At 64.2% G+C, this 45,025-nt stretch carries 54 protein-coding genes, 1 tRNA gene and 2 pseudogenes (1 of these 57 running past the window's edge); 26 read left to right on the top strand and 31 right to left on the bottom strand.

What is annotated here, in order from left to right:
• Positions 1 to 25 precede the first annotated feature (25 nt).
• From MSIMFI_RS21225 to lipY, 6 genes are all read left to right on the top strand, one after another.
• A complete protein-coding gene (locus tag MSIMFI_RS21225) occupies positions 26 to 1,801 on the top strand; it encodes a TNT domain-containing protein (RefSeq protein WP_224770351.1) in 1,776 nt (591 codons plus the stop codon).
• Positions 1,773 to 2,192 (top strand): hypothetical protein, encoded by a 420-nt coding sequence (locus MSIMFI_RS21220; RefSeq protein WP_224770350.1) that lies wholly within the window; start codon positions 1,773 to 1,775, stop codon positions 2,190 to 2,192. The genes MSIMFI_RS21225 and MSIMFI_RS21220 overlap by 29 nt, the downstream gene beginning before the upstream one ends.
• 9 nt (positions 2,193 to 2,201) lie before the next feature.
• On the top strand, positions 2,202 to 2,333 hold the full coding sequence (locus MSIMFI_RS29035; protein ID WP_263597428.1) for a hypothetical protein: 132 nt from the start codon (positions 2,202 to 2,204) through the stop codon (positions 2,331 to 2,333).
• 111 nt (positions 2,334 to 2,444) lie between these two features.
• Positions 2,445 to 2,870: a hypothetical protein gene (locus MSIMFI_RS21215; protein ID WP_191498996.1), complete on the top strand. Its 426-nt coding sequence runs from the start codon at positions 2,445 to 2,447 to the stop codon at positions 2,868 to 2,870.
• 22 nt (positions 2,871 to 2,892) lie between these two features.
• Entirely contained in the window at positions 2,893 to 3,276 is a 384-nt protein-coding gene (locus MSIMFI_RS21210; RefSeq protein WP_191498995.1) for a hypothetical protein, read from the top strand.
• A gap of 198 nt (positions 3,277 to 3,474) precedes the next feature.
• The gene (gene lipY / locus MSIMFI_RS21205; protein ID WP_396820551.1) at positions 3,475 to 4,842 is read left to right on the top strand and encodes a triacylglycerol lipase LipY; all 1,368 of its coding nucleotides are present in this window, start codon (positions 3,475 to 3,477) and stop codon (positions 4,840 to 4,842) included.
• Between the two features lie 35 nt (positions 4,843 to 4,877).
• Here the strand turns inward: lipY and MSIMFI_RS21200 are convergent, their stop codons facing one another.
• The 4 genes from MSIMFI_RS21200 to MSIMFI_RS21185 all read right to left on the bottom strand — a co-directional run bounded on the left by MSIMFI_RS21200 (position 4,878) and on the right by MSIMFI_RS21185 (position 7,004).
• Positions 4,878 to 5,744 (bottom strand): VOC family protein, encoded by an 867-nt coding sequence (locus MSIMFI_RS21200; protein WP_191498993.1) that lies wholly within the window; start codon positions 5,742 to 5,744, stop codon positions 4,878 to 4,880.
• Positions 5,745 to 5,760: 16 nt separating this feature from the next.
• Positions 5,761 to 5,892 (bottom strand): DUF4345 family protein, encoded by a 132-nt coding sequence (locus MSIMFI_RS21195; RefSeq protein WP_191498992.1) that lies wholly within the window; start codon positions 5,890 to 5,892, stop codon positions 5,761 to 5,763.
• Positions 5,893 to 5,977: 85 nt separating this feature from the next.
• Positions 5,978 to 6,202, bottom strand: a complete 225-nt coding sequence (locus MSIMFI_RS21190; RefSeq protein ID WP_191498991.1) for a hypothetical protein — start codon at positions 6,200 to 6,202, stop codon at positions 5,978 to 5,980.
• 160 nt (positions 6,203 to 6,362) lie between these two features.
• Positions 6,363 to 7,004, bottom strand: coding sequence for a TetR/AcrR family transcriptional regulator (locus MSIMFI_RS21185; protein ID WP_224770349.1), 642 nt, complete (start codon positions 7,002 to 7,004; stop codon positions 6,363 to 6,365).
• Between the two features lie 32 nt (positions 7,005 to 7,036).
• On the opposite strand from MSIMFI_RS21185, the gene MSIMFI_RS29030 reads away from it, so the two are divergent.
• From MSIMFI_RS29030 to MSIMFI_RS21175, 3 genes are all read left to right on the top strand, one after another.
• Positions 7,037 to 7,162 (top strand): hypothetical protein, encoded by a 126-nt coding sequence (locus tag MSIMFI_RS29030; RefSeq protein ID WP_263597433.1) that lies wholly within the window; start codon positions 7,037 to 7,039, stop codon positions 7,160 to 7,162.
• Positions 7,159 to 7,956, top strand: a complete 798-nt coding sequence (locus MSIMFI_RS21180; RefSeq protein ID WP_191498990.1) for a spirocyclase AveC family protein — start codon at positions 7,159 to 7,161, stop codon at positions 7,954 to 7,956. The genes MSIMFI_RS29030 and MSIMFI_RS21180 overlap by 4 nt, the downstream gene beginning before the upstream one ends.
• A gap of 195 nt (positions 7,957 to 8,151) precedes the next feature.
• Positions 8,152 to 8,601 carry an LppP/LprE family lipoprotein gene (locus MSIMFI_RS21175; protein WP_224770348.1) on the top strand — a complete coding sequence of 150 codons (450 nt, stop codon included), beginning with the start codon at positions 8,152 to 8,154 and terminating at the stop codon, positions 8,599 to 8,601.
• A 17-nt stretch (positions 8,602 to 8,618) separates the two neighbouring features.
• Here MSIMFI_RS21175 and MSIMFI_RS21170 read toward each other — a convergent pair whose 3' ends face one another.
• Positions 8,619 to 9,755 carry a glycoside hydrolase 5 family protein gene (locus MSIMFI_RS21170; protein ID WP_191498988.1) on the bottom strand — a complete coding sequence of 379 codons (1,137 nt, stop codon included), beginning with the start codon at positions 9,753 to 9,755 and terminating at the stop codon, positions 8,619 to 8,621.
• Positions 9,756 to 9,854: 99 nt separating this feature from the next.
• Complete coding sequence (locus tag MSIMFI_RS21165) at positions 9,855 to 10,331, bottom strand: winged helix-turn-helix transcriptional regulator (protein WP_191498987.1); 477 nt, start codon at positions 10,329 to 10,331, stop codon at positions 9,855 to 9,857.
• Positions 10,332 to 10,418: 87 nt separating this feature from the next.
• Here MSIMFI_RS21165 and MSIMFI_RS21160 point away from each other — a divergent pair.
• The 3 genes and pseudogenes from MSIMFI_RS21160 to MSIMFI_RS21150 all read left to right on the top strand — a co-directional run bounded on the left by MSIMFI_RS21160 (position 10,419) and on the right by MSIMFI_RS21150 (position 13,466).
• A pseudogene (locus tag MSIMFI_RS21160) lies at positions 10,419 to 11,490 on the top strand (acyl-CoA dehydrogenase family protein).
• Positions 11,487 to 12,449 (top strand): LLM class F420-dependent oxidoreductase, encoded by a 963-nt coding sequence (locus MSIMFI_RS21155; RefSeq protein ID WP_191498986.1) that lies wholly within the window; start codon positions 11,487 to 11,489, stop codon positions 12,447 to 12,449. Before MSIMFI_RS21160 ends, MSIMFI_RS21155 begins: the two are co-directional and overlap by 4 nt.
• Positions 12,450 to 12,452: 3 nt before the next feature.
• Positions 12,453 to 13,466, top strand: a complete 1,014-nt coding sequence (locus MSIMFI_RS21150) for an NADP-dependent oxidoreductase (protein ID WP_191498985.1) — start codon at positions 12,453 to 12,455, stop codon at positions 13,464 to 13,466.
• A 112-nt stretch (positions 13,467 to 13,578) separates the two neighbouring features.
• Here MSIMFI_RS21150 and MSIMFI_RS21145 read toward each other — a convergent pair whose 3' ends face one another.
• Positions 13,579 to 15,396: a serine/threonine protein kinase PknE gene (locus tag MSIMFI_RS21145; protein WP_191498984.1), complete on the bottom strand. Its 1,818-nt coding sequence runs from the start codon at positions 15,394 to 15,396 to the stop codon at positions 13,579 to 13,581.
• 115 nt (positions 15,397 to 15,511) lie between these two features.
• On the opposite strand from MSIMFI_RS21145, the gene MSIMFI_RS21140 reads away from it, so the two are divergent.
• Entirely contained in the window at positions 15,512 to 16,453 is a 942-nt protein-coding gene (locus tag MSIMFI_RS21140) for a DUF808 domain-containing protein (RefSeq protein WP_191498983.1), read from the top strand.
• Here MSIMFI_RS21140 and MSIMFI_RS21135 read toward each other — a convergent pair.
• From MSIMFI_RS21135 to MSIMFI_RS21110, 6 genes are all read right to left on the bottom strand, one after another.
• Positions 16,429 to 17,910: a protein adenylyltransferase SelO gene (locus MSIMFI_RS21135; RefSeq protein ID WP_191498982.1), complete on the bottom strand. Its 1,482-nt coding sequence runs from the start codon at positions 17,908 to 17,910 to the stop codon at positions 16,429 to 16,431. The two genes, MSIMFI_RS21140 and MSIMFI_RS21135, sit on opposite strands and share 25 nt — an antisense overlap.
• Before the next feature lie 31 nt (positions 17,911 to 17,941).
• On the bottom strand, positions 17,942 to 18,517 hold the full coding sequence (locus MSIMFI_RS21130; protein WP_191498981.1) for a hemerythrin domain-containing protein: 576 nt from the start codon (positions 18,515 to 18,517) through the stop codon (positions 17,942 to 17,944).
• 116 nt (positions 18,518 to 18,633) lie between these two features.
• Entirely contained in the window at positions 18,634 to 19,275 is a 642-nt protein-coding gene (locus tag MSIMFI_RS21125; protein ID WP_191498980.1) for a DUF732 domain-containing protein, read from the bottom strand.
• A 38-nt stretch (positions 19,276 to 19,313) separates the two neighbouring features.
• Complete coding sequence (locus tag MSIMFI_RS21120) at positions 19,314 to 21,014, bottom strand: patatin-like phospholipase family protein (protein ID WP_191498979.1); 1,701 nt, start codon at positions 21,012 to 21,014, stop codon at positions 19,314 to 19,316.
• Between the two features lie 5 nt (positions 21,015 to 21,019).
• Positions 21,020 to 21,904: an SPFH domain-containing protein gene (locus MSIMFI_RS21115; protein WP_191498978.1), complete on the bottom strand. Its 885-nt coding sequence runs from the start codon at positions 21,902 to 21,904 to the stop codon at positions 21,020 to 21,022.
• 204 nt (positions 21,905 to 22,108) lie between these two features.
• Entirely contained in the window at positions 22,109 to 23,683 is a 1,575-nt protein-coding gene (locus MSIMFI_RS21110) for a GMC family oxidoreductase (protein ID WP_191498977.1), read from the bottom strand.
• 24 nt (positions 23,684 to 23,707) lie between these two features.
• On the opposite strand from MSIMFI_RS21110, the gene MSIMFI_RS21105 reads away from it, so the two are divergent.
• Positions 23,708 to 24,025, top strand: a complete 318-nt coding sequence (locus MSIMFI_RS21105; protein ID WP_191498976.1) for a hypothetical protein — start codon at positions 23,708 to 23,710, stop codon at positions 24,023 to 24,025.
• A 28-nt stretch (positions 24,026 to 24,053) separates the two neighbouring features.
• On the opposite strand, the gene MSIMFI_RS21100 is transcribed toward MSIMFI_RS21105, so the two are convergent.
• Positions 24,054 to 25,358: a PucR family transcriptional regulator gene (locus tag MSIMFI_RS21100; protein ID WP_224770363.1), complete on the bottom strand. Its 1,305-nt coding sequence runs from the start codon at positions 25,356 to 25,358 to the stop codon at positions 24,054 to 24,056.
• A gap of 86 nt (positions 25,359 to 25,444) precedes the next feature.
• On the opposite strand from MSIMFI_RS21100, the gene MSIMFI_RS21095 reads away from it, so the two are divergent.
• Complete coding sequence (locus MSIMFI_RS21095) at positions 25,445 to 25,843, top strand: DUF4267 domain-containing protein (RefSeq protein ID WP_191498975.1); 399 nt, start codon at positions 25,445 to 25,447, stop codon at positions 25,841 to 25,843.
• 105 nt (positions 25,844 to 25,948) lie between these two features.
• On the opposite strand, the gene MSIMFI_RS21090 is transcribed toward MSIMFI_RS21095, so the two are convergent.
• Entirely contained in the window at positions 25,949 to 27,757 is a 1,809-nt protein-coding gene (locus tag MSIMFI_RS21090; RefSeq protein ID WP_191498974.1) for a sulfatase-like hydrolase/transferase, read from the bottom strand.
• The gene (locus MSIMFI_RS21085; protein WP_191498973.1) at positions 27,750 to 28,217 is read right to left on the bottom strand and encodes an SRPBCC family protein; all 468 of its coding nucleotides are present in this window, start codon (positions 28,215 to 28,217) and stop codon (positions 27,750 to 27,752) included. The genes MSIMFI_RS21090 and MSIMFI_RS21085 overlap by 8 nt, the downstream gene beginning before the upstream one ends.
• A 145-nt stretch (positions 28,218 to 28,362) precedes the next feature.
• On the opposite strand from MSIMFI_RS21085, the gene MSIMFI_RS21080 reads away from it, so the two are divergent.
• From MSIMFI_RS21080 to MSIMFI_RS21070, 3 genes are read left to right on the top strand one after another with little or no spacing between them, the layout of a single operon-like run.
• Positions 28,363 to 29,280, top strand: coding sequence for an HpcH/HpaI aldolase/citrate lyase family protein (locus MSIMFI_RS21080; RefSeq protein WP_191498972.1), 918 nt, complete (start codon positions 28,363 to 28,365; stop codon positions 29,278 to 29,280).
• 14 nt (positions 29,281 to 29,294) lie between these two features.
• The gene (locus MSIMFI_RS21075) at positions 29,295 to 29,636 is read left to right on the top strand and encodes a DUF488 domain-containing protein (protein ID WP_191498971.1); all 342 of its coding nucleotides are present in this window, start codon (positions 29,295 to 29,297) and stop codon (positions 29,634 to 29,636) included.
• Positions 29,637 to 29,684: 48 nt separating this feature from the next.
• Positions 29,685 to 30,548, top strand: a complete 864-nt coding sequence (locus tag MSIMFI_RS21070; protein WP_191498970.1) for an LLM class F420-dependent oxidoreductase — start codon at positions 29,685 to 29,687, stop codon at positions 30,546 to 30,548.
• Here the strand turns inward: MSIMFI_RS21070 and MSIMFI_RS21065 are convergent.
• From MSIMFI_RS21065 to crcB (MSIMFI_RS21055), 3 genes are read right to left on the bottom strand one after another with little or no spacing between them, the layout of a single operon-like run.
• On the bottom strand, positions 30,542 to 31,639 hold the full coding sequence (locus tag MSIMFI_RS21065) for a DUF190 domain-containing protein (RefSeq protein ID WP_186242142.1): 1,098 nt from the start codon (positions 31,637 to 31,639) through the stop codon (positions 30,542 to 30,544). The genes MSIMFI_RS21070 and MSIMFI_RS21065 overlap by 7 nt on opposite strands.
• Positions 31,636 to 32,004, bottom strand: a complete 369-nt coding sequence (gene crcB / locus MSIMFI_RS21060; RefSeq protein WP_224770362.1) for a fluoride efflux transporter CrcB — start codon at positions 32,002 to 32,004, stop codon at positions 31,636 to 31,638. Before crcB (MSIMFI_RS21060) ends, MSIMFI_RS21065 begins: the two co-directional genes overlap by 4 nt.
• Before the next feature lie 8 nt (positions 32,005 to 32,012).
• Complete coding sequence (crcB, locus tag MSIMFI_RS21055; protein ID WP_191498968.1) at positions 32,013 to 32,411, bottom strand: fluoride efflux transporter CrcB; 399 nt, start codon at positions 32,409 to 32,411, stop codon at positions 32,013 to 32,015.
• A gap of 81 nt (positions 32,412 to 32,492) precedes the next feature.
• Here crcB (MSIMFI_RS21055) and pgm point away from each other — a divergent pair, with 81 nt between their 5' ends.
• Together pgm and MSIMFI_RS21045 are read left to right on the top strand one after the other, a co-directional pair.
• Complete coding sequence (pgm, locus tag MSIMFI_RS21050) at positions 32,493 to 34,133, top strand: phosphoglucomutase (alpha-D-glucose-1,6-bisphosphate-dependent) (protein ID WP_191498967.1); 1,641 nt, start codon at positions 32,493 to 32,495, stop codon at positions 34,131 to 34,133.
• A 66-nt stretch (positions 34,134 to 34,199) separates the two neighbouring features.
• Positions 34,200 to 34,275, top strand: a tRNA-Ala gene (locus tag MSIMFI_RS21045).
• Positions 34,276 to 34,404: 129 nt separating this feature from the next.
• Here the strand turns inward: MSIMFI_RS21045 and MSIMFI_RS21040 are convergent.
• From MSIMFI_RS21040 to MSIMFI_RS21020, 5 genes are all read right to left on the bottom strand, one after another.
• A complete protein-coding gene (locus MSIMFI_RS21040) occupies positions 34,405 to 34,731 on the bottom strand; it encodes a type II toxin-antitoxin system PemK/MazF family toxin (protein WP_191498966.1) in 327 nt (108 codons plus the stop codon).
• On the bottom strand, positions 34,728 to 34,946 hold the full coding sequence (locus tag MSIMFI_RS21035; RefSeq protein WP_191498965.1) for an antitoxin MazE family protein: 219 nt from the start codon (positions 34,944 to 34,946) through the stop codon (positions 34,728 to 34,730). Before MSIMFI_RS21035 ends, MSIMFI_RS21040 begins: the two co-directional genes overlap by 4 nt.
• Before the next feature lie 123 nt (positions 34,947 to 35,069).
• The gene (locus MSIMFI_RS21030; RefSeq protein ID WP_191498964.1) at positions 35,070 to 35,291 is read right to left on the bottom strand and encodes a YlcI/YnfO family protein; all 222 of its coding nucleotides are present in this window, start codon (positions 35,289 to 35,291) and stop codon (positions 35,070 to 35,072) included.
• Between the two features lie 137 nt (positions 35,292 to 35,428).
• Positions 35,429 to 35,596: a hypothetical protein gene (locus MSIMFI_RS28405; RefSeq protein ID WP_224770347.1), complete on the bottom strand. Its 168-nt coding sequence runs from the start codon at positions 35,594 to 35,596 to the stop codon at positions 35,429 to 35,431.
• 242 nt (positions 35,597 to 35,838) lie between these two features.
• Complete coding sequence (locus tag MSIMFI_RS21020; protein ID WP_191498963.1) at positions 35,839 to 36,651, bottom strand: DUF1906 domain-containing protein; 813 nt, start codon at positions 36,649 to 36,651, stop codon at positions 35,839 to 35,841.
• Between the two features lie 138 nt (positions 36,652 to 36,789).
• On the opposite strand from MSIMFI_RS21020, the gene MSIMFI_RS21015 reads away from it, so the two are divergent.
• Entirely contained in the window at positions 36,790 to 36,996 is a 207-nt protein-coding gene (locus tag MSIMFI_RS21015; RefSeq protein WP_191498962.1) for a CopG family transcriptional regulator, read from the top strand.
• Positions 36,993 to 37,376 (top strand): type II toxin-antitoxin system death-on-curing family toxin, encoded by a 384-nt coding sequence (locus tag MSIMFI_RS21010; RefSeq protein WP_191498961.1) that lies wholly within the window; start codon positions 36,993 to 36,995, stop codon positions 37,374 to 37,376. Before MSIMFI_RS21015 ends, MSIMFI_RS21010 begins: the two co-directional genes overlap by 4 nt.
• A 39-nt stretch (positions 37,377 to 37,415) precedes the next feature.
• On the opposite strand, the gene MSIMFI_RS29375 is transcribed toward MSIMFI_RS21010, so the two are convergent.
• A complete protein-coding gene (locus tag MSIMFI_RS29375) occupies positions 37,416 to 38,783 on the bottom strand; it encodes a PE family protein (RefSeq protein WP_191498960.1) in 1,368 nt (455 codons plus the stop codon).
• 173 nt (positions 38,784 to 38,956) lie between these two features.
• Between MSIMFI_RS29375 and MSIMFI_RS21000 the strand changes: the two genes are divergently transcribed.
• Complete coding sequence (locus MSIMFI_RS21000) at positions 38,957 to 39,223, top strand: hypothetical protein (RefSeq protein WP_191498959.1); 267 nt, start codon at positions 38,957 to 38,959, stop codon at positions 39,221 to 39,223.
• 287 nt (positions 39,224 to 39,510) lie between these two features.
• Here MSIMFI_RS21000 and MSIMFI_RS20995 read toward each other — a convergent pair whose 3' ends face one another.
• The 3 genes from MSIMFI_RS20995 to MSIMFI_RS20985 form a co-directional block, all read right to left on the bottom strand.
• The gene (locus MSIMFI_RS20995) at positions 39,511 to 40,224 is read right to left on the bottom strand and encodes a cysteine peptidase family C39 domain-containing protein (protein WP_191498958.1); all 714 of its coding nucleotides are present in this window, start codon (positions 40,222 to 40,224) and stop codon (positions 39,511 to 39,513) included.
• 111 nt (positions 40,225 to 40,335) lie between these two features.
• The gene (locus tag MSIMFI_RS20990) at positions 40,336 to 40,899 is read right to left on the bottom strand and encodes a TetR/AcrR family transcriptional regulator (protein ID WP_191498957.1); all 564 of its coding nucleotides are present in this window, start codon (positions 40,897 to 40,899) and stop codon (positions 40,336 to 40,338) included.
• A complete protein-coding gene (locus MSIMFI_RS20985) occupies positions 40,896 to 41,219 on the bottom strand; it encodes a DMT family transporter (protein ID WP_191498956.1) in 324 nt (107 codons plus the stop codon). The genes MSIMFI_RS20990 and MSIMFI_RS20985 overlap by 4 nt, the downstream gene beginning before the upstream one ends.
• A gap of 149 nt (positions 41,220 to 41,368) precedes the next feature.
• Between MSIMFI_RS20985 and MSIMFI_RS20980 the strand changes: the two genes are divergently transcribed.
• Positions 41,369 to 42,646, top strand: a complete 1,278-nt coding sequence (locus MSIMFI_RS20980) for an MFS transporter (protein WP_186242158.1) — start codon at positions 41,369 to 41,371, stop codon at positions 42,644 to 42,646.
• Between the two features lie 12 nt (positions 42,647 to 42,658).
• Positions 42,659 to 43,090: a DoxX family protein gene (locus MSIMFI_RS20975; protein ID WP_186242159.1), complete on the top strand. Its 432-nt coding sequence runs from the start codon at positions 42,659 to 42,661 to the stop codon at positions 43,088 to 43,090.
• A 121-nt stretch (positions 43,091 to 43,211) separates the two neighbouring features.
• Here the strand turns inward: MSIMFI_RS20975 and MSIMFI_RS20970 are convergent.
• The 3 genes and pseudogenes from MSIMFI_RS20970 to MSIMFI_RS20960 form a co-directional block, all read right to left on the bottom strand.
• Positions 43,212 to 43,337 (bottom strand): annotated as a pseudogene (locus MSIMFI_RS20970) (IS630 family transposase); the annotation flags it as partial.
• Positions 43,338 to 43,453: 116 nt separating this feature from the next.
• Positions 43,454 to 44,191, bottom strand: coding sequence for an oxidoreductase (locus MSIMFI_RS20965; RefSeq protein ID WP_191498955.1), 738 nt, complete (start codon positions 44,189 to 44,191; stop codon positions 43,454 to 43,456).
• A 109-nt stretch (positions 44,192 to 44,300) separates the two neighbouring features.
• Entirely contained in the window at positions 44,301 to 44,567 is a 267-nt protein-coding gene (locus MSIMFI_RS20960; protein ID WP_191498954.1) for a hypothetical protein, read from the bottom strand.
• Between the two features lie 250 nt (positions 44,568 to 44,817).
• Between MSIMFI_RS20960 and MSIMFI_RS20955 the strand changes: the two genes are divergently transcribed.
• Positions 44,818 to 45,025: the 5' end (the start) of an MspA family porin gene (locus MSIMFI_RS20955; RefSeq protein WP_191499113.1), read on the top strand. Its footprint extends 491 nt past the window's final position; the window shows 208 of its 699 coding nt (coding positions 1–208); its start codon is at positions 44,818 to 44,820; its stop codon lies beyond the right edge, outside the window.

Genomic DNA, 45,025 nt, shown 5'->3' with positions numbered 1-45,025 from the left:
GCTTAGGTCGGTGCGGGGGTAGCGGGTGGCGTCGCTGACTCCTGCGGACGTCAAGCGCTGGGATCTGGGCGCGATCCATGCGGTGTTCCAGACGGCCAGTGGACGCGCGGATACGTTGCAGCGCTTGGGGGACAGCCTCGATCAGGCCGCCAATGTTCTGGCCGACTGGCATGGCGAGGCGGGGGATGCTTTTCGCGCCGACGTGGGCAGGATTCGCCGCGACATCGAGGCCGACGGCGCGGAATCCCAGCGGGGGGCGGCGGCGGGGTCGCGCGCCGAGGCCGACGTCAGCGCGTGCAAGCGCGAGCTGGCTGACATCGAACGGGCCGCTGCGGCTAATGGCTGGACGATCACGCCGGATTGGCGAATCGAGATGGGCGACACCTGGATTGGGCGCGATCCCATCACGTTGGCCGCCGAGCAGCAGATCTTGCAGGACGAACTCACCGCTTGCAAGTTGCATGCCCATACCGCCGACCACGAGCTGGCTACCGCCATCCGCGCCGCCGTCGGCGAAGTCCCGCTGGATGCCGTGGGCCCCCCGTCAGGTGGTGCCCCAACGTCGCTCGGTGCGCCCAATCCCGCGCCTGGGGGTACGCCGCGGACGTGGCAAGACATGCTGTTGCCCGCTGGCCCGGCAGGCACCGAGCCCAGTGGTGCCGCGCCGACGGGTCCGCCGGTGCCCGCAGGTGCGGGGGGCACGGCGCCATCGCTGGAAGACCTCTTGCTGGGCAGGGCTCAGACCCCCGGCCCTGGCGGCCAAGAACCTGCACCAGGCAGCATGCCGGATCTGCTGAGCCGGCTGCAGCAACCCGTTGCCCCGGGGGCACCACGGCCTCGGCTGAACCCTGCAGACGTGGAGAGCTTCAAGGCGCTGGTGCGTCCAACCATGATCCGCGATGGCGTGCCGCCGGATCAGATCGAGGCGCGCCTCAACGAGATTGTGGGGCGCACCCAGCAGTGGATCGACAACGGTATGCCCAACTACGTTCCCCCCGCGCCGCCGCGCCCGCCGCCACCGGGATTTGGTGAAGGATTCGGTGACCGTTGGCGGGCTACCGAACAAGGAATCAAAAACCTAATCGGGCAGGGAGGACCCGGAGCACCCGGCGTGCTCGAGTCATGGCAACAGATGCTCAAGGGCACCGTCGAGACGGTCCAAAACCCGATAGGCGCGGCGATCGATGAAGTCAAGAGTGCGTTGGACTCACCCAGTGCGGCCTACTATCTCGGCGGCAAAGCCTCCGACGCCGCCACGACCCTGCCCACGCTCCTTTTCGGCGGCGAGGGAGCCGCTGTTCGTGCGGGACTTCCCGCAGAAGTCGTCAGCGAAGGTGGTGCACCCTTAGCCGTTGTGCGTGGCTGGGAGCCCACAGGTGGAATGTCGTGGGACGACTTTGCGTCCCAGTTCGGCACTCCACAATCGCGCCATTACCCATTGAATGATGGTTTTCCACCAGGATATGTCCCCCAGCCTGCCCAGCTGCCTGAGGGTGCCATCATCGACCGGTTCGGATCGGAGTACGGTCGCTATCTTGCGCCCGATGGCACCCCTTTTGCAGATCGTGCTTTAGCGCCAGAATCGGTTGGGGGCGGTTACAACCGATACATGGTGACAGGAAAGCCACTACCTCCGGGCTGGCAACTTGTAGAAGGACCAGTTCAACCATGGTTCGGCCAGACGCCGTCGCCTGGCAGCCTTCAATACATGATTTTGGGCCCAGACGGAGTGAAAGTGAGCGTAAAAGAGCTAGTCGACAGGGGAATCCTTGATGAATACGGACCGCGACTTGGAAGATAAATCGGCCGAACTTCAAACTGAGATAAATCAGTTGTCGGAAAAGCTTGGGGTCCGCCCCATGCCTGTCGGCTTCCGAACCAACGATGGCTTGAACATTTATATTGCCGACGATGGCTCATATCACTTCACTTTCTACGAGCGAGGAAAACTTGGTTTCGACCAGTCGGGTAGTCTAGATGATCTTCTCTACTGGTACTGCGAAGATGTTGTCACTCGTGAAGCGGCCAAACTGATTGGTGATCGCTCAGAACGATTCAAATACGAGTACCAAGTATTGAGCCAATTCGAAATCGACTGGGCGAAAAGGCGGGTGCGTGAACTCGCCAATATTTTCCGTAATGACCAGCCAGAGGACATTTCGTTGCTCCCGGACATCGGCGAAGCGCTATGACGCTGGCTCATGCAGCGTCTACGAGACAGCTGGGACGCCACCGGTCAGGAGCTCGGCCCCGCCGACGTCGACGCGCTAGGCTGGCAAATCAACGAGCAGTTTCTCCGAAGCCAAATGGAGAACGGCGTGTTCCCGCATTGAGTACGTGCTGAATGTCAAGGATCCTTCGTTGGAGTCGGGTTGTCCTAGAGTTTCCCCGACGCACTTTCTGCGAAAGAGATCGAGTTCAACGCATGGGGTGAAGGATTTATAGTGGTGGTAGACGACTTCTTACAAGAGGTGCAGATAATAGTTGGACCCTTCCTGTCCGACCTTGGCTTCACCGTCGATGAGGTCGACAGTGCTGTTGACGAGGGGCCGAAGGGTTCGGTTGTCTACTATCGAGGCCAGGACTGCAAAATTCAGATTTATCACTCGTCGAGGGAAGGCGAAATCAATGCGATGATCGCGCCGCTGGATGCGCCGAATGATTACGGCCTGTACGACCGATCCCGAAAATGGCACTATTTCAACGATTTCACCGAGCTGCCTAACCTGCCCGTAGAGGAGCTCGTGCGGAAGCTTCGCGAGGAACGGGCCAGTTTCGAAACTACCCCGAAACGGCTCGAATGGCTCAATAGGGAGCACATAGCCCGGTATTTCGAATCGGCACATGCAGCGATAGTTGAAGGAAAGTGAAACCAGGGCTGAGTAGCCGCCGATGAGCCCAAGTGATGTGGAACGCTACATGGGGTCGATGTTGGCGAACCTCGGCTTTGACCTTGATGAGGTCGACCCTGATAGCGTGTACGACGATCGCCCAGCATGGGCTGTGTTCTACCGCAGTTCTACCTGCAAACTTCAAGTGTGCTGGTCCGCGCGGGACAGCGGGATCGACTTCATGCTCGCGCCACTCGATGCGCCGAACGAATTCGGCCTGCTGAACCGATCAAAGAAATGGCGGTTCATGCTAATGCTCAGCGATACGCATGATGGCCTAACTACGCCTGGACTGGATGCCGACGACGACACAGTGATGTCTTGGCTCAGGGCGCTCTTCGAAATTCACTTTGAGGCTGCCCGGTGCGCTGTTGTCGGAAGCTAGGCAAGACTGCGGCAAGCGCACTGCGGCGGTCGACAGATTGGGTGCCCCCAGCGCGGTAATTCATGCGAACGACTACCTGATTCCTCGGTGTGGGCATAGGCTCCGGCTAGTCGGCGATCGGTTTGGCTGGGCAACTGGGGAGGTTGCCCCAGGTAGTGGGAGCGGCCAGTGTCGTATGTTCTCGCGTTGCCCGAGACGATGTCCACCGCGGCCACGGACGTGGCTTCCATTGGTTCGGCGGTCGCAACGGCAAACCAAGGCGTGGCGGCTGCCACCACCGGGGTATTAGCAGCTGCCGAAGACGAGGTGTCAGCGGCGATCGCGGCTTTGTTTTCCGCCCACGGCCAGTGTTATCAAGCCGTCGGCGCACAGGTGACGGCTTTTCATGAGCGGTTTGTGCAGGCATTGTCCAGCGCGAGCGGGGCGTACGCCGCCGCCGAGGCGGCCAACGCTGCGCCGTTGGCGGCGGTCGAGCAGGCGCTGCTGGCTGTCCAGCAGGAAATTCAGCAGACCCCGATCGCAGCGGCCACCGGATTCCCGCAGGTGTTCGAGACGCTCGTCAGCACGATCTTCGGGTCGCCGGCTGTATCCCCCTTCCCGGCAACGGAGGCGGGGACCTTCACCGGCACACCGTCACTGTTAACCAGATTTGAAGAAGCTGCGCTGTTTCCGGTAAAGCCCCTCCTGAATTTGTCCGGACTGGAAACGCAAATCGCACTGCCCAATAGTCCACTTTTGCAGCTGTTGGCCAGCGACATCCCGCCACTATCGTGGTTTATCGGCAACTCCCCGCCACCGTTGCTGAACTTGCTGCTGGGCGAAACGGTCCAGTACACCACCTACAACGGGATGCGCGTCGTGCAGATCACGCCGGCTAATCCAACCGGTGAATACGTGGTAGCCGTTCACGGTGGCGGGTTTATCTTCCCGCCCTCATTCCTCCACTGGATCCATTACTCGGTGACGGCCTACCAGACCGGCGCGACCTTCCAGGTACCGATTTACCCGCTGCTGCAGGAAGGAGGTACCGCCGGCACGGTGGTACCCCAAATGGCCGGCTTCATCTCCTCGCAAGTCGCGCAACACGGATCCTCCAACGTCAGCGTGATCGGTGACTCCGCGGGCGGCAACCTCGCGCTCGCGGCCGTCGAGTACAACTTGGTGAACCACCCGCTTGACCCCGGGCCGTCGTCGATGGTTCTGCTGTCTCCATGGCTCGACCTAGGTATGACCAACCCAAATATTGCGTTCGTCCAAGACCCCCTGCTCCCGTTTGGGCCTGCGCAACAGATCGGCAGGGTATGGGCAGGCAATCTAGCTATCAACGACCCGATGGTGAGTCCGCTGTACGGGACACTCACGGGCCTCCCGCCGACGTATGTCTACTCGGGCAACTTGGACATACTCTCGCCCGACGTGTTTCGCCTCCAGCAGGCGGCCGTAACTCAAGGAGCCCAGATGAGCTTCGTGCTGGCCAACGGCCAAATACACGACTGGCTCATTCTCACCCCGGACGGTCTCCGATACTGGCCGCAGATCAACCAGCAACTCGGTATCGCTGCATGATTGGCCGTCACGAAGCTGGCTCGTTGGTCGCCTCGCTACGCGGACTGGGCGGCCTCGATGAACAGCGTCGGTACGCCGCACGTGCCATCCCGCACGCTGATCACACGCGTGCCAGGCTTGCGCCCCGGTCGCACGTCGGAGACGTCGAACCCGGCTTGCGCGAGCCGCGTCCGCGCGGCATCGGCGTTCGGAACGCGCCAGGAAAGCCCCCACACCTGATCGGTGAGGTCCGGGACCTCCGCGTCGGACAACGACTGCGCGAGCTCGACGGTGACCCCGCCCACGCGCAGGAACACCAGCCGCATGCCCCAGTCCGGAAAGCTGCGGTCGAGCGCGAGGCGCAGGCGGAGCCCATCGCGGTATAGCGCGATCGCCGCATCCGCATCCGACGTCCGCACCACCACGTGGTCGATCCCGGTGACGATCGCATCCTCGGATCCGACCGGCAGCGCCTCGGGAAGGCGATTCGGTGTCTCGTGCTCGATCGCGATCATCAACACGCCACGGGTACACGTTTCCGGTAGCAGCATGCTGCGCCAGCGCCGGGTGAGCCCAGTCTCGGTATCGCGGCCGACGCCGGGGGACACAGCCGGCGGCTCGAGGCCGTTCGCGGCCAGTTGCCGGTGTGCGGTGTCGAGATCGGAACTGGCGAACGCGAGTCCGATCGGCCCCTCGCCTCGCCGATCCAGGTGCCATGCGACCGTGCGCCCGAGCGGGCCATCGCCGTACGGCGTGATCAGCTCTAGGTAGGTGTTGTCGAGCCGGAATAGCGCATTCGCCGTGCCCCAGCCCGGATGATCGCCGCGCCATGATGGGTTGCGCGACAGCAGCGCGGCGTAGCTGCGCGTGGCGTCGTCGAGATCGCGCACCGCGACGATCACATGGTCGAGCGCGTCGAACACGCACTCAGGATGCCATTTATCCCCGCGCGGTGAGCAGCAGCGCTGCGGCGGCGCCCAATTCCGCGATGGCGTAAGCCCAGTTGGGATAGAACGGATTTCCGCCTTCGACGACGGCCGAAACGACACGACCGACCACCATTCCGGCCATGGCCGCTCTTAATCCTGGTTGACAAGTCCGAGTCGCCTAGCGCCGTCCTTTGTCACGGCGGAACTGAATTCGTTCAGGCACGAATTCACTCAGACTGTTGTCGCTTGGATTCACGAGCTACGTCGGCGGCTTGGTGCACTTGCCGGAACAGCCGGCCCCAGTCAGGCATCCGGCCCCGAGCGGCCAGCAACGGCGCCGGGGCGCCCTGCACCTCCGGCAGGTCGAGAACAAGCCACGCTCCAAACTGATACGGTTGCAGCCGCAATTGAAGTGTGTCGAGTTCGTCTTCTAGGACCACAGGAACTTTCACGAACTCTCCTGGCTGTGCTCGATCTAGCCGCCGCTGAACCTCGTCGAGATCAGCATCAGCAGCAAGCCGCCATCGAAGTTCCTGGCCGGTTCGGTGCGTGGACGAATAGAGCACAAGGTACTTCGCCAAAAGTTTCTCCCTTCGGTGGTGCTGCTGCTGCTCAGGAGTGTCGATGCAGGAAGCCGTGCAGTATCGCCTGGACGAGTTCGTCGACAATCGCCTCTTTCGGGGGTGGCTTTTCTCCGAAAAAGGCCGAACGCAACGCGACCATGCCGACGATCATCGCCACCGTTGAGTGAGCCGGCAGGTCCGGCTGCCTCGATCGCATCCCGCGTAAGCGCATGCCCTCGGCGCTGATCTGACCGAGTACCGCGATGGCCCGCCTGATGTCGGCCATGCCCGCGCTGGCAATTTCCTCCTCGCTGAACGACTCCGAGGCCGCCAGCGTCAGTAACAGGCCTCGGTGTTCCACGACCACGTCATAGAGTCGTTCGACGAAATGCCGGGCCAGCTCCTCTTCGTCGGTCTCCTCGGGGACCACCGACTGCCACGTTCGGCCGAATTCGTCGACGAAGCTCGTAAATGGAACTACCAGGGCTTGCCGAAACAGTCCTGCCTTCGAGCCAAAGTGGCGGAACAGCAAGTATTCGCTGACCCCGGCGGCCTCGGCGATTTCACGCGTCGTGGTGCTGCGGTAGTCCTGGCGAGCGAACAGCTCGCGGGCGGCATCGAGCAGGAGTCTGCGCGGCTCCCCGCGGGGCCGTCGGATCGCCGGACCCGACCTGTCTGCCACGGCGTTCACGATAGTCGGCCTTGACCGGTCCTTATAGAATAGTGTCCACTATTAATATGGGTGCGGTCATCATGCTCGGCACATTGTTTGGACTGATCGCCCTCGTCGTTGGCTTGGTCGTTTACTTCGACCCCGAAGCGCGCGGTGGCGCGGCTGACGAGCAATGAGCGCCGAGTTGACGCCCCTGCTGACGGCGGCGGTTATCTTCGGCTGGGGCAGCGGCATCCTGTTTACCGCAATGGGCGTATACCTGAGCATCCGCGGCCGTCGCATCCACCCACTCTTACTGCTCTGCATCTCGGCGATCTCGTTCTCGTGGATCGAAGCGCCCTACGACTGGGCGATGTACGCGCAGTTCCCGCCCGCTCTGCCTCGCATGCCGTCATGGTGGCCGCTGAACATGACTTGGGGTGGGCTGCCCTCGTCCGTGCCGGTCGGCTACATCGGCTATTTCGTGATGCCCGCCGTGATCGGCGCCCCGCTCGGGCGATGGTTGAGCGCACGGTTCGGCTGGCTCGCAGGGAGAAGGGGCCCGATCACTCTCCTTACCTTGGGCCTTGCGGTTGGCTTCTGCTGGGCCTTCGTCTTCAACGCGTTCATTGGCGCCCGGCTCGGCGTTTTCCACTACGGCTACGTGATTCCCGGGCTTGCAATCTTTGAGGGGACCAAGCACCAGTACCCGATCTATGACTCCCTTGCGTTAGGCGTGCAGATGATGGTGTTCACGTACCTATTGGGCCGCACGGATTCCAAGGGGCGAAATGTCATCGAGATGTGGGCCGACAAGAAGTCGACGAGCCGCCTGCAGTCGTCAGTCGTATCCATCGCCGCGGTCGTCGTCATCGGAAACCTGCTCTACGGGGCGGTCTTTGCGCCCCACCTAGCTACGAAGATGGGAGGTTGGGTGACCTCGGGACCAACCGACCAGCTGTTCCCAGGCGTACCGAACCAACCCCGGTAGGGCGGCCACTGGGCTTGGCTGTCCGTCAAGGCCAGATAAAGGCGAGTTATCGATTCCTCATCTCTTTGACAGCGTCGCAGCAGTTTTGAGCGCGGGGATGCCACACTGCGACTGCGCATTCCGGGAACAGGAGGCAGTGCTTCGATGCGAATCGTGCGAGTGGTTACATGGGCCGCGCTTGTCGCCGTTCTTTGCATGCTGAACCCACTGCCGGCAGCGCCCGCGCATGCAGCACCGACGTGCGGGGTCAACCTGAGTGCCCCGGAGATCCAAAGCGCGATCAGCTCGTTGCCGGCGCTGCCGCAAAGCTACCCATGGAGCACCAACCCAAAAAGCTTCGATCCGAGCAGCAATTACAACCCGTGCACAACCCTTTCGGCGGTCATCATCACCGTCGAAGGAGCGACCGGCGGCTCGCCTGATCTGGCATTGCTCTTCCACAACGGCACTTTCGCTGGGGTAGGCACGCTAAAGGCATACGCTTTCACCTCCATCAACGGGGCTCAGACAACTGACGACACGGTCGCCCTCAACTACAAAGACGACCGGAACGTCTGTACCGCATGCTCTGGACCGATCACCACCGTGAGGTATCAGTGGCAACGCGACCACGTCGCGATGTTAGACCCCGCACCGACGTGGTGAAGTCCAGAAGGCGACGTTTAGTCCTGATTTTGCAAGCTGGCAAGCTTCCGAATCGTTTGAATTTCGCTGTCCTGAAAGGGCCGTCCATTGGGGAGTAGGAGGTCGCTGAACCATACTTTCGGCGGCTTGGGGTACGGGTGGTCCCACGAATCCCATGGCAGGTACGTCTGAGTCTTTCCGGCGACCAAACCCCAATTGAACGCACCAACGTTGTGCCGCTTCGCAATTGGCAGGATTCCCTCGACCGTGCTGCCCTTGGACCGAGCCAGATACTCGGTGCAAAGGATCGGCCGCCCCAGCGGGGAAAGTTCGGCGATCCGGCTCTCGAAATCGGCTGGCGGAGCGTAGCTGTGGAATGTGATCACGTCCGAGTTGTCGAGTTGAATGCCACTGATTGTGCTGCGGCGCCCCGGATCTCCCCAGCTTCCTTGCCAGACGCCACTCGTCAATGGCTGAGCAGGATCAACCGCGCGCGCCCACCGAAACACTTGCGGGAGCAAGTCCGCGACAAGCTGAAGCTTGTCTTTCCGCTCCACATTCCGATACACGCGCGCGGGATTGTCGGGTTCGTTCCACAGGTCCCACCCCAAAACGCGGTTGTCACTACGGAATTGGCTCAACACTCCCGTGACATAGTCGTGCAGAACGCCGCTGTATCGGCGATCGCCGAGGCGGTCAGCACCGGGACTCTGCACCCAACCGGAGTTGTGCACACCAGGCCTTGGCGCGCGCTGAGGACCCAGCCTGGGGAACGGATCCCAACAGGAGTCAAATAAGACAAACAATGGCTTGATGCCGCGGTTGGCGGCGATGGCGACGAAGTGCGCGAGACGGCTCTGGAATCCTTGGCGATCCTGGGCCCACAGCTGATCGTGGAGGAAGACCCGCACAGTGTTGAACCCGTGCAGCCGCGCGACCCCCAACTCGGCATCGATGCGCCGGGGGTCATAGGTGCCGGGCTGAAACATCTCGAGCTGATTGATGGCGTTGGAGGTGATGTAGTTCGCGCCGACGAGCCAGCCTTGCGCCTGATACCAGCTATGGGCACGGTCAGCGGGCCAACGGCCGGGTTCGGCGGTGGCGCGGGGAGCTCGGGTGAGCGCCGTGCCCACTGCCAGCGCCAGCGGTAACTTCAGGGCGGTTCGGCGGTGCACGAACAGACGATAAGTTTTTCGGCGACGTGTTTAGGCTTGCTCGGCGACGTGTTTAGCCTTGCTTATCGATTCGCAATGATTTCGTTGTGTCGCAGCGGCTTACGGCGATGCCAGCCGATCGCGGAAACCCGGCCCGGGCTCCGGTGTCACGTTTCTGGCGGTGATCTCTTCGCCGCAGCGGGCGCACACCAGGCGGGGATCGACGAATTCCCCGCAACTGTGGTGACGCAACAGAATTGGTGGGCCGCCTGGGTGCGGCAAATGTTCGTCCCCCCACCGCATCAGGACGACGATCGCTCCGAAGAGTTCGCGTCCCGCGTCGGTGAGCCGGTACTCGTGGCGCTCGGGCTCCTGCGAGTACGGCACCCGGTCCAGCAGGCCCACATCGACGAGCATCCGCAGCCGCGACGACAGCGTGGGACGCGGAATGTTGAGGTTGCGCGCGAGCTGGCCGAAGCGCTGCACCCCGAAGAACGCCTCGCGCAGGATGAGCAGTGTCCAGCGTTCGCCGACCAGCTCAAGCGCTCGGCCGACCGATTCGCCTTCGAAACGGTGGGATAGGTCGGCAGCGGCCATAGTTCAACCACTGTACCCGGTTCAATTACTGAACCATAGGTGGTAACGTGATTGAACCGCAACCACCACCGCTACCGGGAGCCGCCGATGAATCAAAGCGACACCGAGATCGAGGCAATCGCCGAGAAAATTGCGCTGTCGGCTCGGGAGATGTCCGCGGAGATCGACCGCGATCGCCGACTTCCCGACGAGCTGGTGGCGCGTCTAGCTGAGGCCGGGTTACTGCGTGCCACCATGCCGCGCGAGGTGCGGGCGCTAGAGCTGCCGCCCGGGCGGGCGCTGCGGTGCGCCGAAGCGGTAGCGCGCGGCGACGCCTCGGCAGGATGGTGCGTGTCAATCGCGATTACCAGCGCGTGTCGCGGCGGGGGTCTGGGCGCCGCGGGGCACGGCGAGGTCAGTGGACGGCGGTGTAGTGGTGTCCGGCCGCTGGCCATTCTGCAGCGGAATCAACCACGCTGACATGATGTTTGCCGGCTGCTTTGTCGATGAAAAACGCGTGCCATCGGTCGTGGCACTGCACAAAGACGACCTGCAGGTCCTGGACACGTGGCACACGCTGGGCCTGCGCGGCACCGGGAGCCACGACAGCCTTGCCGACGATGTCTTCGTGCCCGCCGATCGCGTGTTCTCGGTGTTTGACGGACCGGCCATCGATCGGCCGCTGTATCGCTTTCCGGTGTTCGGCTTCTTCGCGTTGTCGATCGGGGCGGCCGCGTTGGGGAATGCGCGCGCCGCGATTGACGACCTTGTCGAGCTGGCCGGCGGTAAGAAGGGACTCGGCGCGACGCGCACCTTGGCGCAGCGTCCGGCGACACAAGCGGCGGTGGCCACTGCCGAGTCGGCGCTGGGCGCCGCCCGCGCGCTGTACTACGAGGCGATCGACGAAGCCTGGCGGGCCAGCCAGCAACCGGAACCGGTACCGGTCGCGATGCGCAACCGGCTCCGGCTGGCGGCCACGCACTCGGTACGGACCTCCGCCGACGTGGTGCGGACCATGTACGACCTCGCCGGCGGCAGCGCCATCTACGACGGCGCACCCCTGCAACGTCGGTTCCGGGACGCATTCACGGCCACCGCTCATTTCCAGGTCAACGAGGCATCGCGCGAGCTGCCCGGCCGCGTCCTGCTGGACCAGCCTGCCGACGTGTTGATGCTGTGAGCGGCATCGAAGTCGTCCTACCGTTTTGGCTTGACCGACCCGACCTCGAGGCCGTGGACGTCGCGCAGGCCGCTTCTGACGCGGGCTTGGACGCGGTGTGGATTGGCGAAATGGCAACTTACGACGCATTCGCGCTCGCGACCGCGATCGGGCTGCGCGCGCCGGGAATGACCCTCAAGATCGGACCGCTGGCCGTCGGCGTACGCAGCCCCGTGGCACTGGCGCTGGGGGTAAGTTCGGTCGCCTCACTCACCGGCAGCCCGGTCGACATCGCCTTGGGGGCCTCCAGCCCGGCGATCGTGAGTGGCTGGCATGACCGTCCATGGGCGCACCACGTGCCGGTGGTGCGCGAAACAATTGAATGCCTGCGTTCGATATTGACCGGCGCACGCCTCGAGTACGCGGGCCGGCACGTCACCAGCCGCGGCTTTCGGTTGCGCACCGCATGTCCCGACACGCGAATTGCGTTGGGGGCGTTCGGTCCCGGCATGATTCGTCTGGCAGCGCAGCACGCGGATGAGGTCGCGCTCAACCTTGCGTCGCCCTCCCGCGTCGCGGAGGTTCGTCGCGCGATCGATGCTGCGGTGACCGGCCGCGCCGCACCGCGCGTCACGGTGTGGGTACCTATAGCCGTCAACCCCGGTGACGCCGCGCACGCCCAACTGGCCGCGCAGTTGGCCGTGTATCTCGGTCCGCCCGGCTACGGCGAAATGTTCAGTGCGCTCGGCTTTGACGACCTCGTTCGGAGGGCCCGTGCCGGCGCAACTCGCCGCGAACTTGCGGCCGCTATCCCGGTCGAGCTGCTCGAAGCCGTATGCGCGTTGGGCAGCGCTGATCGAGTCGCGGCGCGGCTGCGCGCCTACCGCGAAGCCGGCGCGGACTGCGTGGCCGTCGTGCCCGTTACGGCCGAAGACCCGGGAGGCCGAGCGACTCTTCAAGCATTAGTCCAGGAGATCTGAATCGTGAGCATCGTCAACACCGTGTGCCGTCTGGCCGCCCGTCCGATCGGAATGCCCAAACCCTCGAACTTCGAGATCATCGATGAGCCCGCCGGGAATCCGGCCGAGGGCGAGTTTCTGGTGCGGGTCGAGTACCTGTCGGTCGATCCGGCGATGCGGACCTGGATGAACGCGGGTCGCTCCTACGTGCCGCCCGTCGAGATCGGTGAGGTGATGCGCGCCGGTGGCATTGGGCGCGTCATCGATTCTCGTCACCCCGATTTCGCGGCCGGCGACGAGGTGTACGGCATGTTCGGGGTGCAGCGCTACGCGGTTTCTAACGGGAGTGGCGTGACTGCGGTGGACACCACCGTCGCACCCGCGCCGGTACATCTGGGTGCTCTGGGAATCAGTGGCCTGACGGCCTATTTCGGGCTGCTCGATGTCGGCCGGCCGCGGCCGGGTCAGACCGTCGTCGTCTCCGGGGCCGCCGGCTCGGTGGGCAGCATCGCCGGCCAGATTGCCCGGATCAACGGTTGCCGTGCCATCGGCATCGCCGGCGGCGAGGACAAGTGTCGCTGGCTGGTAGACGAGCTCGGATTCGACGCCGCCATCGACTACCAAGCGGGCGATCTGCGCGCGCAGCTAAAGGCGCACGCCCCCAATGGGATTGACGTCTTCTTTGACAACGTCGGGGGAGCGGTGCTGGAGGCTGCGCTGTCGCGGCTGGCTCGTGGCGCGCGCGTCGTCATCTGTGGGGCCATCTCGCAGTACAACGCCGCCGGCGAGTTACGGGGACCGGCCAACTACATGCAGCTGCTGGTCGCACGGGCATCCATGACCGGCTTTGTCGTCTTCGACTACGCCGACCGATATGCCGAAGCCGTTGCGCAGCTGGCGAATTGGCTGCGCGGTGGTGAGTTGCGTTCGCGTGAGCAGGTCGTCCACGGCGACGTCGCCGAATTTCCCGAGGTGCTATTGGCGTTGTTCCGCGGCGATAACACCGGCAAGCTGGTGCTCGCGCTCGACGCGCGTTGAGTGTGCGTCTACGGCTTCGAGTGTGCGTGCCGGGCGGCGAATCGCGCGTGGGACCGCCGCGGGTTCACGGTCGAAGCCGTGGGTTCACACTCGGTTAACTTCCGGGTTGACTTCAGCCAATTAGCTGTGTGAGCCAGCTTGGATCCTGCAGGTTCACCGACTTCTTGCCATCCCACACAAATGGCGTGCCCTGAGCACTCAGCCCGGCCAGCGTCGCGTCGGCGTTTGCGGTCTTCGTCTGGGCGGTGCCGAGGTCATTTCCCGCCTTGATGCAGCTGATCACCGTCGCATTGGCGCCGACGGTTTGAGCCAGATGGGCCAGTTCGGCGTCGGTGCGATCGGCTGCGGCGCCCTCCTGAGGCTGGAAGTCGCTGGCGAATAGGCCTGAGTAGAAGTTGGCGTAGATCTTCGGGTCGTTTTGTCCTGCGACGCAGTAGGTGGCCGCCACCGCGCGGGTCGAGTAATTCTTGGTGTGCGACTGGTCATCGAGGAAGTTGAGCAGGTGATAGCGCACCGCGAGTTTCTTGTTGTCCACGGCTGCGTCAATCTCGCTTGCGTATGACCTGATGAAGGCGCCGCAGGGCGGGCAGATCGGCTCGTTGAACACGTCGATCGTTGCGGATGCCACCGAGCTGCCCACAAACACACCGTCATCGAGAACTCGCAACGCAACCGCGTCTGCCGGCGGCGGCGATGACGACGTTGTCGAGTGCGACGTGGATGACCGCCACGGATGGGCAAGGGCGATGATCAGCCCGCCGGTGACGGCCACCACGACGGCCACGGCCGCACCCACCCAAATCCACGGCTTGCGACTGCTTGGCGCAGGCGCCGGTTGACCCCACAGCGGTGCTCCGCCGCTACCCGCGCTGCCGCCCCAAGCCGGGGGCCTGGCCCAGGACGTCGGCTGCGGCATCGGCCCCGAGGCATACGGCGACCCCGGAGCCCCCGGAGCCGACGGCGCGTGCCACGGACCCTGGGTAGCCGGCGCATGGGGGGCCCCGACAAAACCACTCGGCGCCGGGGCGGCAAACCCGGGCGGCGGCAGCTGCGCCACCTGGCTGCGCTGCAAAATATCGGTCGCACGGTCCTGATCGGGTGTGGCTAGCGCCGCGTACGCGGCCGCCGACAGATCGCCACACGTGGCGTAGCGGTCCGCGGGATCTTTTGCCATGCCGCGGGCGATCACGCCGTCGAAGGCGATCGGAATGCCCGGCCGGACGGCGCTGGGCCGCGGGATGGCCTGGCTTAGATGTGCGCCCATCACGCTGAGCTGGTCGCCGCGGTATGGCGGTGACCCGGTCAGACATTCAAACAACACGCAGGCCAGGGCGTAGATGTCGGCGCGATAGGTTACCTCGGACTCGCCGAATCGTTCCGGGGCCATGTAGTAGAGGGTGCCCACCGTGCTACCGAGCTGAGTGAGTTTTTCGTCGGACGTGGCGCTGGCAATCCCGAAATCCACCAGATAGGCGAAGTCGTCCGCGCTGACCAGAATGTTCTCCGGCTTTACGTCGCGATGCGTCACCCCGGCGGCGTGCGCGGCGTCGAGCGCCGAGCCGATCTGGCGGACAACTGCCACAGCACGCGGCGGGGGCAGCGGCCCATAGCGCTTCAACATGGCGGCCAGGTCCTTGCCATCGATCAGGCGCATATCCACATAGAGCTGCCCGTCGATCTCGCCATAGTCGTGAATCGGTACCACGTGGGGTTCCTGCAGCCGCCCCGCGGTGCGCGCCTCGCGCTGCATACGCGTGCGGAAGACCGGATCGCGGGAGAGCGTCTCCGACATCAGCTTCAGCGCCACCACTCGCTCACGGACCGTGTCCTCGGCCTCGTAAACGTCGCCCATGGCGCCGCGCCCCACCAGGCGCCGCAGCCGATACGGCCCGAACTGCGAGCCCTCCCGCGAACCCGCGGTGTCACCCATTGCCGACTCTCTCCTCACCCCGCGGTGGCGGGCCAGGCATAAGGCTAGGTCATCATCCTCGATCCGACGACAGCGAGGACACGCGAGTACCCTCCAGCGCCATGGGGAAGCCGCGATGAGTGCGGGTCTCTTCGGACTCCTGGACGACGTCGCGGCGCTGGCACGGCTAACCGCCGCCTCTGTCAAGGGCGTTGCCCCCGCCGCGGGTCGCGCGACCGCGAAGGCCGCCGGAGTGGTCATTGATGACACCGCGGTGACACCGCAATACATAGACGGGATCAGTGCCGAGCGAGAGCTGCCCATCATCAAGCGCATCGCGATCGGATCGCTGCGCAACAAGCTTCTGTTCATCCTGCCCGGCGCGTTGCTGCTCAGTCAGTTCCTGCCGTGGCTGCTGTTCCCCATCCTGATGCTCGGCGCCACCTACCTCTGCTATGAAGGCGCCGAGAAAGGTTGGGGCACCATCCGCGGCTACGACGGCCACGCCGCGCTGCCCGAAACCGAGCGTCACATGGTGACGTCAGCGATCCGTACCGACTTCATCCTGTCCGCCGAGATCATGGTGATCGCCCTCAACGAGGTAGCCGAACTGCCGTTCTTGCGGCGGCTCGTCGTCCTCATCATCGTTGCGCTGGTCATCACCGCCGCGGTGTATGGCGTGGTCGGCGCTATCGTCAAGATGGATGACGTCGGCCTGCGCCTCACCCAGACCAAATCCCGCTTCGGGCAGCGGGTCGGCCGGGGCCTCGTCGCCGCTATGCCGAAACTGCTTTCAGCGCTCTCCGCGGTCGGGACGGTGGCGATGCTCTGGGTGGGCGGCCACATACTCTTGGTGGGCAGCGACCATCTCGGCTGGCACGCCCCCTACGGCGTGGTGCACCACGCCGAGGAGCACCTTCGTCATGCCGTGCATTCCGCCGGTGCCGTACTGGCCTGGTTGGTCAATACCGGTGTGTCTGCGGTGATTGGATTGATCGTCGGAGCCGTGGTCGTTGTGGTCGTGCACCTGATTCAGGCCGGCCGGCGACGGTTTTACGTGCCGCAGAAGGTGCGGTAGGCGCCGAAATCCTCCGGGGCCGGACTCGCATAGCGCTCAAGGCCGGGGCGCTCCTCATACGGGGCGGCCACCGCGGCAAGGAGCCGCTGGAGCGGTTCGATATCGCCCGCCGTCGCCGCGGTCAGCGCTTCCTCGACGAGATGGTTGCGCGGAATGTAGATCGGGTTGACCCGGTCCATCAATGCGGCATCCGGACCCAGGCCGCGCCAGCGCGACAACCAGCCGTCGAACCGCGCGAGATCGAGGAACGGCCCGCGTGCCGGTCGCTGACCTTCCAGGTCGCCGCGGGCGGCGTGGCTGAGGTGACGGAAGAACGAGGTGTAGTCGACGCGGCTCTCCTGCAGCTGGGAGAGCAACTCGTCAATCAGCGGCGTCGCGATCTCGGCAGCGATGTCAGCCGCCAAGCCAAGCTTGGCCCGCATACCCGATGACCAAATGTCGCGGTATCGGTAGAACTCGCCAAATGCCTTCTGCGCGAGTGCGATTGCTTCCTCGACGTCGTCAGAAATCAAGGGGAGCAGCGTTTCGGCGAACCGGGCAAGGTTCCACTCAGCGACGACCGGCTGATTGCCGTAGGCGTAGCGTCCCCAGAAATCGATTGAACTGAAGACGGTTTCGGGGTTGTAGGCCTCCATGAACGCGCAAGGGCCGTAGTCGATGGTTTCGCCGGAGATCGTCATGTTGTCGGTGTTCATCACCCCGTGGACGAAACCGATCAGCATCCACTGGGCCACCAGGGAGGCCTGCACCGCGACCACCGCTTCGAACAATGCGAGATAGGGGCGCCTGGCCTCTGCAGCGCCTGGATGGTGACGGGCGATCGCATGGTCGGCGAGGCGCCGCAACAGATCGACATCGCCGGTGGCCGAGGCGTATTGGAAGCTTCCCACCCGCACGTGACTGCTCGCGACGCGGACGAGCAAGGCGCCGGGCAGTTGTCGTGCCTCGCGCTCTACCGGTCGCCCCGTCCTCACTACGGCCAACGATCGCGTCGTCGGGACACCCATCGCGTGCATCGCCTCGCTGACGATGTATTCGCGCAGCATCGGTCCCACTACCGCCAGGCCGTCACCACCGCGCGCGAATGGTGTGTGGCCGGAACCCTTGAGATGGATGTCGTGAAGCTGCCCGTTGGTGTCGGTGAGCTCGCCCAAAAGCAGCGCGCGCCCGTCGCCCAGCCGGGGGACGAAACCGCCGAACTGGTGCCCGGAGTAGGCCTGGGCTACCGGAACCGCGCCATCGGGTACCAGGTTGCCTGCCAAGAATCGCAGCCCGTCGGGACTGCGCAGCCAGGCTGCGTCGAGACCGAGCTGCGCCGCCAGGGGCTCATTGAGCACCAGCAATTGCGGGTCGGGCGGCACCTCGGCTTGCCACCGGATGGCCAGCTCCGGCAACTCACGGGCGAAGCGGTCCTGCAGCGGGACCGTCACGTCCGGTGTCGTATCGGTTGGACTCACTCCATCCACACTACGGAGACGACTCAAACCCCTAAATGTGTACGCCGATGGCGTGCTGGATCAAATCGCGGGCACGGTCGAGCATCGAGGCAAACGGCCCGACGGCGAGATTCAACTTCGCCGATTCCACACCGGCGTGTGGCCGGGTCGGCGCGATAGCCTCAGCGACCTTCACGACGGTTCCCATTCGCTTGAGGTCGTCGGCCTCGACTTCCCGCTGCAACTTCGCGAATTCCCGGGACTCCTCATGCTCAGCATGGGCCAGTACCGCTTTACGAAGCTTGGATAGCTCGCGGATGAATTCCCGTGAGGTGATGTCGAGGCTTTCGATCTTGGCCAACTGCTCCTTGGCGTCATGCTCTTCGTGCAAAAGGCCATCAACAATCGCGTCGCCATCGTCGACCTCGCGGCGCAGGCGCGGATGCACCACCATCTCCTCGGCCGTTTCGTGCACGGCAAGCAATTGGCGTAACTCAATGAACGGTTTTTCGCGTGCCTGTGGATCCGACGCATGCAGCACCTCGTCGAACATGTCCTCGATGAGGTCGTGCTGTGCTTTGAGAAACCCGATGACTTCTTCGGGCGTTTGAACCATCATTTCGGCCACGCCGAAACACCTCCTACGGAGGAGACTTGAGAAATGCGGGCTGGGGGCTTTGCGCCGCTAGGCGCCGCATACCCCGGTACCGGTGCGCTAAAACGCTCGACCGAATTGCCGGCTGGTCAGAAGCCCGCGACGAGATTGTTGTTTTGGGGGCAGTAGGTGCGAACGGAAATGGCCACATAGTCATTGGCGACGCCGCTGAACGCGGGACTGTTCGTACGAAACTCCGCCACGATCTGTTGCACCGTCATCCCTTGGCGGATGTTCAGGCAAACCATCTTGCCGTTGTAGACGGCGGCATCGGGGTTGGCGAACGAGATGCCCCGGTCGCCGAGGTCCTGGATGTACTTGTTGTCCTGATCCGGCGTGGATGTGATGGAGGCAGGGTCCGGCGCCGTAGTTGTCGCCGATGCGGTTGGTGCTGCCGGTGCCTGCGTGGGCTTGGCCGGGGTCGGCGACCTGGTTAAAGCCCAATGTCCCAATACGATTGCCCCGGCGAGTCCGACACCGACCATCAGCATCGCGGTGGCTCTGCCCCACGTTGAGCGCCAGGTCTCTCGGGCGGCCAGGGGTTCGCTCGGAATCTCGTCGTTCTCGACGTTCTCGTAGACGTCCGCAACGACATCTTCTCCGCGCGACCACGCGACTTCAACGGCGTCCGTGGGCGCGGGGTTGGGCACCGCAACGGTCTCGCCGTCTACTGCTGCGGTTGCTGCATCTGTTTCGTTGCCAGCCGAACCCGGCTCGACCATGACGGCCATGGTAGCCACGTTTCGATGTCTCGGCACCGACCGCAGGTCTAGGTCAGGCGGCGGTTGCGCCACCGTCGGATCCGGCCCGTCGGCATTTGAATTGCGTCCATCACCGAACTCATCGACGAGGCCACGGACTTGGCGTGGGCCCTGGGTTCCGCGGCTGGGGGGCAACTGCCTTCCCACCATGTCGGCTGCAACAAGGCCGTCGTCACCGGAATCGCGGTGTCAACGCTGTTGCGCCCCCACTCGCACGCTCGATCGATCGCGGCGACCGAAGGCGCCAGGTTGATCGCGGACAATGTCGGCTCGAAGCGAACCAGGTGATCGGCGTAGGGCAGGTTGCGCATCATCTGCAATTGGATCGCCTGGGTGATCGGGGCCAGCCACATGTGCCGGGAGTCCCATTGCGGATGGAAGCAGTCGAAGGCCAGATAACACGCGTTGCGACTGCCGAGCTTGCCGTCGCGTACTCGCTTCCACGCCAGTTCGATCGGGACATTGCTGGCCGCGCCGCCGTCGACGATCGCCGCGATCTCCCGGTCCGCGCAAAGGTCATCGAGGAGCGGAACCATGCGCGGGTCGCTGGTTTCGTGGTGCAGCACGCCCGGGATGGCCGATGAGAACGATGCCGCGTCGACCACGTCGAAGTCGAAGTCCGGGTCGTCGCCGGTAACGATGATCGGCTTCACCACCCGTAAGTCGATGAACGCCGCCACTTGCCACATGCGGGCCCCCACCACCGGGCCGATGCCGATCGGACGGAACGGCAGCGATCGCAACTGCAGCGCCGCCAGTTCCGGGCGGCGGAACCGTGACGGCAATGCCGCATAGGGCTGCCGGCGCACGCCGGCGACGACGATGTCGAACGGTATCGCTAGGTCCGACATGCGCATCCGTTCGCCGTCGGCACGGCTGAGCATGGCGAGCGCGAACTGGTCGAAGCGCAGCGCGAAGAGGCCGGCCAGGCCATGACGGCGGCGCAGCCGCTCGGGTCCGAGGATGGCCCGATAGGACACCGTCTTCGCCCACTGCACGTACTCCTCGATCGGCACCGGCAGCTCGCGGGCCACCAGGCTGCCGATGATCGACCCGAACGACGCGCCGATCATGTAGTCGGGCAGCCGGCCGACCTCCAGCAGCCGCTGTATGCCGCCGATGTAGACGAAACCCGCACCGCCACCGCCGCCGAGAATCGTGACGAGCTTCTTGTAGCCCACCTCGGCATCCAGTTCGGCGGGGGAGAAGTCGTTGCCGTGGCGTTCGATGAGGACTCGCCGCTGATCGTCCTGGTCGGCTGCCAGACCGGCCAGCACGTCGCGGGCCGCCTTCAAGGCAGTGACCGGATCTGGCTCCTCGCGCAGCGGGCCGTACAGGGTGTCGGTCACCCTGGACCGCCACGGCGCGACTTCGGCGCCCACCGAAATGTCACCGCGCCCTCGCGTGCCGCCCGGACCCGCGGCACCCGGCTCGAAATCGGTGAGTCTGGCGAAGTTGAGGATGTAGCGCAGCTGGCGCAGGTCCTCACCGCTCAGCACGTCGGGGTTGGCAAGGTGCTGCCGGACGAGCCGGTTCTCCATCTTTTGCAGCAGCAGATTCGGCTCTGTCGAAGGGAGGTCGACAGTGTCGAGGGACGCATCGGTGTCACGGGTCTCGTCGTCGATCGCATCGATTTCATGGACCAGGTCGAGCGCGTTGCCGCGACGACCCAAGCGGCTGCGCACCGCGTTGATCAACGGGAACTGCATGAGCATCAGCGTCCCGGCACGGGAATGGTGGGCAGAGCCGAGCTACCCGGCCAGCACCCCAACGGGCTGATCCCTTTGTTGATGGCAGCCGTAATGCAGTTCTGCACAACAACATTGGGGTCGTTGCTGATCGAGCGGGACAGGATCTCGTTTGCCTTCGCCTGCGCCTCGGCGGTCCTTTGGGCCTCCACCGCGATCGAGGTCTGGGCACGCTGCTGGTTGAGCTGATTGATCTTGTCCTCGGTGCCCTGGTCGTACTGGATGGTGGGCACGTTGACATCGAAGATGTCGACCTGGCCGCCGACGTCCTGGCGCATGATGTCGGCGGCGCGCTTGGCCAGCGAAGGCAGCGGGGAGACGTCGAGGTTCTGCGGGTCCAGGGGATTGAACGCGGCGAACACCTCGTTGAGCGCGACCGACAGATTCCGCTCGATCAGGTTGACGCGCACGTTGTCGAAGGTCTTGTACTGCTGGAACAGTTCTGGGGCGGCGTGCTGCTTGAGCTGCCAGCGGATGCTGACATCGGCCAGGGCGGTGGATTGATTGCCCAGCCGCACCATGATGCGCTCGTCGTGGTTGCCGACTTTGACGTACTTGTCGATCTGAATCGCGCCGTCCATCTGGTGAGTCATCTGCCAGGGCCACTTGGCGTGGAAGCCGTTGTTCAGGCTTACCCCCGTCGGGCGGCCGAAGGTGGTGACGATCGCGATCTGCCGGGTCCCGACGATTGTGAAGCAGCCCCACAGGAAAAACAGCACCGCTGCCGCCAGGGCGCCTATCGTGACCGCTTTGGCGCGGGAGCTTGGGCTCGTCCGTTTGAGCAGCCAGAACAAGCCCCCAACGCCGGCGACGATCAAGCAAATGACTAACAGCGCGATCTGCCACGTCATCTCCAGACTCCTTTTCGTTTAGCGCCGCCGGTGCCGGCTCTTTGGTTCATTCGAGTTAGTTCATTCGAGCATTCCTGACACCGACGCCAGCTTCGGGCTCCCAGCAGCCGCGCCGTGAGTGCGTGCGCGCGGCCCTTTTGGGCCGAGTCGAGATGGTGACCGCGAGCGGGTAAGTCATGGGGGGATCCTTAAATACATTCTTGCTCAGAGGGTTTCGCGGATCAGGTCGGCGGCCTTCTCGCCCACCATGACGGTGGGGGCATGGGTATTGCCGTGTGGCACAGTCGGGAAGACCGAGGCATCCGCCACCCGCAGCCCGTCCACGCCGTGTACGCGGAGCTGCGCGTCCACAACGCCGTCGGCGTCGGTGCCGATGCGGGCCGTGCACGACGGGTGATAGGTGTGTTCCGCCTCGCGGCGTACCTTCTCCTCCAGCTCGGCGCGGGTGCGGGCAACCTCGCCGGGGTGGATCTCGCGGCCGGTGCGGCCGCGCAGTGGCCCGGTGGCCGCGATGTGGCGAGCCACCTCGATGGCGTCCACCATGGCCTCCATGTCGGCCCGCTCGGCGAAGTAGTTGTAGGTTGTGGCCACCTTCGCGGTGGGGTCAGCGCTGCGCAACCGCACCGCTCCCCGGCTTAGAGAACCGACCAGCGAACACGCGATCGTGAAGGCGGGTCGGTCGTGGACGCCTTGCCCGTGGTCCTGCAGATAGGCCGGGCCGCACATCAGCTGCATCGCGGGTGCTGCGTCCCCCGTCCGCGTGTGGATGAACCCGCCACACTCGGCAATGTTGGAGGTGAGCAGGCCCCGGCGGCGGAGGAAGTAGTCGGCCAGCTGCTTCGGCGATTCCGCCGAGTCGAGGGTGTTCTTCGCGGAAGTTTCGAAGTTGACCGTGTAGAGGGGGTGGTCCATCAGGTGTGCCCCGACGTTGGGGTTGTCCACAACCGTGGTGATGTGGTGCTCGGCGAGATGATCGGCCGGGCCGATGCCGGAGAGCATCAGCAGCTGGGGCGTGTTGAGCGCACCGGCTGACAGGACGACCTCGCGCTCGGCGCGCAGAAACTCACGGGCGCTGCCGCGCGCTACGTCGACACCGACCGCACACCCTTGCGAGATGTGCACGCCGAGCACGTGCGTCTTGGTGAGCACGGTCAGGTTCGGGCGCCGGCGGGCCGGGCGGAGGTAGCCGTCCGCCGTCGTCCACCGCCGTCCCCGGCGCTGGCTGACCTGATAGAACCCGGCACCAACCTGCTCGGCGCCGTTGAAGTCGTCGTTGCGCTCGATGCCGGCGGCCACCATCGCCTCGACGATCAAGCGGCTCAAGTCGTTTGGGGACCGAGGGTCCTCGACGTGCAGCGGGCCGGACCCGCCGTGATAGGTGCTCTCGCCACGAGAGTTGTTCTCCGCCCGCCGGAAAAACGGTAGGACTTCGTCGTAGGACCAGCCCGTCGCGCCCTCCTTGGACCAGGAGTCATAGTCGTCGCGATTGCCGCGGATGTAGACCATCGCGTTCATCGAGCTGCAGCCGCCGAGCATCTTGGCCCGCGGGTGAAACAGCGACCGGCCACCCAGAAACGGCTCCGGCTCGGTGTAGAACTCCCAGTCCAACGCGGTCTTGAACTGCTTCGGGAACGCCGCGGGCATCTGCACGTTGAGGTGGCGGTGGGACCCTCCAGCCTCGATGAGCAGGACGCGCACGGAAGCGTCCTCGGATAGTCGGCTGGCGACGACGGCTCCGGCCGAGCCTGCACCGACAACGATGTAGTCGTAGGTACGCATTTGATATGTCCTTCCGGTTTGGCGATGCCAGAACTGTCGCATCGCGGCACCGGCACAGGCTTGTATCGGGGCTACAAGAGTTCACCCGGAGTTGGTAAGCCGGGGACGTTGTTGGCCGGTTGTGCGCTTCCTATCGTTCTCGGTGCGCGCAAACGCCGAATTCCACTTAAAACCAACCGATCCGCCTCGCGGAGAAAGCTGAGTGCACCCATGCTCTCGATCGCCATAGTCTTCTTCATCATCTTGTTCCCGATTCTCATCCCGGCGACCGTGGAGGCGGTCGGCGCGATCAACGACGCGCGCCGGCGGAGGCGTCGACGGATCGCCAACTACGTGTCATGAATGGTTCGGTGCCGCAAGCATTCTCGTGCTATCGCGGACTTTGCAGGACGGCGGTCCCGAACCACTCGCACAGCAGCAGCGCCACCTCAACGTCAAGCCGATCCGCATCGATCGGCCGACCGCGCCGGGCCATCGCCCGGCCGACACGGTATCTGACGGTATTGAAGTGCAGGGTGAGTTCTTCAGCGGCCAACTTGTAGCTGGATCCGCAACGCAGGAACACCCGCAACGTTTCCCGCAAGCGCTCGTCGTTCTCGCCGTCGCCGGCCAGATCACCGAGTGCATCAGCGACCCAGTCCCGCGCCTCGTCGATGTCGGCGGCCAGCAGCGCGGCCAACGACAGGCCAGGATCGGCCGCGGCGAGCACGGTGGGCTCCTGCTGCCGTCGAGCGATTGCGACCGAACGTGCCCGCTGGGCCTGCTGATGGGAACGTCGGAAACCGTCGACGCCTGGCGCAAAATTCCCGATGCCGACGCTAGGCGAGTCGGGCCGCCCGGCAGCTAGGGCACGAACCTTGTCTATCTTTGCGGACTTTTCCCGGGCATCGTGAACGGGCGTCTTATAGGGCAGCCATCCCCATCCGGTGACGCGGTTCGCTGCGACGAACAACGGGTTGGCCGCAGCGCCGCCGGCATGCCCTAGTTCGACAAGGAAGCGCTGCAATTGCGGTAGTACGTCCTCGTCGGCTCGCGAATCGGGGTACCAGATGACGACCGCAAGGTGATGCCATCGAAGGGGATAGCGGATTGACGTGGTTGCCGCGTCGACATCGATGGCCTTCTTCGCGGCCAGTAGTTCCCGGACCCGGAGGGCGCGAATGCTGTTCTGATTCTCCAGCCAGCGTTCGTGCTCCTCCTCGTAGACGGCGATGACCTGTTGCGATATCCGGTCGACGTACTGGAAGAGAGTGGCGGTGATCCTTTTCCGCACTGCGACTTTGGCCTGTGGAGGCAGGTTGGTCGTCCGTACCGCGTCGAATACCAGTTCGTTCATGCGGCCTTGGCCGAGTCGGTAAGAACGCACCAACGCATTCACGGGAACGCCGTGCTGTGCTAATCGCCGGGCGTGTTCCACTGCGGCGCTCGGTGCATCCACTCGCTCCAGCGCGATGTGATAGCGCAGAGCGCTCAACAGGGTATCGATGTTGCTTTCGGCGCTGGCGCGGAAGAGTTCCATGAGAAGGGCGTCCCCGCGCATCTGTGGAATCGCGTCTTCGACGAAAAGCTGGACGTTCGAAGCCAATTCGGGCAGTCGTGTGCTCAGCCGAGCGGCAATCTCGGTGATACAGCCGTCCACGTCAAATTCGGATTCGAAAGCGGCCCCGCGCCGCAGATCCGTCACCCCTCGACGGTAATTCGTTCGGCCGCCAATCGATAGCGGTCGGCGTGGTCGGATAGGCTCCGAAAAAAGGAGGAGCCATGCCGATCGATCGTGCCGCGCTCATCGCGGGCAGTATCCGACTCGCCTCGGGCGTCCAGTTCCTCGTCGACCCCCTCCGCGCAAACCGGCTCTGGGGCGACCGGGACGAGCCGTCGCCGACGGCTCGACTGTTGTTGCGGTCGATGGGCTACCGCGACGCATTGATCGGTGGGCTGCTCTTGGCGTCAGGGTTGCGTGGCAAAAACACGCGCGGCTGGTTTTTGGCCTCCGCCGGGGCCGACGCGTCCGATCTGTTGGGCGGGATGAGCGTCCGCGACGAGCTGAAACGCTCACACCTCATCGGCCTTGGCGGCGCCGTGATTGGCATTGGCGTTGGGCTCTGGGGCGCAACGCGCCGGGGGCCCGCTCAGCGGGCGCTCGACACCAGCGACCAGTAGCGACGTTCGCATTCGGTCAGCTCGTTCGACGTGATCTCACTGAAGGTGAGATCGCTCACCTGCTCCGGACTGGTTGGCAGCCGAGGTCGCAGAGAGCTGGCGTAATCAGCGTCGGATTCGACTCAACACCCGACGCACCACACCTGACTCGCCGGTGGGCGGCTGTCGGTTGGCATACGGCCATGGCCGGTTGCGCTCCGGAACTGACGAAGCCCGCTGCTGTTTGAGCTGCATCCTTAGGTGCTGTCGCAGCTCGTGCAGCTCGGGGTCGGTCCATCTGTTGTTGGCCTCGATGGGGTCGGCGGTCAGATCGTAAAGTTCCCATTGATCGTCGAGCGGATCGGTGCGATACGCCTCGCCGCCAATGCCGTTGGTAGCCAGGTGACGCACTCCGGGCTCGGTCCAAGTAGCCGGGTCGTCGAAGGTCCGGACCAGCTTCCATAGATGCCCCGCGCCGCCGACTGCGTCCGTGTCGTCCACCTGTACCACCAGGCCCTCGAAGTTCGCGGCCACATGCGCCGGAACCTTGATGCGCAGCGGCGCAGGCGGATTCACGGTCTGACCCAATTGCCGGGCGAACGCCGACGCGCCAGTGTCACCTTCGAGCACGTTATCGCGCGTCATCAGGTAGACGGCCCGGCCCTCGTCGGCCGCCGCCCCGTCCACCACGGGCATCAGGTCGCGGCCGGGCAGCGGATGAACCTCGGAGAATGATTCGGCGAGCGCGTCGGCCGTCGCCTCCACGTCCACACCGGCCGCGCCGAGCAGCGTCGGCACCAGATCGACGTGAGACGTCGGCGCGGAGACCGTGCGCGCCTGCGTCGCGTTCTCGCCGATGCGGGCGATCACGAACGGCACCCTGGTGGCCTCGTCGTACAGGTTGAACCACTTCTGGTGCAGCCCACCGTGCGCCCCGAGAAGCTCGCCGTGATCGGAAGTGCGCACCAAAACGGCATTCTCGGATCCGCCTTCGGTGACCGCGCGGCGCACCCGGTCGATCGGTGCGTCGACCTCGGCGTGCAGGCGGTAGTAGAGGTCGCGGTAGCGCTGCGCGTTGCGCTCGTAGCTGTGGCTGACGGCCGCCGCCGGACCGTATCCGGAGTAGTAGGCCTCCCGGAACGCGATCTGCGCGGCTGGTTTTGTGGACAGGTCCTCGCTGGCGGTCGGTGCCGGCGGCACATGCGGCGGATCCAGGTGGAAGGGGTTGAGCGGGTTGCGGCGCACCCACGCCGGGAACAGCACAATGTCATGCGGGTTGACGAAGCTGGCTACCAGCAAGAACGGGCGCATCGCCGCGGCGTCACCGGCGCGACGCCGTGCGTAGCGGTCTTTCAGCCACGCGACAACACGATCGGCGATCAGCGGGTCACGGCGAAAACCGCTGTTCGCCATTAACGCCCCATGGGGTTCGGGGCCCACCCATCCCGAGAAGCCATACGGGCCGAGCGGGTCGGCGTCGAGATAGCGCCGCACCGCGACCGGGTCGATGACGCCGTCGTCGTCATTGGTGGCCAGAGGGTCGCCGGTTGTCGGGTCTTGCAGGTCGGCGTGCGAGATGTGCCACTTGCCGTCGTAATGGGTGTCGTAGCCCGCGGCGCGAAACCAGTTGCCCAGTGTCGGCACCTCGCCGGCGCGCAGCCAGCGCAGCCGGGAGTCGTCGAATCGCTTACCGATGCCGTCGGTCTGGGTGACTCCATGCAGGTCCGGATACTGGCCGGTGAAAATCGTTGGGCGGCTGGGCACACAGGCCAGTGAACCGGTGTAATGCCGCGTGAAACTCACACCGTGCTCGTCGAACCAGCGGCGGCCGGCCAGAGTTTGTTGGCGCCAGGCGAGTACGTCGGCCGACTCGTACGGCGGCACCGCACGCTCCTCGTCGGTCATCACGATGACGATGTCGGGGCGCTCAGACATGCGAATTCTCCAATCGGTGTGCCAGCCCGGCGAGCAACGTGTCGGACTGCTTGGCCAGGACACGAAGTGCCACCTGTTCCGCCAGGCGAGCGGGGGGAAGGGACCCGACCTCGACCGTGCTGGTCACTGTCACCACGGTACGGTTCCCCGCAGGCCGCAGCGTCCAGCGGTTGGCGACCTTGCGCAACCGGGGAGGTAGGCCTTCGATGTCGTAGCCCAGCGCCACGGGTGGATCGAACTCGGTGATGCGATCCACCAGTGCGTTGCGGCCCACCTGGATGCGGCGGGTGGTGCCCAACGGGGCGCCGTCGGGGCCGTGGTTAAGCACACATGAGTGGTCGATGTTGTCGGCCCACGAACTCAGTGCACCCAAGTCGGCAAGTACGTCCCAGATCGCCTGCGGCGGGGCGGTAATCGTCCGGCTGCGACTGATGTCTGCCACTCCGCCATCCAACACCATTTGATGCCGTTTGGCGCCGAGATTGCCGCAGGGGGTCGTGCGTTGAGCGTGCTCAGCATGCTCCGGTTGATACCCGCAGGTGGCGCACCGCTACGGTTTAGGCAATTCGAGCGAAACGACGGAACGAAGAGACGACAGATCACGAATGTATGAACATGTCAACTATGACTCGGCGGATGCCGCCGACATAGGCACCCGCATCGACCCCCTATTGGCCCGGAGTTGGTTATTGGTCAACGGCGCGCATGCCGACCGGTTCGAGGCTGGGGCGCATTCGCGCGCCGACATCGTTGTCTTCGACATCGAGGATGCGGTCGCACCCAAGGACAAGGTCGCCGCGCGCGACAACGTTGTGCACTGGCTTAACCGCGGTAACAACGACTGGGTTCGCATCAACGGATTCGGCACCCCCTGGTGGGCCGATGACTTAGCCACACTTGGCGGCAGTTCGGTCGGTGGGGTGATGCTGGCGATGGTCGAATCGGTGGACCATGTCACCGAGACCGCGAAGCGACTGCCGAATGTGCCGATCGTTGCGCTGGTTGAAACGGCGCGGGGTCTGGAGCGCATCACCGAGATCGCTGCGGCCAAAGGCACTTTCCGACTCGCATTCGGTATCGGCGACTTCCGACGGGACACCGGATTTGGGGAAGACCCGAGCACCCTGGCGTACGCGCGGTCGCGCTTCACCATCGCGGCCAAGGCGGCCGGCCTGCCGAGTGCCATCGATGGGCCAACCATCGGCTCCAATCCGCTGAAGCTCATCGAGGCCACGGCGGTCTCCGTCGAGTTTGGGATGACCGGCAAGATCTGCCTGTCACCGGATCAGTGCGCTGTGGTGAACGAGGGACTATCTCCCTCGGCGGACGAAATTGGTTGGGCGAAAGAGTTTTTCGCGGAGTTCGAACGCGACGGCGGAGAGATCCGAAATGGATCCGATCTTCCGCGCATCGCCCGGGCCACCAAGATCCTCAATTTGGCCCGCTCCTACGGCATCGAAGTGTCCGACTTCGAGGACGAACCGGTTCACATGCCCGCTCCGACGGACACTTACCACTACTAAAGGTCGCATGATTCATGAGTCGCATCCGGGTAGCGCGAATCTACGACGACGCCGATCCCGAGGATGGCCAGCGCGTGCTAGTGGATCGCATTTGGCCGCGGGGGATGCGCAAGGACGACCCACGAGTGGGCATCTGGTGCAAAGACGTTGCGCCATCGAAGGAACTGCGCGAGTGGTATCACCACCAACCCGAGCGATTCGACGAATTCGCCGCGCGCTACGAGGCCGAACTGGCCGGCAGCCCAGCGCTGGATGAGCTGCGCGAGCTGGCCAAGCGTGGTGTTGTCACGTTGGTCACCGCCACGCGTCAGCTCGACGGCAGTCACGCCGCGGTCCTGGCGAGTCTGTTGACCTAGAGTGCTCGGCGCTGTGGGCGTCGGCGACCGGGGTGAGACGATCATCGGATGCAGTTGGGATTGCATGCTCTAGGAATCGGGGCCGGCGCCGACCGAGCGGTGATCGACGCCGTTGCCGCGGCGGCGGACGATTGCGGTTTTGTCACCCTATGGGCCGGTGAACATGTCGTGATGGTGGACCGATCCACCTCGCGTTACCCATACTCCGACGACGGCGTCATTGCCGTTCCGGCACAGGCGGATTGGCTTGATCCGATGGTCGCGCTGGGCTTTGCCGCCGCCGCCTCATCCCGGATCGCTGTCGCCACCGGCGTGCTGCTGCTGCCGGAACACAACCCGGTGATCGTGGCCAAACAAGCGGCGAGCCTGGATCGGCTGAGCGGCGGACGGCTGATACTCGGTGTGGGCGTGGGATGGTCACGTGAAGAGTTCGACGCGCTCGGGGTGCCGTTCGAGCATCGCGCGGCCCGCACCGCGGAATACGTTGCCGCGATGCGCACGTTGTGGCGCGACGACCTCGCCTCGTTCGACGGGCGTTTCGTTGGCTTCGACTCGATTCGGGTCAATCCCAAGCCGGTTCGCGAGCGCAGCATACCGATCGTGGTCGGCGGTAACAGCGATCCGGCGCTGCGGCGAGTGGCGACGTGGGCCGACGGTTGGTACGGGTTCAACCTCGACGGTGTCGCCGCTGTGCGTGAGCGGGTCGGCGTGTTGGAGCGGTTGTGCGCCGAATCGGGTCGAGACCGCGGTGAGCTGCGGCTGGCGGTGGCCCTGCGCAGCCCACACGTTGACGATGTCGGTGGCCTTGCCGAACTGGGCGTTGACGAGTTGGTGCTAGTCGAGGCGCCGCCGGAGGATCCCGACGCGGTGGCCGCCTGGGTTTCGTCGCTGGCCGAGCAATGGATTCAGTAGTCGTAGCGCGCCAGCGGCGTCTCACCCGTGGGCGTTGACCCGGTGAGCGAAACCGCGGCAGGAACCATTTCGCTGGTTACCAGCCCATGACGAGTTGTCAGCTCGTCGACGATGTCGAAACTACGTGTGATGGCGTCGGGTGTATCGACGATGATGGTGGTCACCGGTACCCTGCGCACAATCTGAAATAGCTTGTCTCCGTGCGGTTTATGATCGCCATAAAAACCCCAGATGCCGCGCAGGGCGGTTGCGCCTCGAGCCGTCTCGGACTGCATCAGGCGGTGGACCAGGGCGCGGTGGATCGACTGGCCGTCGTGATGGGTCGCTTCGGCCGTGTGCACCATCAGTTTCTGCCAAAGGGTGCGTCCTTGGTCATCGGTCGGCGGCAGCCGTTGGGGGCGGGCGAACAGCTCGCCGTCGCGTTTGCACAACCGCACCCGTTCGATGGTCAGCAATGAATTGGGAAGTAGCCTGGTGACTTCCGCCGCGGCGGCCGTGACCTGCGGGGCCGACCCGATGGCGATGATCATCAGCGGAACATTGACGTTGCGGCCGAAGAAGCGGGCCCGGTAGCGGTGTCCGTATGCCGTGCCGTCGACGCCGAGAAGCACTGTGGCACCAGCGAATCCATGTCGATGGAGGAGTTCGCACACGGCGTAGTAGGCCGCCGCGCCTGCGACCTGCACCTGCCGGCCGACATAGACGGTGAGCTTGGTGGCGTCTCCCGTTCGGCTGTCGATATCGCTCAGGGCGGCGGCGCCGCTGTGCCGGGTGACGAGCCGCGCGCGTTCCAACGTCACCAACCCAACGCCGGTCATCCCTGTCACATCGTCGACCAGCGTGCGTATCTTCGACTCGACATCGACGGCGGCGATGGTCACCGGCGGGTCTTCGGACAGGCTCAACGTTTGGTCACAGCGCAGCTCGTGTTTAGGGCCGAAGCTGGTAGTCCCGCGCATCATCACGCTGGTCGCGACGCGACGGGCGCCGAACAGATCCAACATGGCATCGGCCAAGAACCGCCTTGGTTCGCCGACGACGCGTTGCCGTTCGCCGAAGTACGCGGTCAACTTCAACGATTGCTCGCTCATAACAGCCCCGCGATCCATTGTCCCAACACCGCAGCGGCCAGGCCGAGCGCGACGCTGACGGCGATATTGCTGAACGCTGCGCGCAGCTGGCGATCCTCGCTCAGCCGCTGGGTTTCCAACATCCAGGTGGAAAAGGTGGTGTAGGAGCCGACGAACGCGGTGCCGGCCAGCAGGGCCGCTTCTTTGGGCAACGCCAGCCCCGCGAGGAATCCGAGCAGGGCCGCGCCAGTGATATTCACGGTGAGCGTGCCGTACGGAAACGCCCGGGCCATTCGACGGGCGACCGCGCGATCCACGACAAAACGCGTGACCGATCCGATGCCGCCGATGAGCATCACTGCTAACCAGAGCGCCGCCGTTGTCATAGGAGCCGTCATCCGCGCACCCGCACCCGGCGCACCAAGATGGTGGCGAGGTGCACAGCCAGCAAACCGAGCACGATACTCACGAGCGTATAGGCGATGGCCAAGATCCAATGGCCGTGCTCGATCATCCTGATCGTCTCGACCTGCATCGTCGAAAAAGTCGTGAGCCCGCCGCACAATCCCGTGCCGAGCAACGGCCGCCGATAACTCGACAACGGCAACCGTTCCAGCAGCCGTGTCGTGAAGTAACCCACCAGCAAGGCCCCGACGATGTTGACGGTAAACGTTGGCCAGGGCCACCGTGCCGGGTCGGGGACGGCCAGGGTGCCCAGCGCCGCTCGGGCGAGTGCGCCGAGCGCTCCGCCGACGAAAATCGCAGCCAACTCCCGGTAATCGTGGCTTGCCACTGGATGTTTCCCTTCGGTGTGCCAAGTGTGCGCCTACGCAGCCTAGGGCCGGACCGCGGCGTATGGGCAGAATTGGTAACCATGGTCAACCCGCGAGCCGGACAGCCGGCACAGCCCGAGGACCTTGTCGATCTGCCCCACCTGGTGACTGCGTATTACACCGTGGCGCCCGACCCCGACGACGTCGCGCAGCAGGTGTCTTTCGGGACCTCGGGTCACCGCGGTTCGGCCCTGACCGGGGCGTTCAATGAGGCCCATATCCTCGCCATCACCCAGGCCATCGTCGAATACCGCGCGGGCCAGGGCACCACCGGGCCGCTGTTCATCGGCCGTGACACGCATGGTCTTTCGGAACCGGCGTGGGTGTCGGCGCTGGAGGTGCTGGCGGGCAATGAAGTGCTAGCAGTGGTGGACAGTCGTGACCGCTACACGCCGACGCCGGCGATCAGCCACGCCATCCTGACCTACAACCGCGGCCGCACCGAGGGGCTGGCCGATGGAATCGTCGTGACCCCGTCGCACAACCCGCCGTCCGACGGCGGCTTCAAGTACAACCCGCCCAGCGGCGGCCCGGCAGGTAGTGACGCCACCAACGCAATAGCCAAGCGCGCCAACGAGATTCTGCGAAACGGGTCAGGGGTTCGGCGGGTGCCTTTTGCGCGGGCGTTGGGGGCCGTGCAGCGTCATGATTATTTGGGCAACTATGTCGACGACCTGCCCAACGTGGGCGATATCGCGGCCATTCGTGATGCGGGGGGGCGCATCGGGGCCGACCCGCTGGGCGGGGCGAGCGTGGACTACTGGGGTGAGATCGCTTCGCGGCACCGCCTAGAGCTGACCGTGGTCAATCCATTGGTCGATGCGACGTGGCGGTTCATGACGCTGGATACCGATGGCAAGATCCGGATGGACTGCAGCTCGCCGGATGCGATGGCTGGGCTCATTCGAACGATGTTGGGCAACCGCGATCGCTACCAGATCGCCACCGGCAACGACGCCGACGCCGACCGTCACGGCATCGTCACCCCGGACGAGGGCCTGCTGAACCCGAACCACTACCTGGCCGTGGCCATCGACTATCTCTATACCCACCGGCCGTCCTGGCCTTCTGGCATTGCGGTTGGCAAAACGGCGGTGAGTTCGTCGATCATCGACCGCGTGGTCGCCGGCATCGGCCGTCAGCTCGTCGAGGTACCGGTCGGGTTCAAATGGTTCGTCGACGGTCTGATCGGTGGCACCATCGGGTTCGGCGGCGAGGAGTCGGCGGGGGCGTCGTTTCTGCGGCGGGACGGATCGGTGTGGACCACCGACAAAGACGGCATCATCCTGGCGTTGCTGGCCTCGGAGATCCTGGCAGTCACGGGCAAGACGCCGTCGCAGCGGTATGCCGAGCTGGCTTCCGAGTATGGCGCGCCGACGTATGCGCGGGTCGATGCGCCCGCCGACCGTGAGCAAAAGGCGCGACTGTCTAGGCTCTCGGCCGATCAGGTCAGCGCCACCGAATTGGCTGGCGAGCCCATCACCGCCAAGCTGACCTCGGCGCCAGGCAACGGCGCACCGCTGGGCGGGCTCAAGGTGACGACGGCCAATGCGTGGTTTGCCGCCCGGCCGTCGGGCACCGAGGACGTTTACAAGATCTACGCCGAGTCCTTCCGCGGTCCGGAGCATCTGGCCGAAGTGCAGAAAATCGCCCGCGAAGTGGTCAATCAGGTCATCGGGTAGAGCCGTCTGACCAGGGGCTTTGAACCCGTGTTGCCAGTGGTGTAGCTTCGATGGGCACAACTTCTTGGGGCTATGGCGCAGCTGGTAGCGCACCACACTGGCAGTGTGGGGGTCAGGGGTTCGAGTCCCCTTAGCTCCACCAGAGAAGAGCCGCACCGGCGTGTTGCGAAGTACGCACTGTGCGCGCCGGTACCAGATCATCAGCCAGCGCATCGCCCATCACGCGGGTGCCGGCATAGGTTCGGCCACGGGTTCCCGCGGGCTGTGCAAACTAGCGAGCCAGTCCAAGGAACACCATCAAAGACCGTTCGATGTCCGCCAAGAGTGCTGTCGGCGCCCGACCGATACGCGCGCCAAGGTTCGACCGGCGCACGGTCGTGATCTTGTCGATCATCGCGAAGGTGGGCTCGGTGATGTTCGTCGTCTCGTCGTTCGGCACGGCAACCCGGGATATCGGCGTGTCGGTGACCGTCGTGGTCAGCGGGATGACGACGACCGAATCTGTCTCCGCGAACAGGTCGTCTTGGATGATGATCGCTGGGCGCGGCTTGGCTGCGTAGACACCACCGGTGACGGTCCACAGCTCGCCACGGTTCACGCGTCGTCGTCCAGCGAACCAAGAGCGGAGATCGCCTCGACGAACTCCATGTCGTCGCTGCGTCGATCAGCTTCTGCGAGGGCCAGCGCCTCACGGTGTGCTTCAGCGGCGAACGCAGCTGAGCGGACATCCGGCACCCACACCTGGACGGGGCGATACCCTCGCAGGCGCATGCGCTCGCGGTATTGGCGAGCTCTCCGCGTCGATGTGCCCATGCTCTACATGTTTCATGAAACGACTGTTGCATGCAACACAAGGCAGTGTGGGGTCAGTGTGGCGAGCAGACGTAAAGGCCCCAAAAACCAACCGTTTTTGGCGGCCTTTACGTCTGCTCGCCTCTACGCGGGATGTCGGAGTTCGTGCTCGACTGCGCGGCGAATCCAAGACGAGACGGAGCGATCGTCTGCCGCGGCCGCAGCACGTACCTGCTCCAGGAGCTCGGGTGGGAAGCGAACGGGAACGGTGGCGGTCAGCCGGCGGCGCCCTGGTCCCTGAGGTTCCTGGTTTTCCGGGCCGGCGTAAAACTCGTATTCCTCGTCGGGGGTCATGGGGTGGTTCATCTGTCTCTCCGGTATGGGTCGGCGAGTTGTTTGGAGGCCTCGTAACAGCCGATGGGGCGACATCGTCGTGGGTCGCCGGCGCGGGCAGGGGCGAGGGGAACCATCAGGACGGCGCCGTCGACTTCGGCGACCATCAGTCAGTGGGCGGGTGGTTTGGCGGGGTAGAACATCGGATCGGATGCCCAGACTTCGCGGATGTCCTCGATGCCCAGGCGTGGGTGCTTAAACAGGTGGGCGGCTTGTGCGTCGATCTCGAACGGATCCTCTTCGTCGAGCAGATCGAGATCGAACAATTCGTCCGCCACATGCAGATTGTAATACAAACGGATACAAATAACCTGCTAGCTGAGAACATGTTCGGCTGGCACAGAGTTCGCTTTTGGCGTTGTGACGACAACCGTTACGACAATGGCTCCCTCAACCGCCACTGCTGACGGCACAAACACCGTCGACGTTTGGTCACCGCATCGGCCCGGGTCCTCGCAGTGTGGGGGTCAGGGGTTCGAATCCCCGTAGCTCCACTGGTTTTCACGGTATGAATCACGGCTCATGGATGCAGGCTCCACTGACCGTAATCCGGGGCAAGGACGTCGTTGACGTCAACTTCGTGTCCCCCGACGACTGGGCCTGGATTCGACGCCGTACTCACCACGCGTTGGTAGAGAACTGCGGCAGGGTCGATCCGACCGCGCGACCAAGCCTTGGTTTGCCAGGCCCACCGGTGGCCGGGGGTGCGCGAACTTCCGATAACGCCGTCGGCGGCCGCCCACTGGCACACATCGATACCGCCGTACACGCCGGTGCGCTGCACTCCCAACACCGAATTGATTCCGCGAAACCACTTCAGCGCCAGAGTGTTCCAGGTGTGGTGGTCTATGTCCTCGTCGATGGTAAAGAAGATTGGGGCACTTTGACCGCCACCCGCCGCGGTATGCAGCTTCCAGGCGGTGCGAGCGTCGGCGACGCCGCCGTTGAACCCGCGCTTGAAGTCCGATGATGCTGTCCCGCCTGGCTTGCCGTATTGGTAGTTGCTGACGATCATCAGCCCGGCTGCTTTCAGTTGGTCGGCGTAGGGCCGGGTGATCGGTTTGGCGCCAAAGGACGCACCGGGCCGCGACAGTGAGACGTAGTTGATGACGCCGGAATAGCCAGCAGCTCGAATGTGCTCCGCTGGAATTTGGCTCTGGGCGAAGTCGATCAGTTTGGGAGTCGCAGCAGCCGCTACTGGGGCGGCAACAGACGCCATGGCCGATGCCGCAGACAAGGCTGGCGCTGCGGACATAGCGATGGTGTAGCGCAATACGTCACGCCGGGAAATTGGGCGCGGCCGCCGGAGGTGTAGACACACCGACATGTCCATCGCGTGATGTTAACAATGTGACTGCTGTAAAAAGATGGTGTGTTTGAGCTGTAACCAAATCGGGTCCGTGTCGTTCAACGTCAATCCTGCGATACCGCCACGCAGCACACGGTGGTATCAATCAGGTATCATCCCGGCATGGGAATGACTTTGCGCCCCAGCGAGCAGCAGGCAGAAGCGTTGCGCCGGCAGGCGGCCGCCGAAGGCCGATCGATGCAGGCCGTTGCACTATCGGCCATCGACGAGTACATCGCCCGGCGGGCGCACAAGGCCAAGGTTGCTGCGGCGCTGCAGCGCGTGGTCCGCGAGGAGGCCAGTGTTTTGGAGCGTCTTAAGGACGCATGACGGATTACTTGGACCTCGAAGACCTGCTGGAGATTGCCCGAGAAGCCGTTGGCAAGGATGTCGTGGTCAGGGACTACGGTTTGCTCGAATCAGCTGTGGCGCGGCCTCGCGCCTCGGTGTTTGGTCAGGATGCCTACCTAGATCTGCAACTTAAGGCAGCGGCGCTCATGCATTCGCTGGCACGCAATCACGCGCTGGTGGACGGCAACGAGCGACTTGCGTGGACGGCGTGCCGGACGTTTCTTGCCATCAACGATCAGTGGATTGGTGCGCCGGAGGACGAGCGCTTCGACTTTGTGATCGGGGTAGCCAGCGGTGCAATGTCCGACCTCGACGAGATCGTAGAACAACTGCGCAGCTGGAGCTACCAGGAGGGCTGAACAGCCGGACGCGGACTCGACCGGTGAACCGATCCGCATCTACCTGGTTATGTGCAGCGGGCCGATACCGATCAGGTGGTCGCCGGTGAGCCCGATACCGATGTTGTAGTTGCCGGTGTTGAACAGCCCTTGGTTGAAGTTGCCGTGGTTGCCCACGCCGAGCGTGGTCAGGAAGCTCAGTGGCAATCCGCTGTTGCCGGTGCCTGTGTTGGCGATGCCCAGATTGAAGGTCCCGTTGTTCCAGGCGCCGACGTTTTGCAGGCCGGTGTTGAAGGCGCCGACGTTTTCGATGCCGGTGTTGAACAGGCCAGCGCCGCCGAAGCCGATCGTGCTGGGGTCGACATCGAAGGGGCTGACGTTGCCGATGCCGAGGTTTTCCACGCCGGAATTGAAGGCGCCGAAGCCGCCGAAGGTGGTGATGGGGTCATCAAAGCCGATGTCCCAGTGCGGGCTAAGGTTGGCGATGCCGACGTTGAGGCTGCCGGTGTTGCTGATGCCGGTGTTGAAGAGGCCGTTGTTGTAGAAGCCGATGTTTCCGCCGCCGATGTTGCCGTAACCAAAGTTGGCGATGTCCTGGACCGCCTGTGCGGGCGCGAACAAAGGTGCCGCTGCTGCCGGGGCGGTGCCGCTGCTGATGTGTAGCGGGCCGATTCCGATCAGGTGGTCGCCGGTTAGGCCGATGCCGAGGTTGTAGTTGCCGGTGTTGAACAGGCCTTGGTTGAAGTTGCCGTGGTTGCCGATGCCGAGTGTCTGCAGGATGCTCAGTGGCAGGCCGCTGTTGCCGGTGCCGGTGTTGGCGATGCCGATGTTGAGGGTGCCGTTGTTGGCTAGGCCGACGTTTTGCATGCCGGTGTTGAAGGCGCCGATGTTGTCGATGCCGTTGTTGGACAGGCCGAAGCCGCCGAAGGTGGTGATGGGGTCGGTGGGGGTGAAGTTGGGGCTGACGTTGTTGATGCCGAAGTTGAGGGTGCCGGTGTTGAAGAAGCCGATGTTGCCCTCGCCGACGTTGCCGTAGCCGAAGTTGGGTAGGGCGGCGGCGGCTGCCGAGGCGGCGCCACCTACGCCAGCAACAGGTGCATTGATCGCAGCGAGCGCGGCTTGCTCCAGGCGCTGCAACGGCGAAACGTTGGCGGCCTCGGCAGCCGCATAACCACTTCCGGCGGTGGTCAACGCCTGCACGAACTGGGTGTGAAACTTGGCAGCCTGCGCGCTGAGCTCTTGATAAGCCTTCGCGTGTGCGGAAAACAGCGATGCCACCGCCGCCGACACCTCATCCGCTCCGGCCGCCAGCAATGCCGTAGTCGGCGCCGCCGCCACCGTGTTGGCCGCGCTGATAGTCGAACCGATAGCAGCCAAGTCTGATGCCGCAGTTTCCACAATCTCTGGCACCGTGAACACGAAAGACATCACAAACCTCCTGGCAATCGCCTTCATATTTACTGCCGCGTCCGGCCTCATTGCCGCTCGGCGATTCCCGACCTTAACGAGACCCCAACGATGGATGTGTCCGTTTGGAGTCGAATTGACTTAAGCATTTGCTAGGTGTTGCTGAGAGCCAGCTATGCAAATACATTTCGATAGTGCAATTTGCACGAAAGCGCCAGCCGTCGATTGTGCAAATTGTACGAAAAGCCGCAATTGGTGTAGCCGCTGATTTTTTCGCTCGCGACAATTTCGACGACAATCCTGACGCCAGTCGCTCCCTCAAGCGCAACCCGTCACAACGCCGAAATATCCTCGTCGTGCCTGGTCACATGCCCTATCTGGGGAAATCGTGCGCAGAGATCGGCGAGTATCCGCGCTGGATCGGGCGTGTTGTAGCCCGATGGAGGACGGCCATCGTGTGATTTGTCGAACAACTGCCGATTCGATCGAAGGTGGGCAATCGTGACGACCAGTCTCTGACCTATCGATGTTGAGAAGCCGTTGGCAGACCCACTCGCGATCGCAAGTTCGCATTTGCTGTGTTGGTTCTTGTCGGTGTTTTATCGCCGCGCTGTGTTAGCGGAACAGCACGACGAATGGATCGAAGGCCGTCGCCGCCCTAATCCGCGGGGCGACACATCGGGCAGCGAAGCGCAAGGTCTGTCGGCCGGAGTCACGTTCGCTGCTGGTTCTCTTGGCCGCCAAGCGTTTAGCGCGCCACAGTCGTGACGGTCATCTGGTTGTCGCTGGTGGCCCACGATCGGATGAAGACGGCGATAGGTACCTGCTCGTCTCGGCCGTCTTCGCTACCGCTGTCGTTGAGGTGCACGACGCCCGCCGCGGTGTCGATACCGATCACCACGACGGCGTGGTTGGAATCGGGTTGACCGTCCGGGGTTTTGTCCACGACCGGCTCGCCCCAAAGGATTTCGGAGTTGACGCCGACGATCACCTTGCGGCTAGCGCTCAGCGCCTGCTCAAGTGCATCCATGCCGGTCGGGACGCCCGTGCTGTCCGTGTCCGTGCTCACCGCGCGGATAGCGTAGTGCGCCAGCAGCGTTGGTTCGTCATCAAAATAGGTGCCTTCTCCGGACTTGCGTTTCCCCGGCCTGGTGTAGACGGGTCCGGGGTGGACGATACTGGGCGTCGATTGGGCCACCCTGATGATCGCCGCCTCGGAGGGCTCGTGACCAGTCACTTGACCGACCACGTCGGCGACCGCCATCTCCACGCAATCGTCGTCGTATTTCTGGTAGCGCCAGAATGGGGCCGCGGCCGCGGGGTCGCCGTAAAGTGTCCGCGCGCCACGGGGAGGATCGGGAGCGGCTTGGGCTGTGCCGATCGCCAATCCCAGTGCGGCCGCGGCGCCTACTACCGCAAGGACCGCCGCCCGGGCCGCGGCCGCGATGCGGGTGCGGATCATGCCGTTCCTTCACTCCGGAGTGGATCAGCGAATTATCGCCATCGATTCTTGGGAAGTACTCTGCGAATCCTTGGAGATTTCGCGCCGAATATTGCGGCTGTATCGACAAACTCAAGCGCTGGATGCCCCAACCAGCCGGGCGATCCCGTCCGTCAGCACATCGAGGCCCAGCGGCCTGCCGGTAATCAGCGCATGCAGCGTGGCGCCGTCGAGAAACACGGCGACCGCCTCGGCGGCCCGTTGCCCGATCCGTGGTTCGAGCAGCGCCGCCAGACCCTCTGGCCACAGCCGGGCCAGGCGCTGCAATTCCGGTTGATGCGTTGCCGCGATGTACAACTCATTCAACGTGCGGTGCCGGTCCCGGTCGGTCAGGTAGTCGGCAGTAAGCCGGGCCAGGGTAGCGGGAAGGTCGGCGTTCTCGTCGAGCTCGCGGCCCCACTGCTCGAGCGCCTCGGCCGACGTGGTCGCGGCGTGCGCGAGCGCGGCTTGCCGCAACGCGCCGAGGTCACTGAAGTAATACGTCGTCGACCCAACGGGTACATCCGCCTCGGCGGCGACCCGGCGATGGGTCAGCTCGCCGAGGCCCCGGCGCGCGATCACCCGCCCGGCCGCTTCGACAATCGCCTGCCGGCGCCCGGCGGGGTCGCGCGGACGGCGGTCGGGCGCCGCGGTCAATGGGCACCGGCCAGGTTCAGCGTGACCACGCCGGCGATGATCAACCCGACGCCGACGATCTTGGCGAGCGAAGCCGGCGACCCGAGAAACAGCACCGCGATCAGCACGATGGCGGCAGTGCCGATGGCCGACCAGAGTGCGTAGGCGACGTCCGTCTGCATCCCGCGCGAAATCGACAGCGCCAACAGGGCGAAGGCGACGGCGTAGCCGACAAGGCATGCCAAAGTGGGCCATAGTCGTGTGAAGCCGTCCGTGCCTTTGAGCAAGCTGGTCGCCACGACCTCGGCGAATATCGCGCACAACAGGAACAGATAACTCAAGACGCCTCCTTGTGTACGAATGTACATGTACAAATGTACACAAAAACGGATTGGCCGGATCAGCAACAGCTGGCATGGCCAAATTGACCCGCACAGCCGCCCGTTACGCAACAATGACGAAAGCTGTGGCTAATCGAGGAGGCAACCCTGTGCGTCCTTGGATCATCTGGGGTGCCGGACTTCTGGCCTACATGGTCGCAGTGTTGGACCGCACGACGATGGGCGTCTCCGGCATGGACGCGGCGCAGCGCTTTTCCGTCACTCCCGGCGTGCTCTCGACGTTCGTCGTGGTTCAGGTCGTCGTTTACGCCGGCGCGCAGATTCCCGCGGGGGTACTACTCGACCGGTTCGGCTCCAAGGCGCTCATCTGCGCCGGTGCGGTTGCGCTGGCCGCCGGTCAGCTCATTCTGGCGTTCGCCGTGTCGATCCCAACGGCCGTCGCCGCTCGAGCGGTCGTTGGGCTGGGCGACGCGGTGACTTTCATCTCCGTGGTCAAGCTGGTCTCGTACTGGTTTCCGCCCACCCGTGTCCCCCTGGTCACTCAGCTGACCTTCATCGGCGGTCAGCTGGGCCAGGTGCTATCGGCGGTGCCGTTTCTTGGCATGCTCACCGGCGCGGGCTGGACCGCCGCCTACACTTCGACCGCCGCGCTCGGCGTGATGTGCGCCGCTATCGGCCTGGCGCTGATCCGTGACACCCCTCACGGACACGACGCTTGCATCGGCACCGCAACCTTTCGCGAACTCGTCGCGAGCGTGCGGACCGTGTGGTCCAACCCGGGCACGAGGCTGGGTTTCTTCATCCACCTGAGCAGTACCTTCCCGATCATGGTGTTCAGCTTCATGTGGGGCGTGCCGTACCTCACCCAGGCCCAAGGAATGCCGACGAACGTTGCCGGCTCCCTGCTCACCGTGTCGGTGGTGTCGACTTCTGCCGCCGGCGTGGTGGTAGGCGTCTGGACCGGCAGGCACCCAAAGCGGCGCTTGCTCATGGTGCTCGCCATTGTCGCCAGCAATGCCGTGGCCTGGACCGCGGTGTTAGCGCTGCCGTACCCCGCCCCGCGGTGGCTGCTGCTCGTCCTGGTCGTCGTGATGTCCGCCGGCGGCCCCGCGGCGATCGTCGCCTTGGATTTCGCGCGGACGCATAACCCAAGCGCGACGCTGGGCATCGCAAAGGGCATCGTCAACATGGGCGGGTTCGTCGCTGCGTTGGTGATCATGCCGGTAATGGGACTCATTCTCGAGGTAGCCGACGACTACTCCTTTGGCTCGTTTCGGCTGGCCTGGACGGTGCAGTACCCGATGTGGGTGCTGGGTGTCATCGCCATGCTGGTTACGGGGGGAAAGGCTCAGCGGCACAACGAGATCGAGCATCGGCAGAACTGGGCCGCGATCTCTGAGACTTCTCTGACCGCTGACGTCGACTAAAACATGAATGGTATGACAATGAACCTCAACCGCCGCCTCACTGGGTATTCGCCGGCCGTGCTGAGCTTGTTCCGGTTGGTCTACGGTCTGATGTTTGCCGGGTACGGCTCAATGATCCTCTTCGGCTGGCCCATTCGTCTGGCGCAGCACGTCGAGTTCGGATCGTGGCCCGGCTGGTACGCCGGGCTGATCGAACTGGTCGCGGGCGTCTTGATCGCCGCGGGACTGTTTACCCGCGCCGCCGCGTTCATTGCCTCCGGTGAAATGGCGGTCGCCTATTTCTGGATGCATCAACCGCGTTCGCTCTGGCCGATCGGTGATCCGCCTGACGGCAACGGTGGAATTCTGGCGATACTCTTCTGCTTTGGTTTCTTCCTGCTGGTCTTCACCGGGGCGGGCAGTTACTCGATCGACGCGCTGCGCGCCGCGAGACCCAGAAGCTAGTCGGGTTGGCTCGCAACGGCTTAGCTGTCGAGGTTGGTGCTGGTGGTGAGCGGTTCCCAGGCCGCGATCTCCGTCGACCGCCGGTCGGCGATGTAGCGGTACGCGAGCAGGGCGTCGGTACCTAGTGTCCTGAGTCATTAATTCGTTTGCAGTAGTTGGCGACTGATTCGAGGATCTGGTCGGCGGTCTTGGTCCAGACGTAGGGCTTGGGATCGTCGTTCCAGTGCTCGATCCAGGCGCGGATGTCGGTTGCGACGCCGGACCCAGCCCTCCAACTCGGCGCGTTCATCCTCGGTCAACACGATCTGCGCGGCATGCGGTGACGGCATCACCCATTCTAACAAGAACCCATGAATTAATGACTCAGGACACTAGGAGCAGGAAGGCGGGCGGTTCGCCTGAGTCGACGGCGGCGATGATCGCGGCGGCGGCCTTCTCGGGGTCGCCGGGCTGGGTGCCGTGCATGGTGTCGTTCTCTTTGCGGCGTCGCCCGGCGGTGTCGGCGTAATCGCCTATGGCAGTGGCCGATTGGGTGAGCGAGCGCCCGGCGAAGTCGGTGCGGAATGCGCCGGGCTCAACGACCGTGACCGAGATGCCAAGCGGGGCAAGTTCGCCGTGCAGGGCTCCACTGATGCCCTCCAGCGCGGCCTTGGCCGCGGAGTAATAGCCCGATCCCACGGGAGTCAGCTGAACGCCGATCGAGGAGATGTTGACGATCGCACCGGAGCGTCGGGCCCGCATGCCCGGCAAGACGGCCTTGATCATCTCGACTGCGCCGAAGAAGTGCGTCTCGAACAGGGTGCGGATGTCGGCGTCGTCGCCCTCCTCGATCGCGGCGCGGTAGCCGTATCCGGCGTTGTTCACCAGGACGTCGACGCCGCTGAATCGTTCTTGCGCCTGTCGCACGGCGGAGGTGACCTGCTCGGATTTGGTGACGTCGAGGGCAACGGCGAGTACCCGCTGGGGCGTGGCGTCGGCCAGGTCGGTGACGTTAGCGACGTCGCGTGCGCTGACGACGGTGTTGTGGCCGGCGCCGATGACCGCCTCAGCCAGTGCGCGGCCAAGTCCGGTCGAACAACCGGTGATGAGCCAGGTGGACATCGCAAACGTTCCTTCCGATCAACCCGTGATCGCTATTAAGCCGACCGGAACAACAAAATTGTTTTGAGTGCCAACTGATTTCTGCGGAGTGCTTCGGCAGACGCGGCTGCTAAAATCCCATCTTTTTGCACGTGACATTTCGATTCTGGCAGTACATTCCGATACCACCCCAGTCGCGTTGTGGGCCGCCTTTGATGCCCGGATTTAGCGCGCGCGGATCCTGTGTCAGTCCCGGGATGATGATGAGCAAATCATCGATTATCTCGGGAAATGCATCGTCGCTTGGGTCTGCGCGAGCGACGCCGCTGCTGCCGAGGAGAGCCGCCACCCCGATAAGGGCGGCCAACGCTGCGCGTGCCAACCTTTGAAGGGTCATTGATCGCCCTCTCTGCCATCCTCCGCGGATCCCTGGCTAAGTCCGAAGCTTACCCGCCAAGCCAACGTGTGAGTGGTCCGGCGAACGAAGAACGTGCACGAATTGCGCACCCCCGGGGCTGACGAGCGGCACCGCTCTTGCCAGCCTGCCTTGTCCGCATCGCAAACCAGCTACAAACCCGCAACAACTCCGATTTCGTCAACCAGCAAAGCCGTGAGCGAATCGGGACGTGCATAGCGTATTGGCCGTGATGCCGATTTCCGCGGTGATTCGCCGTGCCGCGGTCCTCGCTGTCTGGCTGGTCGTATCGATGACCGCACCTTCGGCAGGCGCGCAACCCGACGCCGAACCCCCTCCCGGCGCGGTGCCACCAGCCGACGGGGCCATACCCCCTGGCGCACCAGTGAGGGTGAACACACCTGACGGGTGGATCCTGGCTCTCGGCGCGAAGGACGAGA

Source organism: Mycobacterium simulans (assembly GCF_900232995.1).
GTDB lineage: Bacteria > Actinomycetota > Actinomycetes > Mycobacteriales > Mycobacteriaceae > Mycobacterium > Mycobacterium simulans.
This window is presented reverse-complemented; position numbering and strand designations above follow the sequence as displayed.

Coding starts and splice junctions, on each gene's coding strand:
- MSIMFI_RS21220 (WP_224770350.1), top strand. CDS start 1,773: ATGAATACGGACCGCGACTTGGAAGATAAATCGGCCGAACTTCAAACT.
- MSIMFI_RS29035 (WP_263597428.1), top strand. CDS start 2,202: ATGCAGCGTCTACGAGACAGCTGGGACGCCACCGGTCAGGAGCTCGGC.
- MSIMFI_RS21210 (WP_191498995.1), top strand. CDS start 2,893: ATGAGCCCAAGTGATGTGGAACGCTACATGGGGTCGATGTTGGCGAAC.
- lipY (WP_396820551.1), top strand. CDS start 3,475: ATGTCCACCGCGGCCACGGACGTGGCTTCCATTGGTTCGGCGGTCGCA.
- MSIMFI_RS21195 (WP_191498992.1), bottom strand. CDS start 5,892: ATGGCCGGAATGGTGGTCGGTCGTGTCGTTTCGGCCGTCGTCGAAGGC.
- MSIMFI_RS21180 (WP_191498990.1), top strand. CDS start 7,159: ATGAGCGCCGAGTTGACGCCCCTGCTGACGGCGGCGGTTATCTTCGGC.
- MSIMFI_RS21175 (WP_224770348.1), top strand. CDS start 8,152: ATGCTGAACCCACTGCCGGCAGCGCCCGCGCATGCAGCACCGACGTGC.
- MSIMFI_RS21165 (WP_191498987.1), bottom strand. CDS start 10,331: ATGGCCGCTGCCGACCTATCCCACCGTTTCGAAGGCGAATCGGTCGGC.
- MSIMFI_RS21145 (WP_191498984.1), bottom strand. CDS start 15,396: ATGGGTGACACCGCGGGTTCGCGGGAGGGCTCGCAGTTCGGGCCGTAT.
- MSIMFI_RS21140 (WP_191498983.1), top strand. CDS start 15,512: ATGAGTGCGGGTCTCTTCGGACTCCTGGACGACGTCGCGGCGCTGGCA.
- MSIMFI_RS21125 (WP_191498980.1), bottom strand. CDS start 19,275: ATGGCCGTCATGGTCGAGCCGGGTTCGGCTGGCAACGAAACAGATGCA.
- MSIMFI_RS21120 (WP_191498979.1), bottom strand. CDS start 21,014: ATGCAGTTCCCGTTGATCAACGCGGTGCGCAGCCGCTTGGGTCGTCGC.
- MSIMFI_RS21115 (WP_191498978.1), bottom strand. CDS start 21,904: ATGACGTGGCAGATCGCGCTGTTAGTCATTTGCTTGATCGTCGCCGGC.
- MSIMFI_RS21110 (WP_191498977.1), bottom strand. CDS start 23,683: ATGCGTACCTACGACTACATCGTTGTCGGTGCAGGCTCGGCCGGAGCC.
- MSIMFI_RS21105 (WP_191498976.1), top strand. CDS start 23,708: ATGCCAGAACTGTCGCATCGCGGCACCGGCACAGGCTTGTATCGGGGC.
- MSIMFI_RS21095 (WP_191498975.1), top strand. CDS start 25,445: ATGCCGATCGATCGTGCCGCGCTCATCGCGGGCAGTATCCGACTCGCC.
- MSIMFI_RS21090 (WP_191498974.1), bottom strand. CDS start 27,757: ATGTCTGAGCGCCCCGACATCGTCATCGTGATGACCGACGAGGAGCGT.
- MSIMFI_RS21085 (WP_191498973.1), bottom strand. CDS start 28,217: ATGGTGTTGGATGGCGGAGTGGCAGACATCAGTCGCAGCCGGACGATT.
- MSIMFI_RS21080 (WP_191498972.1), top strand. CDS start 28,363: ATGTATGAACATGTCAACTATGACTCGGCGGATGCCGCCGACATAGGC.
- MSIMFI_RS21075 (WP_191498971.1), top strand. CDS start 29,295: ATGAGTCGCATCCGGGTAGCGCGAATCTACGACGACGCCGATCCCGAG.
- MSIMFI_RS21070 (WP_191498970.1), top strand. CDS start 29,685: ATGCAGTTGGGATTGCATGCTCTAGGAATCGGGGCCGGCGCCGACCGA.
- MSIMFI_RS21065 (WP_186242142.1), bottom strand. CDS start 31,639: ATGAGCGAGCAATCGTTGAAGTTGACCGCGTACTTCGGCGAACGGCAA.
- crcB (WP_224770362.1), bottom strand. CDS start 32,004: ATGACAACGGCGGCGCTCTGGTTAGCAGTGATGCTCATCGGCGGCATC.
- pgm (WP_191498967.1), top strand. CDS start 32,493: ATGGTCAACCCGCGAGCCGGACAGCCGGCACAGCCCGAGGACCTTGTC.
- MSIMFI_RS21035 (WP_191498965.1), bottom strand. CDS start 34,946: ATGGGCACATCGACGCGGAGAGCTCGCCAATACCGCGAGCGCATGCGC.
- MSIMFI_RS21030 (WP_191498964.1), bottom strand. CDS start 35,291: ATGAACCACCCCATGACCCCCGACGAGGAATACGAGTTTTACGCCGGC.
- MSIMFI_RS21020 (WP_191498963.1), bottom strand. CDS start 36,651: ATGGACATGTCGGTGTGTCTACACCTCCGGCGGCCGCGCCCAATTTCC.
- MSIMFI_RS21015 (WP_191498962.1), top strand. CDS start 36,790: ATGGGAATGACTTTGCGCCCCAGCGAGCAGCAGGCAGAAGCGTTGCGC.
- MSIMFI_RS21010 (WP_191498961.1), top strand. CDS start 36,993: ATGACGGATTACTTGGACCTCGAAGACCTGCTGGAGATTGCCCGAGAA.
- MSIMFI_RS29375 (WP_191498960.1), bottom strand. CDS start 38,783: ATGTCTTTCGTGTTCACGGTGCCAGAGATTGTGGAAACTGCGGCATCA.
- MSIMFI_RS20995 (WP_191498958.1), bottom strand. CDS start 40,224: ATGATCCGCACCCGCATCGCGGCCGCGGCCCGGGCGGCGGTCCTTGCG.
- MSIMFI_RS20975 (WP_186242159.1), top strand. CDS start 42,659: ATGACAATGAACCTCAACCGCCGCCTCACTGGGTATTCGCCGGCCGTG.
- MSIMFI_RS20965 (WP_191498955.1), bottom strand. CDS start 44,191: ATGTCCACCTGGCTCATCACCGGTTGTTCGACCGGACTTGGCCGCGCA.
- MSIMFI_RS20960 (WP_191498954.1), bottom strand. CDS start 44,567: ATGACCCTTCAAAGGTTGGCACGCGCAGCGTTGGCCGCCCTTATCGGG.